The sequence below is a fragment of the uncultured Maribacter sp. genome, from assembly GCF_947500985.1.
Lineage (GTDB): Bacteria > Bacteroidota > Bacteroidia > Flavobacteriales > Flavobacteriaceae > Maribacter.
In genome coordinates, this window is sequence record NZ_CANMTX010000008.1 from 57,672 (window position 1) to 115,342 (window position 57,671).

Consider the following 57,671-nt stretch of genomic DNA (forward strand, 5'->3'; position numbering starts at 1 on the left):
TAGAATGACTATGAAAAATCTACTGAAATTAGAAGAGTTAGCCTTAATGATTCTGGGTATTTTTATGTTCGGCTTATTAGGCTACCAATGGTGGTGGCTGCCTGTTTTAATTCTGACCCCAGATATATCTATGTTGGGTTACTTGCTAGGTTCAAAAGTAGGTGCAATTTGTTATAACTTATTTCATCATAGAGGAGTAGCCATACTTTTATACTTTCTGGGAATTTATTTAATGTTACCCATTATACAATTAATTGGCACAATTCTTTTTATACATATAGCGATGGACCGTATATTTGGCTATGGACTCAAATATGAAAAGGGGTTTAAGTTTACTCATTTAGGTGAAATAGGAAATAAAAATGGATAACATTTTCGATACCATTCTCGGCTTAGTTTTAGGTGCTATTGGTATGTACTGGCTTTTTAATTTTTTTAAAGGCAAAAAGAGCAAAGAGATTACTACACATCAATCTACCGTATTATTAGAAAAGATGAAGAGCGTTTGTAAGTTGATATCTGTAGAGGGGGAGTTTGCTGAAATCTATAAATATGAAAACGTAAAAGATTTTCTGAGTTTGGTAAGTAGCAAAAAGAAAGCGCTTGTGGTGATAAAGGCAAAAGCTCATATTGGCTACGATTTAAGTAAATTGCTAATGCATGCAGATGAAGCTAATAAAAAGATAATTCTAGATAATTTTCCAGAGCCCGAAGTTTTGAGTATTGAACCGGAATTGGAGTTTTATGATATTAAAAGCGGGTTCTTCAATTTCTTTGCGCCAGATGATTTAACCAAACTTAATGCAGAGGCAAAAACACATATACGTGAAAAAATACCAGAAAGCGGATTGATGGATACCGCTCGAAAAGAAGCATTGCAAACAGTTTTAATAATGGAAAAAATTGTTGAGACTATAGGGTGGGAGCTAGATTATTCTGCTCTTAAAATTCCCCAAAAACAAATTGAACTACTAGAAAAATAACAACAAACAACTTAGATTTAAAAAATGAAAAACGTAATTTGTATCCTTGTATTAATACTAATGACCACTATAACTTTTGGTCAAAATGATAAAGAAATGACAGAATTCGATTCTAATTTTTCCCATACCGTATTTTTCTGGTTGAAAAATCCTGATAATCAGGCAGACCGTACCGCTTTTGAGACTTCATTACGTAAGTTTTTGGATAACTCCGGTTATGCAAAAACAAAATTTATTGGTACACCTCCAAGAGCTAGCAGAGATGTGGTAGATGGTTCATTTACCTATTCTTTAATTGTAAGTTTTGATTCTGCAGAGTCTCAACAAGCTTACCAAGATGAAGCTCCGCATAAACTGTTTATTGCAGAGTCGGAAAAGCTGTGGTCTAAAGTAATCGTTTACGATTCAACAGGAATCTAAAATCAAAATATGACTTTTAGAAAGGCTGCCGAAGTAGATGTTGAGAAAATAGCAACTTTACATTCGGTAAGCTGGCAGCAAAATTATAGAGAATCTTTTAGTGACCATTTTTTAGATAATCTGGCATTCGAGAATAGATTGATTGAATGGAAAAAGCGCTTTGAGCATCCGTCAGATAATCAGTTTGTTTTTATAGCAGAGGAAGATGGCGAGTTCTTGGGTTTTATGTGTGCCTATTTCAATCATGATATTCAATATGGAACATTGCTAGATAATTTACACGTAAGTCTTAATGCTCAAGGAAAAGGTATAGGTACAAAGTTAATAGCAGCTTTAGCGGAAGAAATTGTACAACGAAATGGAGAGAATGGCTTCTATTTATGGGTGTTAAATACCAACATTGCTGCAATTAAATATTATGAAAAGATAGGCGGCGTCGCAATTGAAACTGTTGAATCTAACGATATAGGTGATAAGACATTTTTAAAGATTAGATACTATTGGCAGAATGCCTCAGAGTTTTTAGAAAACGTAAGAGTCAAATGATCATAAAATGAATGTTGAAGAATACCGAGAATACTGCATTTCTAAAAAAGGAGTAACGGAATCCTTTCCTTTTGATGAGACAACGTTGGTATTTAAAGTCATGGGTAAAATGTTTGCCCTTTGCGGGTTGGATAATGTTCCACTACGCGTTAATTTAAAATGTGATCCAGATAGAGCCATAGAACTTCGCGAAACTCATGACGGTATTATTGAAGGCTGGCACATGAGTAAAAAACATTGGAACACTGTTTACCTAGATCAAATATCTAAAGAACTTACGCTAGAGCTTATTGATCATTCTTATGATCTGGTCGTTTCTAAGTTTACCAAGAAGTTAAAAGCAGAACTAGAAGCATTATAGTATTAAGTTTACAAAACTTTGTTCAATTTGTAAAGTGGTCTGTTCACTCACCCAAAAGGGTCATTCACTCATTCCAACTTTTTTTCATTGGTTGATATGTGGTACTTAATAGTGTATAAAACCACTATTTATGAAAAACCACAGAATACCTCAAGAAGTCAATGCCGGTTCTATGGCAGATATCGCTTTTCTATTATTGATTTTTTTCTTGGTCACCACTTCTATAGAGAATGATGCTGGACTTAACCGTCTAATGCCTTCGAATGATAATGAAGCTATTGTTGATATCAGAGAGCGAAACCTTTTTGAAATTAGTATTAATAATAGTGATCAAATAATGGCAGAAGAGGAAATCATAAATTCAAAAATCCTTAGAAAGAAAGTAATCGCCTTTATAGATAACGGTGGTTATACATTGGGTATGGATGGATATTGTGATTATTGTAAAGGCGACCGTTTACTAGATTTATCTGAAAATCCTGATAAGGCTATTATTTCTATAAAAACGCAACGAAATACAAGCTATCCGGTTTATGTAGCTGTACAAAATGAAGTGATTGCAGCTTATAACACCTTGCGTAATAGAGAAAGCTTACGATTGTTCAATACCCCTTATGAAAGCATTTATTCTGATTATTACAATGAAGAGATCAGTGATGACCAAAAAGGGCAATTAAAAGAACGTCTTGAAATTATAAGAGCACTTTATCCGCAGAAAATTCTAGAACCAGAAACAGTAAATAACTAACACCATGATAAAATTCAACAAGTATCGATCTAGTAAAAGCTTGCCGCCTGTATCAACAGCATCATTACCTGATATTGTTTTTATTCTTCTCTTTTTCTTTATGACGGTTACCGTTATGAAGAATCAAAATTTATTGGTGGAGAATACCTTACCAACCGCAACTGAAACTGAAAAATTGGACAAGAAAGACCGAGTTATAGAAATTTATGTGGGTAAGCCTACTGCAGAAGCCAAGGCCAATTTGGGAGATGAGCCCAGAATTCAAATGGATAATAAGTATATTACTGTAGGTGAAGTTGGCGATTATGCATTACAAGCCTTGTCGTCAATGCCAGAGCATTTAAAAAGTGTTGCAACGGTTTCTATTAAAGCAGATATTGGAGTGAAAATGGGTATTATAGAAGACCTTAAAAGTGAACTTCGTATGGTGAATTTGTTGAAAATAAACTATACCACTTATGAAGGTGCCGCTGTAGATAATTTATAAAATGAAATGAGTGTTTTTAAAACTGCTTTCCATTTATAGAAACCACTTTCTAAGGTTATCTTTGCCTTTTCTATAATAGGTTGATATTCATGAATAATTTAGAGGAATTTTACACCCAACGCGTACAAAAGTTTGAAGAGGTTATTGAAGCCTTGAATAAGAAACTTTTTTTATTTAGCACGTTACGATTACTGATATTTTTGGGTACTATCGCTGCACTTTATTTCGCTTCGGTAAATGCAAAATATGTGGTTGACGTGTTATTTGTTGGTATACCATTGTTCTTGTTTTTAGTAAGTAAGTACACAAATCTAAAACTTCAAAAAGCTAAAATTGAGGAGCTAAGAAATCTTAATCAAGTAGAGTTACAAGTGCTAAAAAGAGACTTTTCTAAATTACCTAACGGAAAAGAATTTGCCGATGACATTCATTTTTTTAGCCAAGATATAGACTTGTTTGGTGAAGGTTCTTTTTATCAAATTTCAAATAGGACAAAACTTGCCGAGGGTAGCCTTTTATTAGCCGATATTTATAAGGAGAATTCGATTAACGACATCGCTGAAAAGCAAGAAGCAATTACTGAAATTGGTGAAAAAGTTGATTGGCGACAAGAGTTTTCTGCGATGGCAGCATTAACGAAAACGGAAACTTCTACACATACTATTGCCAAATGGTTAAAGAATTACGAGTCTTTTGTACCAAAGGCAATGAAATTTATTCCGCAAGTATTTTCAATTATTTCAGTGACTATTTTTATTGCATACTTTTTGGATTATCTACCGGAATCTGTTTTGATTATATGGTTGGTTCTAGGTATGATCATCGTTGGTCTATTTACAAAAAAGGTAACCAATTTAGGACAGAGCGCTACCAAAATGAAATCTACTTTTGACCAGTACAATCAACTATTGGCAATGATAGAAAAGACTGATTTTACATCAGATCTTTTGAAAAAACAAAAAGAAAATATTTTAAGCAATGGTGAACATAATTCTAAAGTTCTAAAGAAATTCGCATCACTTTTAAGCAACCTGGATCGTAATAATAATCTACTATATTTAATATTTGCAAACGGATTTTTCCTTCGCTCATTAACTGATTGTCTTGCTATTGAAAAATGGATCGAGGCTCATGGTAAAGATGTTGAGATTTGGTTCAATACCATTGCGTTTTTTGATGCCTATAGTAGTTTAGGGAACTTCGCTTTTAACCATCCGAATTCCACATATCCTACGATTACTAATGACGGAGTGGTATTAAAGTCTAAAAATGCAGGTCACCCGTTATTAGATCCAGCAAAAAGTATATTGAATGATTTTACTATTGATGGCGGACAGTTCTTTATCATTACCGGTGCAAATATGGCTGGTAAGAGTACATTCTTACGAACTGTTTCATTACAGATTATGATGGCTAATGTCGGGTTGCCAGTTTGTGCTGAATCTGTAAGTTATTCCCCAATAAAACTAATTACCAGTATGCGTACCACAGATTCATTAACAGATGATGAATCTTACTTCTTTTCAGAATTAAAGCGCCTTAGATACATTGTAGATGAAATACAAACGGACCGTTATTTTATTGTTTTAGATGAAATTTTAAAGGGAACTAATAGTACTGATAAGGCATTGGGTTCACGAAAGTTTGTAGAGCGATTAGTAAAGAGTAAATCTACTGGTATTATTGCTACGCATGATCTTAGTCTTTGCGAAGTCGCTAATGAATATGATGCTGTAAAGAACCATTATTTTGACGCGGAAATCATAGATAACGAACTACATTTTGATTACACGTTTAAAGACGGTATTTGTCAGAATATGAACGCTTCTTTTTTGTTAAAGAAGATGGGGATTATAGAATAAATCTTTTTTATTCTTAGATTTAAAATTGTAATCATTTTCCGTCTTTTTTTATGCATAGAATTTCGCTTTTATTCCTTTTTCAAATATTCTTCTAGCTCAAAATGAAATTGGTAACAATTTGGTCAAGGATAAATTCCTGAAATATTTTGAATTACCAAGAGAGTCTGTATTTCTACATACTAACAAAACAACGTATATAGCCAATGAAGAAGTATGGTTAAAGGGTTATGTGTATGACAGGCATAACAATAAACCCTTTAGTCAGACTACAACGATTCATGTAGGCTTGTATAATGCCGACGGCAAGAAATTTAACGACTATCATTTTAAAGCAGGTGATGGCTATTTTAAAGGTAGTATTGTCGTAGATTCAATGCTTGCTAGTGGTGAGTATTATCTTCGTACAAGTACAAATTGGATGAAGAATTTTAAAGAAGATGATTCTTTTGTTCAGAAAGTCACCATTTTAAATGAAAAGCCGATTGAAAAGGCTAAATCTATTAAAGATTATGATATCCAGTTTCTGCCTGAAGGCGGTAATTTCGTTGAAGACGCGCCTGGTGTTATGGGAGTTAAAGTTACTGATGCTAACGGATATGGTGTTAGAATTGTAGAAGGGTCTGTATTCGATAGCGATAATACTCAGGTAGCCAGATTCTATACATCAATTTTTGGTTTGGGAAAATTTAATTTTAATCCTAAGGCGGGTGTTGAGTACGTGGCTAAAATAGAGTTTGACGATGGTAGTGTGGAAACCACTACACTCCAAAAACCTTCTAAAGTAGGCATCTCTTTTAGTGTAAAGAATGTTGATGATGACCGGTTCATTATTAGTTTAACAACAAACGAGGCGACTAAGGAAATTATTAAAGAAAAACAGTTTTATTTGCTGGTACATAAAGATGGTCACGCAAATAGAATACCCATTACCTTCCCCAAGAATAAACTATTTGTATCAAAAGTTTTAATTAAAGAAGTGCTTAATAAAGGGATGAATATCTTGACGTTATTTAATCCAGATGGTAAGCCAATTGCAGAACGATTGATTTTTAATCATGCAAATCTTTTCAACACTAAATTGAAGGTAAGCAAAATAACTACAGAGGGCGATTCTTTAAATATTCAAATCAAACTTCTTGATATCGGTAATGTGCAACAAAATTTAAGTGTCTCTGTTTTACCTGGCAATACAATTTCTTACAATCAAAAAAAACTCTATCTATAGTACCTTTTATTTAAAGCCTTACGTAAAAGGATTCATTGAAAATCCAAAATATTATTTTAAGGACATTACTACTAAAAAAGTGAACGACCTTGATATTTTATTAATGACTCAAGGTTGGTCTAGATATGATTGGACCGATGTTTTTAAGGGACCTCCTGGTCAGTTTTATGAATTTGAAAACGGAATAGATTTAGAAGGAACTATCTACAGCAAAGGGGTTACATCAGAAGAAAAGCTATTGGTTAGTTTTCCTGATGGTCGTAGTAGATATTTAGACATTTTAGAAAATAGATTTTTGATTCAGAAAAATTTTCCTGTAAAAGGTGAAACCTTGGATTTTACGTTGATTGTAAAGAATGGAAAATTGGCAAAACCAAATATAGGTTTGAATATGAAGTTAGGGGCAATCCCCGATGAAATTGATACTATTTGGAAAGAAAAAGTAGAATTTGAAGAAGAAAATAGTTCTAAAATAGGTAATGCGCCCGATTTAATTTCGTCTGATAATACCATAAGTCTAAATGAGGTTACGGTTGTTGAAAATAAGATTAAGACTACTGTAGAAAGTAACGTGTTTGTTCCTAAATATTTAAAAGGAAAAATGACAGAGGTTACTGAAGATATAGAATTTAGTTTTCCGCTAATAACCGACATTATAGCGTCAAGGGGTTATTACGTTAGAGAAGAGTTAAGTTTTGGTAGTATAGATCGGCTGATTATTAGAGCAAGAACTGTACAATCTTTTCTTTCAGGTAATGCATTGCCTGTTCCTGTTATTTATTTAAATGGTGCAAGATTAAGTACACTTGATATTTTATATAGAATGCCAACTAGTGAGGTGGAAAGCTTTTTAATAGATAAAACAGGCGCAGGTGAAGGAGCAAGAGGCTCCGGTGGTGTAATTCGTATTTATACCAGAAGATTACCAAGGGATTATAATGATCAGTATGGTAAAGATGAGAATGTTTTTAAATACGAACTTAAAGAAGGATTCGAACCTGTTAAGAAATTCTATACCCCCAAATACACTTCATACCTTTCTAATGAATTTGAGAATTTTGGTACTATACATTGGGTTCCAGAATTAAAGACTGATGAAAATGGTGTAGCTACCTTCAAAATACTAAACACCTTACAGAATAATATCAATTTTTATATTGAAGGCATGGGAACTGATGGTAGTTTGATTTCTGCTGAACAAAATCTTGTAATTGATTGATTTTTAAATTTTTAAAATAATATAACAATACTTATTAATTCCCCCTTTGGGGGTTAGGGGGCATCATATGGATTCATTAACACAAATAGTACTTGGGGCAGCGGTCGGCGAGGCGGTTCTTGGAAAGAAAGTGGGTAATAAGGCTATGCTTTATGGTGCTATTGCTGGTACAATTCCCGATTTAGACGTGATTACCCGTTATTTTCTAGATACGGTTACTGCTACCGAATGGCATAGGGGAGTTAGTCATTCTATATTCTTTTCAGTAGTATTTGCACCCATTTTTGGATGGCTGGTCTGGAAAATAAACAAGAAAGAATCGGCTACCTGGAAAGAGTGGTCTAAGTTAATGTTCTGGGGTCTCTTTACGCATCCGTTGTTAGATGCTTTTACCACTTGGGGCACACAATTATTCTGGCCGTTTAAAACGAGATTAGCGTTTCAGAGTGTTTTTGTGATAGACCCGTTGTATACTGTTCCGTTTATTATTTTCTTGATATTAGCTATGTTTCAAAAGCGTACTTCTTTGAAACGTAAAAAATATGTGAAACTCGGACTAGTCATTAGTACATCCTATTTAGTATTAACATTGGTCTTAAAAGGTATCGCTTTTCAGAAATTTGAAAATGCGCTTGGGGAACAAGGTGTTTCTTATAACGAAATGAATACCCGCCCTGCACCATTGAATACGGTACTGTGGATGGCAAATATAGATACTGATGATGCTTATTTAATGGGAGATTATTCTTTCTTTGATACGCAGTCTATCTCGTTTACATCGTATCCTAAAAATTATGAATTACTGGGTAAATGGTCTAGTAACGATAAAATAGAGCGACTTATAAAAATAACCGAAGGCTGGTATACGATTACCGAAAATGATGGGCAGCTGTATTTTAACGACTTAAGATTCGGACTCATTAGTTTAGACGAAAATGAAAACCAATTTGCATTCAGTTATAAGTTAGTACCTGATGGTGATGATTTAATTGTAGAAGAAAGACCGAAGTTCAAAAGAGACGCCAAACGTTTAATGGTTGCGCTGTGGCAACGTATTTGGGAAAATTAGTTTCTTAAAACGGATAGCCTATCGCAAAATTCAAGGTCATGTTATTATCCGCATTTCCAAAGAAAGGTACATTCCAACGTTCGTTTTCATCTAAATAGGGTATACGCAGTGGCGAGGCTAGATCTAACCGAATCACGAAACTTTGAATATCTAAACGAACACCAAAACCAACACCTGCCGCTACTTCGCTTAACCAGTCTTTTTCAAATTTACCATCAGTAAAAAGTGAAACAGATGAAGTACTGGTAGACTCATCTTCTATTAGACTAGAATAATCGCCCGTTAGCCATACATTTCCTGCATCCACAAAAAACGCACCTTTTAAATAGGAGAAAAGAGGAAAACGGTATTCTACATTGGCTTCTAACTTTAAATTACCAGATTGGTCGTAATAATCGGTAGTATCATCATCGGTGTCCGGTAAAAAATTACCGGGACCTATGGATCTTATGTCAAATGCCCGCACGCTATATGGACCGCCAGAGTAAAATTGTTTAACGAAAGGTAAAGTGGTGCTATTACCATAAGGTACACCCCAGCCGGCGTATAGTCGAGATACTAACGTTCGTTCTTTTTGCCAGCGTAAGTAGAGTCGTAGATCAGCATCCACTTTTGCATATTGTGCATATTCTGAGCCAAAAATTGTACTAGAGCCTCCGCTAAACAAACTCAATGCATTTCCTGCTAAGTCAAAATTTGTAGAAAAGTAAATTGGCTTTTCTTTTTTAAGATTAGATACTTCGTCATACGTAAAACTATATAATAAACCGGCTATAAAACGCTGTTCAAAACTTTGGCTTAAATATTCATTATCATCAAGAATAGCCTGAAACTCATCGGTTACATTGGATAGTTTTGAATAGTTAATACTAATAGGGTCTAAGGTGTGATGTACGTACTGATTTTCTTTCCAGGTATACCCAAAACTACTGTTTACAGAACTTAACGTAAATAAATCACTACGTTGTAAAAAGTCTACCCCAACAGATATTTTGGTTTTAGGTACTGCATATTTAAATCTACTTGGTGAAAAAGGTATGGATCTAGGTATAATTAGATCTGCACTTAAACCACCAGCAATACTGCTTAGGTTAGAATTGCTGCCGCTCGACAACTGTAGCTCATAAGAAAAATCAGCCGAGACACTAAATGTTTCACCGCCTTTAAATACATTTCTATTGGTATGACTCAATAAAATACCAGGACCTGTGTATCCGTTAGATTTTGAAACTGCTTGTAACTCCGCCCTAATGGATCGTTTTGTTAAAGGTGCTAAATAGATATTAGCAGCTAATGATCCGCCATTACCATCTGTCGCAGTGGTGTCAAGTTCAGTATATTGTATGTTTACATACTTGTAGCTGCCCAATGCAGATAATCTGTTGCTTGTTTGTTTTGATGTGTTAGCATCATATAAATCACCTTTATTGAAAAGTAAGTATGACTCTAAGAGTTCAGGTTTGAAATACAATTCGTTCTGTATAAAATCTATATTATCTACTTGGGTGACGTTTTCTTTAGTTAGAGGCAATGTATCGCCTTCAATAGAATAATTAGGGTACACTGTTATAGAATCTATAGTGTAGGGGATAGAAGCACGTATTGGCACATCTTTCTTCAGTCTTAGAAAAAGATCAAATTTTCTATTCTTATATTGATTAGTGTCTGCTTCAAAAATTAAAAGATCTTCTTGGCTATTGTAAAACCCTTTTTGTTTCAAAGCATTATTCAAGCGTGCTCTTTCGGCTTTTAATAAATCAAGATCAAAACGGTCTCCTTTTTTTAGAGCGGTTTCGGGTAGTATTTTTTCTATTTCCTTATATATGGGTAAGGTGTCAGATTCTAGATTGTAATTCTCCAATACATAAGGAGCAGGTAACTTGGCGGAATAATTGACCGAGGCAAATTTCTTATCGATGACCGTTTCAGATTCAGACTGACTATAGAAAAATCCGTTATTATCTAGTCGGTTCAATATCAATTCTTCTACACGTTCGGGGTTTACATCTGAAAAATAAACGGGTTCTTCTCCAAAAGATTTATTTAGAAATTTATATAAGAATCCTGGTTTTTCTCGCTGCGCCTTGTAATGAAAAAATAGGGCAGGTTTCATTCCTATAAATTTGGTATTAGGGTTTGGCTCAATTACATCAAGTAATTCTGACTTTACTTCTTTACCGTCTTGGAGTTCACTTTCAGAATTTATTTTAAGTGTAGCTCCTGTATACAATTGTTCTCCTTCAGGTATATATTTTTCTATACCACATGAATAGGCAAACAATAGTGCTAAACAGAGTAAAGTACGATATGTGAATTTTTTATTTTTCAATTGTATCTTCTTTCTTATCGTTCTTTTTTAAAGGCTTTTTATCGGAATCTTCCTTTTTTATCGGACTAAATAATTGACTGAACTTATTGAACTCGCGATTAAATATAAAGGCAACTCCGGTAATTATCAATTGACCATCAATAATATTTTGATACTCTTGTTTTCTATACCCTTTAAGTCGGTACGTGCCTTCTTCACTCAACAAGTATTCTAACGTCACATTGCCTATTAATGGGGTTTCGGTATCACTTGAATTGGCACTACCTTCAACATCCACAGCACTACCAGCGGTGACAATTAAACGATCATTAAATAATTTTTTACTTGCGCTTATATTTAACTGTGTTCTACTTTCTGCAGTACCACTTTCATAGTCTTCAAAACTATCTAAATCAAAACCTAGCTCAAAACCGGAATTACCCAATAGTTTACTTGAAATAGAGGAGAGCTCATTTGAAAGGACCTTGTTGACATTGTTTTTGGCAATGGAAATAGCACCGCCACTACTACCATCACTACCTGTGGTGGGGTAAAAACGATTTAATGCCAATAATGAAAAAACTTGCTTGTTCAACTCAGACTCTTGTTCATTAAGTTGTTGTACGCGACTATATACCGCACCACCAAAATTACCTTGTTCACTTTCAGGCATATCTAATGCAAATGATAATTCTGGTTGAGTTAACTGTCCGTCGATATTCAGATATACCAAAAAGTCTGCTGCTTGCCGATATGAACCAGATAAACTACTGTCTGTACCGTAACTTATAGACGACATCAGAGAAGATGCCGAAGTTTCAATTTCGTAAATAGCGGTAACATCCATTTTAGTATCATAAGGGTCTCCGCTCCAAACAATACTACTTCCTTTTTGCAATGTAAACTCCCTACTTACCAAATTATAGAGACTAGTTTTGTAAAATCCTGAATTTAATTCTAACCTGCCCGATAGACGAATATCTTGGTTGGGGTCAATATTAAGATTTAATGTTGCACTGCCAGATGCCTGTAGTTTGTCATCAGTTTTCTCATCAAGAACAACTGTAAATTTTGCTTCATTAGCTACTTCTAAAATCGTATTGATATCCATACCTGCAAAAAAAGAATCTGATTTTTCGCCGTCGTTCCGCGTAAGTATCGCGTCTGGATTTTCTCTGTTTACAAAAATGACCACTCCATCTCGTTCTTGAATATCTAACTGGTCCTGCGGCACTACATAGGTGATGTCCGTTACATCACGCACACGTAATTTTCCATCTATAACAGGTAATTCTAGATTTCCTTTTACGGTTAAATCTGCCAAAATACTGGCAATACCATAAACAAGTTCGTCATCACCTTTTTTAGAATCCAATACCCTAAATTGGTCAGTTTTAACCGAAAGATTAAAATCAGGATTTGCAAAACTCTTAGTAGTTATAGTACCATCTACGGTTAATATACCTTGGTTAATATCATTAATGGCAAAGGAGTTGAACGTTATTTCATCTTGATCAATATCTATATATTCGTCATCTATGGCAAAAGTAGATTTGTACGCTGCTAAGGTTAAACTAAAATCATTAAAATTAATTCTGCCAGAATATTTAGGCTCGGCAAGTGTGCCATTTACAAGAAGACTACCATCTAAATACCCCTTACCATCCGTTAATTGATTATTAGACAGACCTTGAATAACGCTGGCTTCTAATTTTTGAATATCGAGTTCCATATTTAGCTCGGCAGTGGTTTCTTTAGCTGCATAGTCTCCGGTTAAGGTAAGATTTGCTCCACCATCTTTTAATGCTAAATCAAAGTCATATTCAGATAATGATTTAGAAGACGCATCTAAGGTTAATGTACCTAGCGGATTTTCCATGACCTGAAAATCTTTAATATCAATATCTGCTACTATCCCAGAAGCGGCATACGGATTAAGGATTACAAAGTTTCCCTCGACTTTACCTTTTGCTAATGCTTCATCAGGATTAAAAAAGCTTAGGAATGTTTGTAATTGAAAATTTTCGAAAAGAATACCGATATGGTCCGATTCCATTTTTGGAACCTTATTAGAAATTTCCATTTTTTGAGAATTTCTACTTAAAATCACGTTTTTAAAATCAGAAAATGATTCAGCTATTACAATGTTATTATCCTCTGGAATATTCCATTGTTTAGTGTTTAAGATGAGATTTTCCGGATTAATATGAAGCTTTAAAGTGTCTTTTTGAAATACTAAGCCCGACGCTATATGCATAACGGCAACGGAATCATTTTTAGAATTGAAGTTAAGTAGCAGTTCTTTGTTTTTAAGGCTGCCTTCTAAATAGGTTTGTTTTAGATGAATGGGATCATAAATTAAATCTGCCAAACCTGCCGAGAATTTAAGGTCTATGGAATCTCCCTTTACAAAAGCATTTAAACTATCAACAGAACTACCTGCATATGCAATGTGCGGTACTTTTACTTCGGCAGATATCTTTCGCTTTTTAGAATTGAAACTAGCATCTATATTTACGGAGTCTAAGTCTTCAACTCCATTAAAAAACACCTTCGATAAAACGGGAGTAGGTATAATGGCAAGTGACAGTTTTGCATCGATATCGTCCTCAGCTTTAAACGTAGTATCATCGGTAGAGAAATACTGTTCTATTTGTTTTTTAAGTGCAGTTGTAATACGATTTGGTGATGCATTTGATGCTAATTGCCCATTTAAGAAATTACTTTTAACTGATACATCAGTAATAGAATCTTCAATATGAGCTTTTAAGGCGATAGTAGCTACTTGGTATTGCTCATTATCCGCAATGGTAATACCGTCTTCTATAGTTGTGTTTATTGTAAAATTTGATGGTGTGCCGGTATAATTTCCTTTTATGTTTGCCGCTATTTTAATATTGTCTTTTGTGAGACCTAGTTGTTGTAAATCTGCGCCAATAATATTTGAAGTAAAAATAATGTCGTTTTCTTGAGATGAAAGTGCCATAGTTGAATTGACTTTCATATTCAAATTTGGGTCATCTATATTAGCGGTAATGGTGCCGTTCCCATTTTTTAGATTCCCGGTAACTTCTATGTCATTATAATCGTATCCATCATATTGAAATTGTGTAATAGTGCCATCAATAGTACTGTCAAAATCACTAAGTTCAGAACCCGCACCTTTACCTTTAATTTTTAGTGATAATTTACCCAGTTGGTCGTTCTGTAATAGCTTTCCTAATTGTAGACTATCAACAGAAATTTGACCATCGAACTTCATGAGGTCATCAAAATTTACGAGGGTATTTATAGTAGCAGACCCTTCTGGTATTTTGATTTTCATATCAGGATTTATCCATGTAATTCCGCCAGATAAACTTCCTTCTGCGAGGATAGTTTCTGGAATAGCTATTCCTAATTCTTTAGACGATATTATTTTATTGATTGCAGATTTGTCACTTGCAAAGATAATATTGTTCAAGTCGTATGTAAGTGGATCTACAGCAGTGAGATTGCTGATACTACCCTTTGCAGTCAGTTTGGTGTCTTTTCCCCATTGTAGTTCTGTGTTAAAATCATCCACTTTTTCGAGACTACCTACGGCTTTTAGATTGCCGGTAATAGGTTGTGCGGACAAGGAATCTAAATACTGATTTTGGGCTAGTTTCGGTTGTAGTTTAAGTACATCGTCAAGCTCTAAATTAAGGTCTGAAATAGTAGCGGACATGGCACTTTTCTCAGGATTTTTCAATGCTCCTTTCAAGGAGCTAAACTGTATATTAAAATCTGCCCTTGCTGAACTCTGATTCATTTGAAAAACAACATCTGAAAGTGATGCCTGAGTATTGGTCAGACCTGCATTAAATGTCAATTGATCTAACCTAATGCCGCTAGATTCTGAAAAGGAGAACTTAGAAACGTTCAGATTGAATTTCTTTGGTTGGTATTTTAAATTTTCAGCTAGCAGTTGTAACTTTTCAATTTTAAACGCATCGGGATCGAAAGCATCTGCATTACTAACGTTGCCATTTAAAGAGTAACTAAATGTGTTTTTTGCAATGTTGATATCATTGGCTGCAATAATAAAATCTGGCCATTGAAACTCTGTGTTATTGGATGTATTTTTTTGTTCAGATTCGTCACTTGTTATTTGTATGTCGATTTGCGAATCATGTAAGATGAAGTCGTCGGTCTCGTATCTATTTTTAGAAACATCTGCTAAAATATCTGTGAGTTCAATAGTTCCTAATTTTAATTCAGTTAGTAAACCATCGGGCTGACTATTGTAGCTAATAGCTATATTTTCTACTTTGAAATCTTCTACCTGTATAAATGGTAGCGTAGTATTGGTAGTATCTTCAGTAACAGAAAATGGGTGTGTTTGATTATAGGTGAATTGGGTATCTCTTAGATTTAAATTATCTAAAGAAAACTTCATTTTTTCTAAATCAAACTCAGAAACTTCTATATCTAAGATGCCAAGTATTAGGTTGATGTCCGTTCCTAAATAGGCATCGTTGTAATTCAATTTCCAATCAGTTAAATCTAAACTTCCTATAGAAATCTCCATAGGTTCAGAAGTAGCTGCTGTTGTGTCTGTAGGGGTTGTTAGCGCGTCTATAAGAAAAGTGAAATTAAATTCATCAGGATTATCTTCTCGACTAATATTCGCAACCACACCATTAGAAATGACTCCATCTATAGCTAATGAATTTTTAAAAACAATAGGGTAAATAGGGATATCTGCTTGAAGCGATTTTGAATAGAATAAAGTATCACCTTTTTTATCCTCCAGAAATATATTCTCCACTTGAATGTCTCCTGAGAAAGTAAGATACAATTTGCCGACTTCTACTTTAGTATTTGTTTTTTCTGATATATAATTAGTGACTTTAGATACAATGAAGTTCTGAGCCCAAGGAGTTTTAACTACTAAAACCAAAATAAAGAATAGCAATAATACACCAAGGATAATTTTCCCCAGGAGCTTTATATACTTTTTGAATTTTGAATTTGTGTCGGTCATATGGTAAACACTATAGGAATGAATACAAACATTCAATTTTCAACCGTAATGTTACCATTATAGTTGTGCCATAAAACCTGTAGCAATTATAATTAACAATACTATTATGATAACGAGGTTGTAAAACCTTCTTTTCTTTTTCTTGGTTTCTTTAAGTGATGCCATAAAAATGCAAAGTTAAACCTACCAATATATAAATTTAGCTTATTTGCTACGAAGATTATCGGTAAACAACATATTCTATGTATGTGTTTGGTTCTAAAACTAAAATTTAAAATATAAAAACAGTTGGTCGATACATTTTGTCAGTCGGTCTATACTTATTCTCCCTTAGTCAATTGTGCGAGATTAGAGCGACCATAACAATATACCTTTGAAGTGTAATTAATGATTAGCAAACAATATCATTAACTCTGAATTTTATGAAAACTGTTTCAAATTATAAAATGTGTTTAGGTTATTTTGAATTAGCGAACCAAGACGAAATTTTTGAAATAAACAATTTTAATATTACAAATTCAGAATTGATACTAGAAGCTATGGCAAAATAATAGTTGCTCAGGTAGTTCCCCCAAATTACCAAAGACCAATAGAAATATTGGTCTTTTTTTATTTTAAACCTTTCGTTTGAATTTTATGAAAACTGTCTGCTTGTAGACGAAGTAGTTCTTCTGCTTTTTTCTTTTTATAGCCGTACAATTCTTCTTCACCTTTTAAATCTTCATATATTTTCTGATTGATTTCACTATCAGTTGAAGCAATGAGCTTTCGTTGCGCCAGTTTTTGCTCCACCCAAGTAGAAAGAACGCTTTCTTCCTCTTCTGATTTAATATCATATTCCCCTTTAGGAGCAAGTAGCTTAGCTATAATTGGTGAAGTCTCAATAGCCAAAAACAAAAGAAATATAAAAAATGATGGTAGCCATGGCAATTCGTCTAAAGCCGTAATTCTAGCCATTAATCCGTCGAAACCGTCTATAATAGGTTGCGAATTTTTAACTACTTCAGCATATTCTGTATCTAATGCTGCTATTTGAGATTCTATCGCCGAAACTTTTTCATTATTAGTAGTTTTTAGAGCCTGTAATTCTGCAAGAGCTGCATCATGCTTATCTCGTTTTTCGGCATAAACGGGACCTTTACCTAGCAGTTTGGTTCCGGCAGTACCTTCGGCTTCATTGATATAAATATCATATAGTGCATTTGTCTCCGTTTCTTTTATTGAAACTTCATTTTTTAATGCAGCAATATCTTGATTCAATTGCTCAACCTTTGGGGTGTATTGCAACGCGAGTTGGTCTTTGTTGGCAAGTGTAAGTTCATTCTTTTGCTCCAACAACACCTGATTGATTTCTTTCTCGAAAATTTTCATTTCCAAGGGTTTCGAAATTACTATGGCAATTATGACTGCGAGAATGATACGCGGAGTAGCTTGTAAAAATTCTTGACCAAAATTGTTTCTCTTTTTAATGGTAGCAACTATAAAACGATCTAAATTGAATATTAATAATCCCCAAATGAAACCGAAGAATACTGCAGTATACACATTGTCGAAAACCGTGAATAGTGCATAACTACTAGCAATAAAAGCCATTACAGCTGTGAAAAATACAGTAGCGCCAATACCGGCATATTTGTTTTGCTCACCTTTAGAGCAGGTTTTTAAAAGATCGGCATCTGCCCCTGAGCAGAGAATAAAGAAGTCTTGTATCATGATTAATGATTTGTTTTTGATTGATGATGATGTATACTGGGTGAACGTAACTATTTCATTTTTGGTACGCAAAAAGCCCTCGAAAAGAGGGCTTTAACATATGTTTGACGTTGTGGTTATCTTATTGTTACAGGTTCTTTGGTAATTCTTACTTCTGCTTTGCCATTTTTCTCTCTAGATTCTATATTTAACTCTTTCTTTTTCTTTAGTAGGTCAATGGCTTTATCAGACGAGACTTCTTTGCCTTCGTAGAAGAATGTTGCTCCTTTTTTTGCCATGTTAATAGCATAGTCTAATGGTGATGGTGGTGTAGGAGGAGATGGCGGAGGTGGAATAAGATCGGTATTAGTTTTCTTGTAAATTTTAATCTCTGGTGGTCTGTTGGCATAAGGTAGAGTTTGAATTTTAATGTCTTTTTCGTTCTTTATAATTACAAAACCTTCTTCTGAGGATATTTTTTCACCTTCAAAATAGAATTGGGCATTTTGTTTTTCTAGTGAGCGTAAATATTCCATTAGACTAGGGTTGTTTTTAGTTTTGGCGCTATTTGAGTTATAAATGTATACTCTAGTGTTTTCTGGTTTCTTCTCATCATATTTTAGCTCTTCATCAGTGTTGATATAGGCAGTGTTATTATGTGGTAAATTATTCGCTTTGTGCTGTAATAATTCGCCATCGTATGTATCTTGGGTTGCTATAATCCTTTCAATTTCAGCATCTGCATAAGCAGCGGTATTCGGAGCTTTTGGCGCTTTTGGTACAGGTGGCGGTTCTGGAAAATCTGGGAATGGCTCTGCGGCTGTTTTTTGTTTAGCAGACATTAATCCGTAGATATAATTTAAATTATCAAGATCAGCTTTCATGATGCGAATATTACCACCTTTGGATATCATGGTGTTATAACTTTTTGCCAACTTATTGTAGGTGGAAATTTGCTCTTTTGTAGCACCATCTTGATTTTGCTTAGGCAAAGACTTGGGGAAGGGTTGAGCCTCTTCTCTTTGAGCTGGACTCAAATTTCTATAAACAGACTCCAATATTTTTAAATCATTAAGTGGAATCTCTCGTTTTTTAACGTGAATAGCGTTGTATTTTTTGGCAAGTTTATTATATGTGGAGAAAGCTCTTTTGCTGAGGTTGGCATTGATGTCACCCGAAGTTGTATATACAGCGAACTGAGCAGTGTCGTAACTCTCTAATGGAGACATTGCTTTTATACTGTTTCTATTAATATAACCGTTCAATTTGTAAGCAGGTAAATTCTCTTTATCATTAATAGCTATTATATCGTTTGTAGAATTTAGTTTAATCCATGACGTAGCATCTACTAAATAAGGTGTTTCATTAACCTCTACAATACAATTGGTATTACCATTTTTTGCATCCTCTAACTTTGAATTGAAAAACCGTTCGCTTTCAATTATAGATTTGTTTTTCGAAACTGATGTATAATCTAAGTTGCCGTTGCTTGTGAAAAGTTTAGAGAACTCAGGTGTAGCTCCATAATTTTTTTGAAGACCGAAGAAGAAGGAGCTAGTAATTTTACTTTGAAAATTTCCCCAATGCTCTTTTTGTAATAATGATTTATAGCCATCCTTTTTGACTGTTAGGTTAAAATTTATTTCATCTGGTGAGCTATTATTTAATTCAAACGAATAATATCCTTTAATGTCTGTTTTGGTGAGAACGGTTCCGTTATGGTCCTTAATTTCTGCATTTACTAAAGGTTCTAAAGTTTCAGAATCTATTACTAAACCTGCGAGTTCTATTATTCTGTTTGGGTTTTTGTTTGAAGTGTTGTCACTTCTCAATTTATTAGAAGAATCATCTTCGGGCATGGCATATCTATCCGAGAATATGGTGATACTTTTTGTATTTAATTTTCTCAATTCTACTGTTATAGCATCTGTAAAATCTGAATCGATATGCTCAGTGGTATAAACTTGCGCTGATAGTTTATTGTTTTTAATCGCTAATGGAAATTCTGCCTTTACCTTTTCATTTAGTTTTGATAGAGGAACAAGTTGATCATTGAACCATATTTCATTTTCATTTTTAATTTCTATCCAAGCTATCTCTAACAGTGGTTCATTATTAGCGTCTGTTTTATGAGTGTTAAGTACATTATTTCTACGAATTTTTTTAGCTTCATCTATCGTTTTTCCATCATAATCACTTGAAGCAAATCCATTTTGATTAAAAATCCCAGTTGTCCTTTTACTAAAATGTTCAATATTAAAAATGCCCACAGACTGAAGTTCTGATTGTACTTGATCTATAAGTTTATATTGATTTTCATCATATAAAATATTTGCTGTTATGTAATTCTTAAAGATATATGTGTCAATATTTTGATTTACGTTAAGTGCTTTTTCAGATAGTTTTTCTAAAGCTACGGGCTCATTATTCATTAATAAACTTCCACTTTTTGTGATTTCTATATTAATGTCTTTAATCGTGTTTTGAGCTATTACATTTTTTTGACTAAAACCATAAAGCATTAAGGCCAATACAGGTAGCAACAATAGGCTTCGTAATACAATTCCTTTTTTTGATGTTTGTTTTTTCATGATGATGAATCGTTTTTTGATTGATGAATAATTTATGGCATTGGCAATACCAACTGATTGATAGGTCTTAAAGCTGTCGTTTGATAAGTACGACAGTAACGTGTTTTGATAATTTAAATGGTCTTCTTGACCATTAAGTACAGCACTATCTGCTAAGAATTCATGGTTTAGTTTTATTGTTTTTTTGTAAACGTAAATCAACGGATTGAACCAGAATACCACTTGCAATACTTCAAGAAAAAGTACATCTAAACTATGCCTTTGTATAGCATGGGTTTCTTCATGTTTTATTACGGAATCTGGTATGCTGTTGACCTCAAATTTTCGTTTGTTTAGAAATATGTACTTTAAAAAAGTATGTGGCGGCAGTTGTTCTTTTAGTAATATTCTATAGATAGTACTATGTTTCGTTTTTGGGTTGTTATGAATACGTTTCCAGATTTTATAGAGGTTGATAAGAAAGCGCAATGAGAATCCTGCAACACCTAATCCGTAGATAGTCCATAAAATTAAATACCAATTCATGGGCGATGTTTCTACAGCCTTAACTACTGGTTGTATATCTTGAGGTTCATTTATTGATATAATTTGAGTGACTGCCGTGGTGGGTTCTACTTCAATATATTCTGTAAAAACAATTTGGGGTATTATAAAAGAAGCGATAACGGCGGTTAATAGAAAGTATCTTTTAAAATGGTGCATGCTTTCTTTCTCCAAAAGGAGTTTATAGAAAAGCAAAAATATGCTCATACATGCGGCGGATTTTAAAAGATAGATTACCATGATTACTTCTTTTCGATTTCTACGTCTATTAGCTTTTTCAATTCTTCTAACTCAGCTTTACTTAAGTTAGTTTCTTGAGTAAAAAAAGATGCGAACTGACTAGCGCTATCATTAAAAAAGTTTTTAATGAGCCCATTAACGTGCTTAGAGAAATAATCTTTCTTTTTTACCAACGGAAAGTATTCTCTACTTCTACCAAAGTTTTTATAATCAATAAACTTTTTGTCGGCCATTCTTTTTAATAATGTGGCAACAGTGGTCGTAGCAGGTTTTGGCTCTGGGTAAGCATCGAGTAGATCTTTCATGAAAGCCTTTTTCTGCTTCCATAGAATATTCATTAATTCTTCTTCCGATTTTGACAATTGCATTTTCTACAAGTTTAGAAGGTGTTCTACAAACATAGAGTAAATATTTTAATTCTACAAGTGTAGAGTATTTTTGTTTTTTTGCCTTAGGGATAGTAATGAAAAGCCCGTATTCGCTTTTTAGCAAAGCGTACTTGTAATGTATAGCCCGACCCCAATTCTTTGGGGAAAGGTCCAATTGACCCACTTAAAAGATGTAAATTTGTATTATAAAAATAATGAATAATGAGTGTATTAGCTGATTTGGAAGCACGTAGTAGCTCCACTTGCGAATTATGTACGGGAATCAATAATTTAGAAGTTTTTGGAGTAGAACCGGTTTCTATTAGCGGAGTCGATTCTAGTATTTTAGCATGCGAAACATGCCGAACTCAAATTGAAGACCCAGAACAAATGGATGCAAACCACTGGCGTTGTCTTAATGACAGTATGTGGAGCGAGTATGATTCTGTTAAAGTTGTGGCTTGGAGAATGCTATCTAGACTAAAGTCTGAAGGTTGGCCTAAAGATTTATTGGACATGATTTATTTAGAGCCAGAAGCTCTAGACTGGGCAAAGGCAACAGGTGAAGGTTTAGCGGAAGCCGATAAGATTATTCATAGAGATGTGAACGGGGTAATTTTAGAAAATGGGGATAGCGTTGTTTTAGTAAAAGATTTGAAGATAAAAGGATCTAGCCAAGTTGCTAAGCAAGGTACTGCAGTTCGAAAAATTTCATTAGATCGTGAAAATGCAGAATATATAGAAGGTAAAGTAGGACCAACAATGACGGTTATAATTACCAAATACGTTAAGAAAATATAGTTTTTAGTTCATGGAACTTTAATAGCATCTAATTTGTCTGAAAAAATAAAACGTCTTTACTCCTAAAGACGTTTTATTTTTTAATTTATTTTCAACTGTCAACTGTCAACTGTCAACTGTCAACTGTCAACTGTCAACTATTTCTTGGTCATTTCTGTAAAATACTCATAGAAATAAGGGATGGTTTCAATTCCTTTAAAATAGTTCCATACTCCGAAATGTTCGTTAGGGGAGTGTATGGCATCACTATCTAGACCAAAGCCCATAAGTATAGTCTTGCTTTTTAGTTCTTGCTCAAATAAAGAAACAATAGGAATACTACCACCACTACGTTGCGGAATTGGTTTTTTGCCAAATGTAGTTTCATAAGCTTTTGAAGCTGCTTGGTAAGCAATGGTATCAATGGGAGTAACATATCCTTGTCCGCCATGATGTGGTTTCACGACCACTTTTACACCTTTAGGTGCTATAGCTTCAAAATGAGTTTTGAATAAATCGGTAATTTCTTTCCAATCTTGATTAGGAACCAATCGCATAGATATTTTTGCGAATGCTTTACTCGCAATAACAGTTTTTGCACCTTCGCCAGTATATCCGCCCCAAATACCATTAACATCTAATGTTGGTCTAATAGAATTACGTTCGTTAGTAGAATATCCTTTTTCTCCGTAAACAGATTCAATATCCAAAGCCTCTTGGTATTTTTCAATACTAAAAGGTGCTTTTGCCATTTCTGCACGTTCTTCAGTAGAAAGCTCTTCTACCTTATCATAAAAACCTGGTATAGTAATATGATTATTTTCATCATGTAGACTAGCAATCATTTTAGTTAGAATGTTGATAGGGTTGGCAACGGCACCGCCATATAATCCTGAATGTAAATCACGATTAGGACCAGTAACCTCTACTTCAACATAACTTAGACCGCGTAAACCTGTAGTTATAGACGGCACATCATTGGCAATCATACCTGTATCCGATATTAAAATAACATCGTTTGCCAGCTTCTCTCTATTTTCAGCGACGTAGATGGCAAGATTATTACTGCCAACTTCTTCTTCACCTTCAATCATGAATTTTACATTACATGGCAGTTGATTAGTTTTTACTATCAACTCCAATGCTTTTACATGCATATACATTTGACCCTTGTCATCACATGCTCCACGCGCAAATATGGCACCTTCTGGGTGTAATTTCGTTTTTTTAATTACCGGCTCATAAGGTGGCGAAGTCCATAATTCCAATGGTTCTGCCGGTTGTACATCATAATGGCCATATACTAGAACCGTTGGTAGATCTTTATTTATGAATTTTTCACCATATACTATTGGGTAACCAGCTGTTTCATGAATTTCAACAATATCACAACCTGCTTCTTCTAATCTGGTTTTAACTGTTTTGGCAGTATCTAACACATCTTGAGAAAAGGCAGGGTCTGCGCTAACAGACGGAATCTTAAGTAGTTCGATAAGCTCATTTAAAAATCGGTCCTTATTTTCCGATAGATAATTCTTTACGTTTTTCATGTGCTATTTTATATGACTTTCGATAAAAGTACAAAAAGCGTAATTTTTAAATAGCTAAAATTTAGAGAATTGATTTTTTGCGTTATATTTGCACCCCGATAATCACATATCGTGATTTAGGAAAGTATGCAGGCGTGGTGGAATTGGTAGACACGCTAGACTTAGGATCTAGTGCCTTGCGGTGTGAGAGTTCGAGTCTCTCCGCCTGTACAATGAGAAGCCTCTTGAGAAATCAAGAGGTTTTTTTATGTGCTAGATTTAATCAACTCTCGACTTTACTAAATATCACGCCCATTATTTCTTACCCTTGTAAGTTTTCATTATTATTTACTTCTAATGCAATGGTAATGCTAACAGTATAGAAATAATATAATATGGGCTTCGAAAAAGTAACTTTCACAAATTCTCAAGGAAAACAATTGGCTGCACGGTTAGAGTTGCCTACTAATCAAGATGCACACAGTTATGCAATTTTTGCGCATTGTTTTACATGTAATAAAAACTTATCTGCAGTCCGTAATATTTCAAGAGCATTAGTAAATAAAGGTATAGCGGTACTTCGGTTCGATTTTACGGGTTTAGGAGATAGTGAAGGTGATTTTGAAGAAACCAATTTTACATCTAATGTTTCTGATCTAATACAGGCAGCTAAATTTTTGGAAGATAATTATAAGGCTCCTTCTTTATTGGTAGGGCATTCATTAGGTGGTGCCGCAGTAATTTTTGCCGCTTCGCAATTAGAATCAGTATTGGCTGTAGCAACTGTTGGGGCGCCATCTTCTCCTTCGCATGTGCAGCATTTGTTCAAATCAAGTGTAGCGGAGATTAATGCGACCGGTAAAGCAAAGGTGAATATAGGTGGTAGAGATTTTACCATTAATAAAGATTTTATAGATGATATTGAGTCAAAACCTATGGAGTCTGTGCTTAAGAACATGAGAAAACCTTTTTTGGTTATTCATTCGCCACAAGATACCATAGTAGGTATTGAAAATGCGAAAGAATTATACAGCTATGCGCATCACCCAAAAAGTTTTGTGTCAATTGATAAGGCAGACCATTTATTAATGAATAGTGCAGATTCTACTTATGTTGGTAATGTAATATCTGGTTGGGCAGAACGTTATTTAGATATTCCGAAGAAAGAGATTTTAAAAACTTCTCATCAAGTGGCGGTAAGTATCGGTAATGAAGGGTTTACCTCTGAAATTGTTTCGGGTAATCATTTGTTAATAGCTGATGAGCCAATAGATTTTGGAGGCAATGATTTTGGACCATCACCCTATGACTATTTGGCTTCTGGTTTAGGTGCTTGTACGGCAATGACCTTAAGAATGTATGCGACCCGTAAAAAATGGGATTTACAAAAGGTAATTGTACATGTAGATCATGGTAAAGATCATGCGCCAGATTCAGAAAATGTTTCTTCTGACGGAAAAAAAATTGATACTTTCAAAAGAGAAATAGAAATATTCGGAAATTTAGATGAAAGGCAACGACAAAGGTTGTTAGAAATAGCAGATAAATGTCCTGTACATAAAACGCTTTCTAAAGGCGCTATGATTAAGACAGAATTAAAATAATATGATTTAAGAATTAAAACTATGATACAAGCAATTTGGAATAATAAGGTGATTGCAGAAAGTGATGCAACTGTTGTAATTGAAGGAAATCATTATTTTCCGCCGAACGATATTAAAAAAGAGTTTTTTAAAAGTACAGAAACTCATAGTATGTGCCCTTGGAAAGGCATTGCATCTTATTACGATCTAGAAGTAGACGGTGAAGTAAATAAAGATGCGGCATGGTATTATCCAGAAGTTTCTGAATTAGCAAATGGTATTAAAGGTTATGTTGCCTTTTGGAAAGGTGTTGAAGTGAAATAGAGTATTAGTTATAGATTATTAAAGGGTCAGCCAAAAGCTGACCCTTTTTGTATTGATAAATTATCATTCCGTATTAAATACCTTATATTTAAATTTAATAAATTTTGATGTTCGCTTAAATGATATTGAAATCTTTATATAGCTTAATTTTTCTTTTTGCCTTGTGCGTCTCGGGTCAAGAGCTCCCACCAATTCAAAATTACACTCCTATTGAATATAATGCTGGTAACCAGAATTGGTCTATTGCCCAATCTAATGAACAGACAATGTATGTTGCAAACAATAATGGATTGTTAGAGTTTAATGGAAATACTTGGAACTTGTATCAAGTGCCTTATGGCACTCCCGTAAAATCTGTTATGGTTTTAAATGAAAGGGTGTTTACAGGCAGTTATATGCAATTTGGGTATTGGGTACGTAATGAATTTGGAGTTTTGATCTACACATCTATTTCTGACCAGTTGAAAACACCGCTTATTGAAGATGAAGATTTTTGGAATATATCGCATTTCAAAGACTGGGTTTTATTTCAATCATTAGATAGAATTTATATTTACAATATTAAAAAGGCAACATTTGAAATTTTGGATGCCAAAAGTAATAGCCCTAAAATATTTGAATTAGGCAATAAAATATTTTTTCAAAAGCTGGGTGAAGGTTTATTTACATTAGAGAATGGAGAGCCTATTTTAGTGTCTGATGACTTAATCCTTAAGCAGACTAATGTAGTTGGTGCATTTCTTGCGGATAATAGAATACTAATCATTACAGAACAGGCAGAATTCTTTTATCTAGAAAATAATATTCTAGTTGAATGGAAATTGCCTGTAGAGACAGATTTATATCTGAGTAAGATTTATAGTGCTATACGTTTAAATGATGGGTCTTATGTCTTGGGTACAATCTCAAAAGGCATATTTCAATTAGATGTAAATGGTAATATCATAAGAAATATTAATCAAGAAAAAGGTCTTAACAACAATACAGTATTGTCGTTATTTCAAGATATAGATAATAACCTGTGGCTTGGGTTGGATAATGGAGTTAGCGTTATCAATTTAGACTCGCCTTTTAAAGAATATATTGACCATGTAGGGGCTTTAGGTGTTGTTTATACTGCTAATAAAAAAGGTGATTTTTTATATTTAGGTACAAATCAAGGACTGTTTTATAAAAAATATCAAGAAGGAAATGCTTTTAAACTCATTAAAGGTACCCAAGGTCAAGTTTGGTTGTTAAAAGAAATTAACGGTACATTATTCTGTGGTCATCACAATGGAACTTTTGTTATATCGGATGATACTGCTACGAAAATTTCAGAAGTTTCAGGTACATGGGATATTCAAAGTATAGAAAATAAACAAGAATTGCTAATTCAAGGTAATTATAAGGGTTTAAGTGTACTTGAGCAAATCGGTGATAAATGGCAATACCGAAATAGTATTGATGGTTTTGATAGTTCAAGTAGATTTTTTGAGTTCGTCGGAGAAAATCATTTACTGGTCAATCATGATTATAAGGGAATTTTTGACTTGCAAATTAACCCCGAATATAAGAGGGTTGTAAAACTAAACAGTAGGGAGTCTAAAGGTAATGGTTCTAGCTTGGTTAGATTTAAGGGTGATATTCTTTATAGTACTATTAACGGTGTTTTCAAATACAATATAAATCAACATGAATTTTTAATAGATTCAGTACTGACAAGCAAATTTTTTAATGCTGATGAGCGTATTATCGGCATACTTCAGGCGACTAACAATTTCGAAAGGTTATGGGGATTTACTAATGATAATATAATTACTGTTTCTAATGGGTATTTAAGTAAAGAACCACAAACGGTTAAAATTTCAATTCCAAATTTTTTTAGGCGTAGTATGGGAATCTTAGGTTTTGAATCTATCGTGCATATAGATAAAGATCTTTATTTGATAGGTATTTCTAACGGTTATGTCACTTTAGATTTAAGTGAAGTTAAACAGAGTGATTATCAAATAATGATAAATTCTGTTTCTGGAAAGTCTAATGAGGTCCCTAAAATTGATATTTCTCTTCAAGACAATCAAGAATTAGAGTATTCAGAAAATAACGTAAGTTTTAGTTATAATGTTACAGAGTATGATAGATATACAGAGGTGTATTATCAAAACAAATTAAAAGGTTTAAATGAAGAATGGAGCACTTGGTCACTTATTCCCAATACTTCCTTTGATAATCTGCCGTATGGCTCTTATGAGTTTAAGGTGAGGTCCAAAGTGGGTAATAGTATGTCAATTAATACAGCTGTTTATAGCTTTAAAATTCTAAGACCTTGGTATGCGTCATATTGGGCTATTTTATGTTATGTCATACTAGCAGCTTTAATCTCTTTTCTAATTCACAGAAATTATAAGAACTATTACAAGAAACAGCAAAATCAACTTATAAAAGCTAATAACAAACGATTAAAACGTAAGAAACTAAAAAACCAGAAGAAGATAGTTCAAATAAAAAATGATCAATTACAAGAGCTTGTTGATAGTAAAAATAGAGAGTTGGCAATCTCTACAATGAGTATTATTAAGAAGAATGAGTTTTTAAGTGCTATTAAAGATCAATTGAAAAGTAGCACTGATAACCCAAAGGTGAAATCTGTTATTAAAACTATTGATAGAAATATTAATAATGAAGACGATTGGAAATTTTTTGAAAGTGCATTTAATAATGCAGATAAAGATTTCTTGAAAAAGGTGAAAGAAAAGCACTCTGAGCTATCTGCTAATGATCTAAGGTTGTGCGCCTACTTAAGATTAAACCTGTCTTCTAAAGAAATTGCACCTCTTTTGAATATATCGGTCAGAAGTGTTGAGGTGAAACGATACCGCCTGCGTAAAAAAATGAAACTTCCACGTGAAACTGGTTTAACAGACTATATCATCAGTTTATAATCTCCCCTACAAAACTTTAAACTACCACAACATTACCACAACATTGACTTATTTATTGTATTTATTATATGTATTTTATTCCCGCTTTTAAGTGGATGATTCACTGCTTTTTATTATCATAATCTCTATTTTTTACTATTAATTTTAAATTGTATGTTTTTTGTAGGGGTAAAAATTTACAATTTGATAATTGCTTAATGTAAATTGCATAAGCGATTATCTGTATTCAAACACTACATAGTTAGTTGGTGGTATGTTTAGATAAATCGTAAATCAAATAATTAACTAAAAAAATAACTATGAAAAAATTAAAGTACATCATGGTATCGGTATTTGCAGTAATGATGAGCTGTGATGGTGATGACATTGATATTCCAGAATCGGTTACGCCTTCTAATCTTACAGTTAGTGCTCAAAATATGGGCGAAGGTGTATTTGACTTTTCAGCATCTGCAACGAATGCTAATTATTATCATTATGATTTTGGTGATGGTACCACTGCTTTAGAAACTTCTGGGGCAACTTCTAAAACCTATGAAGAAATAGGTGATAATATGTATACCGTTACCGTTACCGCAGGTTCTACTGAAGGTAAAAAGATTTCTGAGACTATAGATGTTTCTGTTTCATTAGCATTTACCGACACTGAAACGGTGACTTTCTTAACGAATGACAGTTCAAAAACATGGTTTTTGGCAGCATCTCAACAGGGTCATCTAGGACTAGGACCTGCAAGGGAAGGAATTGATGGAGATTGGTGGTACCCTAAATGGTTTTCTGCTTCTGCATTTGAAAAATGTGGAACGGAAGATTCTGATTGTCTTTGTGATGATGAGCTTACTTTTTCAGTAAATGAAAATGGAGGTTTAGTTTACACTTTAGATAATAAGGGTCAAACTTATTTTAACGTTGGTCATAAAGCCGTTGTAGGTGGTGGAGAAGATATTGATTTTTGTTATGATTTTGATACTTCGGGCGAAAAAGCAGTTCAACTTTCTGAAGTAGAGGGTAATGTTCCAGAGGGTGAGACAACCGGAATACAAATGACATTTTCTGATGGAGGTTTCATGGGATACTATGTAGGTTCTTCTGTTTATGAAATACTATCTATTAGTGATGATTTCTTATATGTAAGAACGTACGATACTGAGAATGCAGATTTAGCATGGTACCATAAATTTACTTCAGATGTTGCTGTTGATGGTGGTGAAGAAAGTCTTGAGACCATTTATACCAATTTAGTTTGGTCAGATGAGTTTGATGTTGATGGTGCACCAAACGCTGCTAATTGGGGTTATGACCTTGGCGCAGGTGGCTGGGGTAATGGTGAGGCTCAAACTTATACAGATGCAGCTGAAAACGTAAAAGTTGAAGACGGTGTTTTAAAAATCACTGCTATAGCTGGTGAGGGCGAAGCAGCTGTTCACTATTTTGACGAAATGACTTTGAGTGATGGAAGTGGCGGTACGCAAACTTTAGAAGATTTTGAAGGTGCAGCTCCTGTTTTTACTGGATTTGGAGGTGTTGGAACTGCAGTAATTGCAAATCCGGATCCTACGGGAGAGAATACTAGTGCTAATGTGGCAGAATCTACTAAAACTTTAGGTGCTGAAACATGGGCAGGTTCTTTCTTTGATTTGTCTGCACCGGTTGATCTTGTTGCTTACCCTAATATTAGTTTAAAAACATGGTCGCCTGCTACTGGAGCCAATATAATTTTGAAACTTGAAAATCAAGCTAATGCTGATGAGAATGTTGAGGTAAGTGTTAATTCAACTGTTGCTAATGCTTGGGAAACACTAAACTTTGATTTCACTGGTGTTCCAGTTGGTACTTATGACCGAGTTGTGTTGTTTTTTGATTTTGGTGTTTCTCCTTCTGGCGGAATTACTTCAGGTCGTATTAAATCTGAAAACTTATACGAGTTTACTTATGGTAGAGTTGAGATAAGAGCTAAGCTTCCATCTGCCGGAGGTACTTGGCCTGCATTATGGGCTTTAGGTGCTAATTTTGATGAAGTTGGTTGGCCTACAGCTGGAGAGATAGATATTATGGAACATGTTGGCAATAATAACAATACCATTAGTAGTGCATTACATTATCCTGGTAATTCTGCAGGTAATGCTATAGTGGGATCTACACCAGTTGAAAATGCAACTTCTGAGTTTCATAATTATACTGTAGAGTGGACACCTGATAGCATTAAGTTTGTTGTAGATGATCAGTTAGTTCATAACAGTTTTGTGAACAACGCTACAACACCATTTAACGCCGATTTCTTTTTGATAATGAATGTCGCTATGGGTGGTACATTAGGTGGTAGTATCGATGCGGAATTTATAGAAGATACAATGGAGGTTGATTATGTGAGAGTGTATCAATAATAGAAGTTTATTTTAAATTTTTAAAAGGCTATCGAAAATATTTTCGATAGCCTTTTTTATTTTATGTTTTAAAATTAATGAGTGTTATTGCTTCATATTATTTTACTCTGACACATATGAAATGATCTTGTGTTAGTAAAATGCTGAAATGAAAAAAGCCCCTTTTGCAAGAGGCTTTTTTATAAAGTAATTTTTTTCAATAAGGGTTTGGTTTTAAAAGATTAGACAATCCCTAGAAGGGCTAAAAAAGCTCCTACTACGACTACAGCTAAAAATGCATGCATTGCAATTACGAGCACGGATAGATAAGTTTCTACTCCGGTTTTAAATGATAAATTGTTCATAACATTACCTACTTTAAAGTTACATTACTAAAGTTAGCTGAATTAAGCAACAATTCCATATAAAATGTTGTAAAACTCTCATAATTAGCTGTATAATCCTACTTTTTAGTGGTTTAAGGTTTTTGAAATGTGCATTTCAACCTTGAAAAAGGTATCTTGTCGATATCTGAAATACAACACTCTATAAACTTTCACTACATATTGTAGCATTTGTCGGTAATGTTATGGTAACATCTATTTAATTAGATTCAACCAATCTGCTACACCTGCCAAGGGTACTGATAATAGTATTATTACTAAGCAGGTAATCATTAATTTAAGAAATCCGTTGAGTATTTTAACTCCTGAAGTTAGTTCTTGTTCCATAATCATTGTTCTATTGTTCTGCTTTCAATATGGTAGATCTAACCTAAAGTGCTGTTAAATAGGAGGGTAAAATCGATTAACGTATAGAAAGTATCTGTATAAAGTATGTTTTCTATACAATAACTAGTAGTTATGAAAATGGTTTACTAAATAATATAGGGGGTAGTTAATTGAATATAATTTAATTATTCGATGTTAAAACTGCATTTAATTTAGAAACAATACGTTCGGTGGCACCAGCTTTTTCTTTGATGTAGCCTGTGTTTATACGACTGGTTTTTGACCTGTAGTTATTATCTTCAAAGCACTTATCTGCATGCTCTTGAAATTCATTATCGTTCTTTATAGAAATGACACCTCCTAGTTGTACCAATTCTTCTGCCTCGGCAAATCCATCATACTGTGGACCTATAATAACCGGGATACCGAAGACAGCTGGTTCTAATGTATTGTGTAATCCTGTAGCAAAACCGCCACCTACATATGCGATGTTGGCATAGTTATATACTTTGGTCAAAATACCTATGGTGTCAATAACGATTACATCATATTCAGCTAAAGGTGCATTCTCCATTTCTGTATAGCGTATTACTTTTTTGTCAATAGCTGCTATAATCTCTTCAATATGATTGTCTTTAATGGTGTGCGGAGCTATAACAAACTTGATTGGGTGTATGTTGTTATTAATGTAATTTATGATGATTTTTTCGTCTTCTGCCCATGTGCTTCCCGCTACAAAGCAGTACTTATCATTTTTAAAGTGGATCATGAAATCTAATTCGTTGTCACGTTCTACTATTTCACTTACTCTATCAAAACGAGTATCCCCGGCAATGGTTACATTAGTGTATCCAACGGAATTTAATAATGATTTCGATTTTTCGTTTTGCACAAAAAAGTGCGAGAAGTTATTTAATGCGTTACGCATAAAACCACCATACCACTTAAAATAAATTTGATTGTCTTTAAATAATGCTGAAATTAAATAGGTTGGAGTATCAGCTTTTTTTAAGGCATTTAAGTAATTAGGCCATATTTCATACTTTATAAAGATGGCAATATCTGGGTGTGCGGCTGTCAAAAAGGACTTTACTTTCTGCTTTGTATCCATTGGTAGGTAGCAAATAACATCAGCTATTTTGCTATTCTTTTTTACTTCGTATCCTGAAGGAGAAAAAAAAGTAATTACTATTTTATGTTTAGGATGATGAATTTTTAATTGTTCAATAACAGGTAGTCCTTGTTCGTACTCGCCTAAAGATGCTGCATGAATCCAAATAACGCTGTCGTCTTTTGAGATAGACTGCTTAATTAACGAAATAGTTTCTTTTCTGCCCTTTACAAATAGCGATAGTTTTGAATTCACCAATGCCAATACCTTTAAAATGGCAGATGCGCTTATGACAAGAAGATTATAGAGAAAGTTCAAACAGATGCTTTTAAGCTAAATTACGTTTCTTCCATAAAATTAGTGTCGTCTGTTTCGTATTTTTGTACGACTTCATGTAATTACAACAGATGAAAAAGATACAAATGGTAGACCTAGGTGGTCAATACCAAGAAATTAAAGATCAAGTAAATACTTCTATAACTCAAATTTTAGAAACGTCGGCATTTATAAACGGACCGGAGGTTCATGCTTTTCAGAAGGAGCTAGAAGATTACCTTCAGGTCAAGCATGTTATACCATGTGCCAATGGCACCGATGCTTTGCAAATAGCAATGATGGGTTTAGGTTTGAAACCTGGTGATGAGGTTATTACAGCAGATTTTACTTTTGCTGCAACAGTTGAGGTCATTGCATTGTTACAGCTGACTCCGGTTTTGGTAGATGTTTATCCAGATACGTTCAATATCAATATAGAAGCTATAGAAAAAGCAATAACGCCAAAAACGAAAGCTATTGTTCCCGTTCATCTTTTTGGTCAATGTGCTAATATGGATGCTATACTTGAGTTGGCAAAAAAACATGATTTATTCGTTATTGAAGATAATGCTCAGGCAATTGGAGCTAAATATCTTTCAAAAGATGGTGCAAAGCACATGGCAGGTAGTATGGGTAATGTAGGTGCAACATCTTTTTTTCCTTCTAAAAATTTAGGTTGTTATGGTGATGGTGGAGCAATTTTCACCAATGATGATGAATTAGCTCATACCTTACGTGGCATTGTTAATCATGGTATGTACGAACGTTACCATCATGATGTAGTTGGTGTTAATTCAAGATTAGATTCTATACAGGCCGCAGTGTTGAGAGCTAAATTACCTAAGCTAGATGGTTATTGCGATGCAAGAAGAAATGCCGCTCGTGCGTATTCAAAAGCATTTGAGGGTCAAGAACATATTATTACGCCAGTAACGGTAAATAATTGTGAGGGAATTTGCGATGTGTGTGATTGTCATGTTTTTCATCAATATACTTTGAGAATTACAAATGGTAAAAGAGATGAATTAGGGCAATTTTTAGCTAAAAATGAAGTTCCTTTTGGTGTCTACTACCCAATTCCGTTACATAAGCAGAAAGCTTATCTAGATGATCGATATAAGGAAGAAGATTTTCCTGTGACGAACCAGTTGGTAACAGAAGTAATGTCTTTGCCTATGCATACAGAATTAGATGAAGAACAGATTAACTACATAACTGAGTTAATTATCGGATTTGTAAACGGGTAGTGGTGTAGTTTTTTAAATTTGATAACGTTCAAACAGCATTATAAATGAAAGTATTAGTAACAGGCGGATTAGGTTTTATTGGTTCTCACACAGTAGTGGAGCTTCAAAACAAAGGGTTCGAAGTGGTCATTATAGATGATTGCTCTAACTCTGATGAAAATGTACTTTATGGTATTAAAGCTATCACAGGTAAAAAGCCGCTTTTTGAAAAGCTAGATTTAAAAGAAAAACATAAGGTTGAAGACTTTTTTCAACGTTATCAAGATGTTGCTGGCGTTATACATTTTGCTGCCTCTAAAGCAGTAGGCGAAAGTGTTGAGAAACCATTGTTGTATTATGAAAACAATATTGGTACGTTAGTTTACATATTAAAAGAACTTTGTAGAAAGAACAAGGCTAGTTTTATTTTTAGCTCTTCTTGTACTGTTTATGGTCAGGCAGATAAAATGCCAATTACAGAAGACGCTCCTGTTAAGGTTGCAGAATCGCCATATGGTAATACCAAGCAAATGGGCGAAGAGATTATTGCAGATACTTGCAAAGTAACGCCAAGCTTAAATGCGATTGCATTGCGTTATTTTAACCCTATGGGTGCACACCCAAGTGGAGAGATTGGTGAATTACCAATAGGTGTTCCTCAAAACTTAGTACCTTTTATTACGCAAACTGGTATTGGATTAAGGGATCAGTTATCCGTTTTTGGAGATGATTACCCTACTCCAGATGGTACATGTATTAGAGATTATATTTATGTGGTAGATTTGGCTAAAGCCCATGTTGTTGCATTAGAACGTTTGATGAACGGAAAAAACGAATCTAATTTTGAAGTTTTTAATGTTGGTACCGGAACTGGTAGTTCGGTATTAGAGGCGATAAAAAGTTTTGAAAAAGTTTCTGGACGAAAATTGAACTATAAAATAGTTGATAGAAGACCAGGTGATATTACCAGTGCTTATGCAGATACCACTAAAGCAAATAAAGTTTTAGGATGGAAAGCAGAATATACTTTAGAGGAAGCTATGAATTATGCGTGGATCTGGGAACAGAAAATACGTGACTGATTTTTTCAGGTTTAACAATATAAATAAGGGGAAATATGGCTATATTTCCCCTTATTTAATTTAAAGACCACCTCTTATGAAAAAAACATTATTTCTTTTAGTTTTACTGGTATTTACAGGCGTAACTGCACAAGACTCATATCTTCAATGCGGTAAAATTGTAGATGTTGAATCGGGTAAAATCTTGTCTGAGAAAACAATTGTTATTTCAGGTAACAAGATTATAGAAATTAAAAATGGTTATGTAGCTGGCGGTGATCAAGATCAGGTGGTAGATTTAAAGTCTAAGACTATTTTACCAGGTTTTATAGATATGCATGTGCACATTGAAAGTGAGTCTAGTCCGTCAAGATATTTAGAGGCTTTTACCATGAATGAAGCTGATGTCGCATTTGAATCTACCGTATATGCCAAAAGAACATTAATGGCCGGTTTTACAACCGTACGTGATTTAGGTGGGTCAGGAGTAAATATTGCCTTGAAGAATGCAATTAACAAAGGTACTGTTGTTGGTCCACGTATTTTTACAGCAGGTAAAGCACTTGCTACCACGGGTGGTCATGCAGATCCTACTAACGGTAGAAGTAATGAATTAATGGGTGATCCGGGACCAAAAGAAGGTGTAGTCAATTCACCCGCAGATGGCAGAAAAGCGGTTCGCCAACGTTATAAAGATGGTGCAGATGTAATTAAGATAACTGCAACTGGTGGTGTTTTAAGTGTTGCTAAAAACGGTCAGAACCCTCAGTTTACTATTGAAGAAATAAAAGCAATTACAGAAACAGCTAAAGATTACGGTATGCTTACAGCTGCTCATGCACATGGTGATGAAGGTATGCAAAGAGCAATTTTAGGAGGAATTAAAACTATTGAGCATGGTACATTGATGTCAGAGGAAACGATGGAATTAATGATTAAGCATAATACCTATATGGTACCTACGATATCTGCAGGTCAAGAAGCGGCTAGGTTGGCAAAAATACCAAACTACTTACCACCTGTTGTAGCTAAGAAAGCTTTGGAGATTGGTCCTAAATTGAATGCAACTTTTGCAAAGGCGTATAAAAAAGGGGTGAGCATCGCTTTTGGTACCGATTCTGGTGTGTCGCCTCATGGAGATAATGCTAAAGAATTTCTCTACATGAACAAAGCAGGTATGCCTATCATAGAAGCGTTACGTTCAGCTACAATTACAAATGCAATGCTTTTAGGCGAAAAAGAATTAGGTCAAATCAAAGAAGGTTATTTAGCCGATATAGTTGCTGTAAATGAAAACCCGTTAGATAATGTAGAAACATTAACGGATGTAGTTTTTGTTATGAAAGAGGGTGTTGTGTATAAGCAATAATCTTTTAGATTACTTTCTGTTTGATGGAGTAAAGAATGTAGGTGTGACATGAAGTTAAATGTTGATAATAGTGAGCAATTAATGCAGGTTGCTATTGGTGATTCTCTTTTTGATAAATTGAAGCATCAGGTGGAGAAGGATTTTGTTCTTGCCAACATACCCCTGCAAATAACTGAACCATTAGGTCAATCTGAGTTTATAGCGCTTATTCGTGAGAAGGTGTATTACTTAATGATGGAGCATTTTGCTGAATATCTAAACTTAATGTACATCATAGATATTCCAGAAAGTGCATTTCATAATATTGAAATTACCGATACTGTAGATGTGGCAGATCAGGTCACATTATTGATTTTAAAGCGGGAGTATAAAAAGGTGTGGTATCGTAATCGATATCAATAATGTTACTTTATACTTTTATGTATACTCCTTTCTTATCCATAATATAACCAACAAGCCAGCAAGTAAACATAATCCATAAGGCAAATAACAGCGAGCCGAAATAATCACCAGCTGTGGCGATGAAAATATTATCTGCTATCCAGTTATAAGCGTTTGTGCCATTTATGGATGTCTCTGCTAAGCTGATAATGAATAATTCTGATAATAGGTAGATGAATAGGGTGTTTCTACCAAAGACCTCGAAGAAGTAGGTCCATTTGCCGGGTTTGGACATATCTAATAGATAGATTAAAACGGCTATGATAAATATGTCAATTCCACTAGTTAATAATACAAACGAGCTAGACCATAATTTTTTATTGAACGGGAATATTAAATCCCATGCAAATCCTGCTACAACAAGAAGACCTGCAATCATTATAAGTTTTGCAATGGTTTCAAAATTCTGACCGCTCTTTTGAATGAATTTTCCGGTAAAATATCCTGCAATAACATTTACTATAGCAGGTAAGGTGCTTAATAATCCCTCGGGGTCAAAAGCTACGCCGCCATTACCATGATACATATGGTCTGCACCAATTAAGAATTTGTCAAGTTTTAATACGGCATTCCCTGTCAATGATAAGTCGCCGAATACCAACAGTATAATATGATACCCTACTAAAGCCAAAGCGCTAAAGATCAAAACAAATTTTGTTTTAAAATAATATAGTAGAATTGATGCAAATAAGTAGCATAGTGCAATTCGCTGTAATACTCCGAAAATTCTGGTTTCGGCAATCGGTTTTAAACCACCATCTTCAAAAAATGGAAACCAATACATTAAAAAACCTAGTATAAAAATGATAGAAAAGCGTTTAAATACCTTTTTCAAAAATGCACCACTACCTTCTGCTTCGTATTTTTTCATACTAAAACTCATGGCATTACCAACAACGAACAAAAAAGTAGGAAAGACTAAATCCGTAAGTGTAAATCCGTTCCAAACGGCATGTTTTAAAATTCCGAAACTAGTGTCTCCATTTCCGGGGGAGTTCACTATAATCATAAGCGCAACATCCATCCCCCTAAAAACATCCAATGAAAGATATCGGTTTTTTAATTTATTCATATTGGTTGGTTTGGTCTTATGAAAGATAACGATTAATTAAAAATAAACACGTACAAATGGCATTAGTGCATTACCGTAAATGCTTTTGTTATCGTCATATAGTAAATCGTAGCGTATACCAAATGTTACATTTCTGTTGCTGTAACCTGCGCCAATAAAAAAAGCTGGTAGCCAATAGTTGTCTTCTATATCTATGGTCGTTGTAGCTATAGTTCTATTTATACGTAATTGTTCAAACTCTGCAGAAAGCTGTATTTGTGGAATTGGATTATATAGTGAGAGAACACTGCCGCCATAAGCCAGTAATTTATCTTCATCGAACTTTGCATAATTGAAGCTTAAGCTTGCACCAGATGCAAATTGATCGTTAAATTGATAAATAGCACTTGGTGCAATTGATCCATTAAATCCATTATTTGTAAAACCTAAGCCAATACTTCCACCAAATCTTACGTTATTCCAGAAATCAGCATTGGTTTTTGAAGATTGAGCAAGAGAGAAAGTGATATTTAATGTTGCTAGCCCTATAAAAATTAATTTTTTTAAGCTCATATGATGATTTTGTTTTAAAGTTTCGTTTTTTTCAATAATACAGGCCATTCTATCGTTAGATATTGTAAATGTTGTATTTTTGTTAGAAATTTATTCTAAAGATACAGAAAGTAATTCATGGATAAATATTCCTTTTTAAATACCGTTCATACCTCTTTTTTTTCAGAGTTATACGATAAGTACTTAGTAAATCCAGATAGTGTAGAGCCAAGTTGGAGAGCCTTTTTTCAAGGATTCGATTTTGGAATGGAGAGCTCTTTAGATGAGCTGGAAATCGATGAAAATCGCACTACAGTTGTAGTAAATGGCCACTCGAGTGAAATGCCAGAATCTCTTCAAAAAGAGTTTCAGGTAATTCGATTAATCGATGGTTATAGAAGCAGAGGTCATCTGTTTACTAAAACAAATCCCGTACGTGAGCGAAGACATTACGAACCAACTTTAGAAATTGAAAACTTCGGATTAGCTTCGTCTGATCTCGATACTATTTTTAATGCAGGTGACGTAATTGGTATAGGTCCAAATTCTTTAAAAGAGATTGTTAGACATTTACAAAGTATCTATTGCGATGCTATTGGTGTAGAGTATATGTATATACGAAAGCCAGAGCGCGTTAAATGGATTCAAGATTGGATAAATGTAAATGACAATCATCCGAATTTCGAGCCAGATCGTAAAAAGCACATTCTTAAGAAGCTTAATCATGCTATTTCTTTCGAAACTTTTTTGCATACTAAATATGTAGGGCAAAAAAGATTTTCTTTAGAGGGAAATGAATCGTTGATCCCTGCCTTAGATGTAATTGTAGAGCGCGCCGCTGAAATGGGTGTGAAGCAATTTGTTATGGGTATGGCACACCGTGGTAGATTAAATGTGCTTACCAATATATTTGGCAAATCGGCTAAAGATATCTTTAGTGAGTTTGACGGTAAAGATTACGAACAAGAGATTTTTGATGGAGACGTTAAGTATCACTTAGGTTGGACCTCTGATAGAAAATCTGATAACGGAAATAAAATTAAGATGAGTATTGCTCCTAATCCATCTCACTTAGAGACGGTAGGTGCAGTTGTTGAAGGTATTGCTAGAGCAAAACAAGATGCTGATTATCAAGATGATATTTCTAAGGTTTTACCTATTGTAGTTCATGGTGATGCTGCAATAGCAGGTCAAGGTTTGGTCTATGAAGTAGTTCAAATGGCTGGTCTTGATGGGTATAAGACTGGTGGCACCATACATATAGTTGTAAACAACCAAATTGGGTTTACTACGAATTACTTAGATGCTAGAACGTCTACTTATTGTACCGATGTTGCTAAGGTAACATTGAGTCCGGTATTACATGTTAATGCAGATGATGCAGAGGCGGTAGTACACGCATCTCTTTTTGCGTTAGAATATAGAATGCGCTTTAAGGGTGATGTATTTATAGATTTGTTAGGATATAGAAAATACGGGCATAATGAAGGTGATGAGCCAAGATTTACACAGCCTAAATTATATAAAGCAATATCAAAGCATAAGAATCCAAGAGATATCTATGCGGAAAGACTGATTCAAGAAGGTGTTATTGATGGCACTTATGTAAAGCAGTTAGAAAAACAGTATAAAGATTCTCTAGAAGAAAAATTAGAAGATTCACGTAAAGAAGATAAAACTGTAATTACACCGTTCATGGCAGATGAATGGAAAGGTTTTGAAAATGTACGTGAGTGGGAAATGATGGATGCGGTGAATACTAAATTCACTAAAACTAAATTGAATAAAATTGCCAAAGTAATTACGGCTTTACCAGAAGGTAAAAAGTTTTTACGTAAAGTTGAGAAATTGGTTAAAGACAGATACAATATGTATTTTGAAGCCGATAATCTTGACTGGGCAATGGGAGAACTTTTGGCATACGGGTCTTTATTAGAAGAAGGTTATGCGGTTCGTATGTCTGGACAGGATGTAGAGCGTGGTACCTTTTCTCACCGTCATGCGGTAATGAAAGTTGAAGAAAGTGAAGAAGAGGTTATTTTATTAAATCACCTTTCTGAAAAGCAAGCTAAATTTCAAATATACAATTCACTATTGTCAGAATATGGTGTGGTAGGTTTTGACTATGGTTACGCCATGGCTAGCCCTAATACATTAACTATTTGGGAAGCACAATTTGGAGATTTCAGTAATGGAGCTCAAATTATGATTGACCAGTATATTTCTGCGGCAGAAGATAAGTGGAAGCTTCAAAACGGTTTGGTAATGTTATTGCCACACGGTTATGAGGGGCAAGGTGCTGAACACTCTTCTGCGAGAATGGAGCGTTACTTACAATTGTGTGCTAAGGATAATATGTATATAGCAGATGTGACTACACCAGCACAAATGTTCCATATTCTTCGTAGACAAATGAAGTCTAATTTTAGAAAGCCATTGATCATATTTACTCCTAAGAGTTTGTTGAGACATCCAAGGGCGGTATCTAAAATTGCTGATTTAACCGGTGGTGGTTTCCAAGAAGTAATAGATGATGAAACTGCAGATGCTAAAAAGGTAAAAAGTTTAGTATTCTGTACAGGTAAGTTCTATTATGATTTGCTAGCTGCTAAAGAAGAGAACAATAGAGGTGATGTTGCTTTGGTAAGGGTGGAGCAGTTGTTTCCTATACCGGAAAAACAAATGAATGCGGCTATTGCAAAGTATAAAAATGCAGATGACGTGGTGTGGGCTCAAGAAGAACCTAGAAACATGGGTGCATGGAGCCATTTATTAACGCATTTTGATGAGGCTCGAAATTTTAGAGTAGTGTCTAGACGTTTTTATGCGGCACCTGCAGCAGGTAGTTCTGTACGTTCAAAAGCACGTCACCAACAAGTTATAGATTACGTCTTTGACAAGACAAAGGACAATATGTCCAAACCTAAAAAATAATATAACATATCAAATTATAGAAAGAATGATTCTAGAAATGAAAGTCCCTTCGCCGGGAGAGTCTATCACAGAAGTAGAGATAGCGGAATGGTTAGTTGAAGATGGGGATTATGTAGAAAAAGATCAAGCAATTGCAGAAGTAGATTCAGATAAGGCTACTTTAGAATTGCCTGCAGAAGTAAGTGGTATAATTACATTGAAAGCAGAAGAAGGTGATGCTGTTGCCGTTGGTGCTGTTGTTTGTTTGATAGACACAAGTGCAGCGAAACCAGAAGGTGCGGCAGACGCATCTAGTGCTCCGAAAGAAGAGAAAATAGAAGCGCCTAAGGCTGAGAAAGCTCCTCAGCCAGCTAAAGCTAAGGAAACTTATGCTTCGGGTGTGCCTTCACCGGCAGCAAAGAAAATACTTGACGAAAAAGGAGTGGATAGTAAATCTGTTTCTGGTTCAGGTCGTGATGGAAGAATTACTAAAGAAGATGCTGTAAGTGCAGTGCCTTCTATGGGATCGCCTACTGGCGGTAACCGTGGTGAGACTCGTTCAAAACTTTCCATGTTAAGAAGAAAAGTCGCTGAAAGATTGGTGTCTGCAAAGAATGAAACAGCTATGTTAACCACTTTCAACGAAGTGGATATGAGTGCTGTTTTTGAACTTAGAAGTAAGTACAAGGAAGCTTTTAAAAGTAAACATGGTGTTGGATTAGGATTTATGTCCTTCTTCACAAAAGCTGTGGTTAGAGCTTTAGAAATGTATCCTGCCGTTAATTCTATGATTGATGGTAAAGAAATGGTGTCTTATGATTTCTGTGATATTAGTATTGCAGTGTCTGGACCAAAAGGATTAATGGTTCCTGTAATCAGAAATGCTGAAAACTTAACATTTAGAGGTGTTGAGGCAGAAGTTAAAAGGTTGGCCTTAAGAGCTCGTGATGGCGAAATTACGGTTGATGAAATGACAGGTGGTACATTTACTATTACTAATGGTGGTGTATTCGGTTCTATGTTGTCTACGCCAATTATCAACCCGCCACAAAGTGCTATTTTAGGTATGCATAATATTGTGGAAAGACCAATTGCTCGTGATGGAGCTATTGCAATTGCACCTATAATGTATGTTGCAGTTTCTTATGATCACCGTATTATTGATGGTAAAGAATCTGTTGGTTTCTTGGTAGCTATAAAAGAAGCTTTGGAGAATCCTGAAGAGTTATTGATGGATAATAATGTAAAGAAAGCTTTAGAAATGTAAATTTTCTAAAATTTGATATATGTAAAAAGCGTTGGGTAGTCTCAACGCTTTTTCTTTTTTAAATAGATACACTTTTTATTGTAATCTATAATTGCCTTCGATTTTTTTAGAATATCAGCTCCTATAATCCCGTCTACTGGTTCTGCATTGTGGGCAGTTAAAGCTTCATTAACATGTTTAAGGTCGAAAAGTACTATCTCTAGTTTTTTATACTTCCAAGAATTGATGTCAATCGTATTCTTTTTAGAAACTAAGGTTTCCATATTAGTTGCACCTGCTCCCGCAGCTTTAATGATAGATTCTTCAGAAATTAATTTGAAATGATTAATACGGTCCATTCCGATACATGTATTAGATGCTCCGGTATCTAAAATAAATCGTCCAGGCACAGAATTTATTTCTGCACAAATTTCAAAATGGTCGGTAGCAGTCAAAACTAAAGGTATGCGCACGTAATCTTTATCCTTCAAAAACTTTTTGAGGGTACTCATAATTCATTTTTTTCAAAGATAAGCCTATTTTTGCGGCATGATAATAACCGATACGCATACCCATTTATATAGTGAGGCTTTTGATGATGACCGAAAAGAAGCAATACAGAAAGCCATTGATTTAGGAGTAGAGCGATTTTTTATTCCTGCTATAGATTCTACCTATACAGAAAGCATGTTGGCTTTAGAAAAAGAATTTCCGGGTCATATGTTCTTGATGACGGGCTTGCATCCCACGCATGTGAAAGAAAATTTTGAGGAAGAGCTAGCGCATGTTGAAGAAATGTTGGGTAAGCATACCTATTATGCGATTGGGGAGATAGGAATTGATCTGTATTGGGAAAACAAGTACTTAAAAGAGCAGCAAATTGCTTTTAGAAAGCAAATACAAATAGCGAAGAAGCATAAATTGCCTATCGTTATTCATTGTCGAGACGCTTTTGAAGAGGTTTTTGAAATACTAGAGGAGGAGAAAGGAGATGATTTAAGAGGAATTTTTCATTGCTTTACCGGTACATATGAGCAGGCAAAAAAAGCAATATCATATAATATGAAGTTGGGTATAGGTGGTGTAGTGACTTTTAAAAACGGTAAAATAGATACTTTTTTAAAAGAAATTGATTTAAAACATATTGTGCTAGAAACCGATTCTCCTTATTTAGCGCCTACACCTTATAGAGGTAAGAGAAACGAAAGTGCTTATATAGTTAATGTGCTTGAGAAGCTGGCAGACATTCATAGTGTACCTAATGAACAAATAGCTTTAGAGACTACGAATAACTCTAAAGAAGTTTTCGGAATTTAATAATCAACTAAAAGGCAGAGTTTTGGGTATAGAGAAAAGAAATATTTTATTGATTTATACGGGTGGTACTATAGGTATGATGAAAGATTATACCTCAGGGGCACTTAAGGCTTTTGATTTTTCGCAATTGTTGAAGAATATACCAGAGCTAAATCAATTAGATTGTACGATATCTAGTTTTTCTTTCGAACACCCTATCGATTCATCTAATATGAATCCGACGCATTGGGTCACAATAGCTGATATTATTGCAGGGAAATATAACGAGTATGATGGTTTTGTAGTATTACATGGTAGTGATACTATGAGTTACACAGCTTCTGCTTTAAGCTTTTTGCTTGAAAATTTGACAAAACCGGTGATATTGACAGGTTCGCAATTACCAATTGGAGATTTAAGAACCGATGCCAAAGAAAATTTAATAACTGCCATACAAATTGCTGCTTTGTATAAAAAAGGTAAGCCAGTTATACAAGAAGTCGGTCTCTATTTTGAATATAAATTGTATCGTGGTAATAGAACTACGAAGATAAATGCAGAGCAATTTCAAGCTTTTGCATCATTAAATTACCCTCATTTAATTGAATCGGGAGTGCATTTGACCGTTTTTAATGAATATTTATTGCCTCAAAAAAGAAAATTAACGTTAAAATCTCATAGAAATATGGACGATAATGTGGCTATTTTGAAAATATTTCCGGGAATTAACAAAAATGTTATTGATGCAATTTTGCAAGCTGAAAATTTAAAAGCGTTGGTTTTGGAGACGTATGGTTCTGGAAATGCGCCGATGGAAGAATGGTTTTTAGAGAAATTGAATAATGCAATAAATAAAGGTATACATATTATTAATGTTACACAGTGTTCTGGTGGCGCCGTTATGATGGGGCATTATGAAACGAGCTCTAGGCTTAAGAAAATGCAAGTAATTAATGGTAAGGATATTACAACTGAGGCTGCTATTACAAAGGCAATGTACTTGCTCGGTAGTGGTGTGTCTCATGAGTTGTTTAAAACTGTTTTCGAGACTTCTTTACGAGGAGAGATGGTATAAATTTAACAGTGGTTTAATTTTTTAAACTAATATTTTTTTTGTTATTTGCCCACCCTTAAAAAAGGTATCTTAGAGAGGTGGCCGAGTGGTCGAAGGCGCACGCCTGGAAAGTGTGTATACCCCAAAAGGGTATCGAGGGTTCGAATCCCTTCCTCTCTGCAAGTAAGTTTTACTTTTTTTATATTGTTTTTTTTTTATCTTTAACCCTATTAACTAACTAATTTAAGTTCAGAAAAATGAAAAAATTATTCCCAAGCCTAGCAGTCGCTGGGGCATTTGTAGCAGGTACAAATATTGTAAGTGCAAAAGTAGCAGCAGTAGCGTTGCTAGTTCAAGAAGGAGCTCCTGAAGCGGAAAGAGGATTTACTCAACTATTAAAAGAGATGTTCATTACTGGTGGTGCCGGTTTCATGGGTATCGTACTTTTATGTTTGATCCTTGGTTTGGCAGTTGCTATTGAAAGAATTATTTATTTGAACATGGCTAGCACAAATTCTGCCAAGTTGAAACAACAAGTTGAAGACGCATTGGCATCTGGTGGTGTTGAAGCTGCAAAAGAAGTTTGTAGAAATACAAAAGGTCCTGTTGCTTCTATATACTACCAAGGTTTAGATAGAGCTGGTGAGAGCATCGAGTCTGCTGAAAAAGCGGTTGTTGCTTATGGTGGTGTTCAAATGGGTCAATTAGAGAAAAACGTTTCTTGGTTGTCTTTATTTATCGCTATTGCTCCAATGCTTGGTTTCATGGGTACGGTAATTGGTATGATCGCAGCCTTCCAAAAGATTGCAGCTGTTGGTAACTTAAGTGCATCTCTTATTGCAGGTGATATTCAGGTTGCATTATTAACAACTGTATTTGGTCTTATTACGGCTATTATCCTTCAAATTTTCTATAATTACATTATCGCTAAAATTGATAGCATCGTTAATGATATGGAAGACTCTTCGATTACTTTAATCGATATGTTGGTAGATCACAAAAAATAAGTATCACTTTTAATACCTAAAAATTATGCAAAAAATTATTAAAATAGCATTAATTGCTATAGGTGTATTAAGTGCTATACTATGGTATTTATTACCAAGTTCAGATATGCCGGCAGCTGAGGCTGCTTCAAGTGGAGCTTTGAACACAATGTTTATTATTACTTATCTTTTATTAGGTATAGCGGTTGTAGTAAGTTTAGTGTTTACTCTAAAAAACTTATTTGCAAACCCACAAGGTCTTAAAAAGACATTGTTCGTAGTAGGTGGTTTTTTATTAGTAGTTGGAATTTCTTATGTTTTAGCAAGTGGAACGGATGTTGATCCAGAATTCGCAGCTATGACAGATGAAGGTACAGTGAAGAATATTGGAATGGGATTGAATGTATTTTTTATCCTTACAATAATCGCAATACTTTCTTTAGTAGTACCAGCTGTTAAAAACATGTTTAGTAAATAATAAAATAAAGAACTATGGCTAGAAGAGCAGGAGCACCAGAAGTTAGTGCGGGTTCAATGGCGGACATAGCTTTCCTTTTACTTATCTTTTTCTTAGTAACAACTACTATTGAAACAGATGCAGGTTTGGATCGTATGTTACCACCAATGGAGCCACCTACGGAAGCACCACCAATTATTAAGCAAAAGAACATTTTTACGGTTAATATTAACCGAAATGGTCAATTGTTGGTGGAAGATGAGATTCTTTCAATAGATAAATTGCGTGAAAAAGCAATGGCGTTTTTAGATAACGGTGGAGCACCATCAGGAAGTCCTGATTATTGTAGCTACTGTAAAGGAAAGCGTAATGCTGAATCTTCGGATAATCCGATGAAAGCAATTATCTCTTTAAAGAATGATCGTGAAACAAAGTATAGTACTTACATAACAGTTCAAAACGAATTGGTAGGTGCATACAACGATCTTAGAAATAGAGAAGCTAAGCGTTTATTTGGTAAAGATTATGTTGCTATGGAAGCTGAGTATTTGAACCCTGAAACTGATGATTCTGTTAAAGAAGAATTGAAAGAAAAGGTACAAAGAATACAAGGTTTGTTTCCGCAGAAATTATCTGAAGCTGAAACTTCAAGCGAATAATTAATAAATTAAAAGTAACACTATGTCAAAATTTGCAAAGAAAAAAGATGGAGAGGTACCAGCGGTATCAACAGCTTCCCTTCCTGACATTGTATTTATGCTTTTGTTTTTCTTTATGACGGTAACCGTTATGAAGGATAGTTCCTTGAAAGTTGAAAACGTACTTCCGAATGCTAGTGAAGTAAAGAAATTGGAAAAGAAAGATCGTGTAATCTATATTTATGTTGGTAAACCAACTAGAGAATATGAGAAGACTTTTGGTACTGAGCCAAAAATTCAATTAAACGACAAATTCGCTAGTCCTTCTGAAGTTGGTGATTATATTTTGATGGAAAGAGCTAAAAAGCCTCAAGAAATTCAGAATGTATTGACTACAGCACTTAAGGTTGATAAGAACGCTAGTATGGGATTGATATCCGATATTAAACAAGAGTTAAGAAAGGTAAACGCTTTAAAGGTAAATTATACTACCTATGAAGGTGATGCTTTCAATAATCTACAATAGTTAGTTAAGTAGAATATTACATTTTCAAAACGCTTCAAATTTATTTGAAGCGTTTTTTATTTCATTAACTTTACTTTATGCGTTTTGCCATTTTATTTTTATTAGTAGTTCTGCATTCTAATGCTCAGGTAGTATCAGATAGTATTTCAAATACACGGTATTTTGAAGATCAGTTTTATGTTGGTTTATCGTATAACTTTATATTGAACCATCCGGAGGGTTCTAATCAACGTAACCTTTCTTATGGTCTGCAAGCCGGTGTAATAAAAGATATTCCTTTAAACAAGACAGGAACAAAGGCTATAGGCATTGGGGCTGGTTTGGCTTTGAATAGTTATTATTCAAACTTAGTTGTCGATATAACTGGTGATGATATTACGTATAGTATAAATGATGATATTACTAGAAGTAAGCTAGAGACACATTTAGTTGAGTTTCCTTTAGAGTTTAGATGGCGAAATTCTACTGCTGAAGATTATAAATTTTGGCGTGTTTATGGTGGTATTAAGGCTGCTTATGTTTTAGGAGCTCGTTCAAAGTATGACTTAGGTGATATCAGTGAAGGGTTTAAGAATACAGACTTAACTAAATTTCAATACGGACTAACTTTAAGTTTTGGCTATAATACCTTCAATCTTCATGCGTATTATGCCTTAACTGAACTCTTCGATGGTAATGCTTCGGTCAATGGTGAGGTCTTGCAATATAGACCGTTACGTATAGGTCTTATTTTCTATATTCTATAACCAGAATCTTACGGTTAATAACTGAGATAATAGTCCTATAAAAAGACCGATTACAACTTCTATACTGGTATGTGCCTTAAGATATAGTCTGGCAGTTATTATACCCCCCGTACAAGCGATAAGCAAACTGATTGCTATTATAAGGTTGATCTCAAAATGGATGCTCAAATTAATGAGATACATTAAAAGACCACTTATGCCAACAGTATGTAGGCTAGTTTTAAAATTAAATAATAGTAATAGTATACAGGCTATTGTAGCGCCTAACAACCCCGTAAAGTAAAAATAAAGCTCACTTACGTAATTGTTTGGAATGACTTTATAAAGTATTAAAAGGAGAATAGACGCGTGAATATAAAGCGGGTATTTTCTTTCTTGAATAGAGTTTAAAGTAATGGAATGTACTAAACCCAAATTCTTCAATATTAAAAAAGTTATTATCGGAATAACAACGGTTAATATAAAAATGGGTAATATGCTCGCACTTTGAATTTCTAATGGGGTAAATTTTGGAGTGATTAGAAAATAGGCGACAGTACCTCCGATAGGAATAAACAGCGGGTGAAATAAGTAGGAAATAAGATTGGAAAAAACCTTCATTAAATTTCTTTTCTCATACGTGCAACAGGTATGCTTAACTGCTCTCTGTATTTAGCTACTGTTCTTCTAGCAATGGGATATCCTTTTTCCTTTAAAATAGCAGCAAGTTTGTCATCTGTCAATGGCTTTTTCTTTGTCTCATTTTGAATAACTGTTTCTAAAATCTTCTTTATTTCTTTTGTAGAAACATCTTCTCCTTGTTCATTTTTCATTGACTCAGAGAAATATTCTTTTATCAACTTGGTACCATAAGGAGTGTCAACATATTTGCTGTTTGCAACCCTAGATACAGTTGAAACATCCATTCCTATTTTATCTGCAATATCTTTTAGAATCATAGGTCTCAAGTTACGCTCATCACCAGTAAGAAAATATTCTTTTTGATATTGCATAATTGAGTTCATTGTAATAAACAGCGTCTGTTGGCGCTGTCTAATAGCATCAATAAACCATTTTGCAGCGTCTAACTTCTGCTTAATAAACATAACAGTGTCTTTTTGAGACTTAGACTTGTCTTTGGCTTCTTTGTAGCCCTTAAGCATATTGCTATACTCTCTAGATACGTGTAGCTCTGGTGCATTTCTACCATTTAGTGTTAGCTCTAATTCACCTTCAGTAATTCTAATGGCAAAATCAGGTACTACATGCTCTACAATTCTATTGTTTCCAGAATATGAACCACCTGGTTTTGGATTCAGTTTTTCAATTTCTCCAATTGCAGCTTTTAGCTCGTCTTCGGTAATATTATGTTTCTGAATTAATTTTTGGTAGTGCTTCTTGGTAAAGTGTTCAAAAGACTTTTTAAGAATCGCAGTGGCAAGCTCAATGCTAGGGGTAATTTCTTTACGCTCTAGTTGTATTATTAAACACTCTTCTAATGATCTAGCGCCAACTCCGGGCGGATCTAACTCTTGTACTATAGAAAGTATTTTTGTAATGGTTTCTTCATCTGTGTAAATGTTTTGGGTAAAGGCCAAATCATCCATGATATCGGCGATAGGTCTACGAATGTATCCGCTTTCATCTACACTGCCTACTAGAAACTCGGCAATATTCCACTCGTCATCGGTAAGATAAACGGTATTCAGTTGATTTATTAAATGCTGATTAAATGAAATACCGGCTGCGTAAGGCACACTTTTCTCTTCATCATCTGAGCTATAGTTGTTCGCTTTGGTACGATAATCAGGAATTTCATCATCACTTAGGTAATCATCTATATTGATATCTTCGGTGTTGATGGTTTCGTTGTCTGATGTGTCATCGTAAACATCATCATACTCATCATTCGTATTTTCTACATCTTCTTTACCGGTTTCTAAAGCCGGATTCTCTTCTAATTCTTGCTTGAGACGTTGTTCAAATGCCTGCGTAGGCAATTGAATCAACTTCATCAATTGAATTTGCTGTGGAGATAACTTTTGAGATAATTTAAATGATAGGTGTTGTTTCAGCATTACTTTATTCTAGTACTGGTAAAAGTAACTAAATCCGCTTAAAATTCGGCATTCTGTGGCGTTCTTGGAAACGGAATTACATCTCTAATATTACCCATACCTGTTGCGAAAAGAACTAAACGTTCAAAACCAAGACCAAATCCACTATGTTCTGCAGTTCCGAATTTTCTTAAATCAAGATACCACCATAATTCTTTCTCGTCGATACCCAATTCTTTAATTTTCTCTTTTAAAACATCTAAGCGCTCTTCTCTTTGCGATCCACCAACGATTTCACCAATACCAGGAAATAAAATATCCATAGCTCTTACGGTTTTTCCGTCTTCATTTAAACGCATGTAGAAAGCTTTAATTTTGGCTGGATAATCAAATAATATTACCGGACATTTAAAATGCTTTTCTACTAAGTAACGCTCATGCTCGCTTTGTAGATCTGTACCCCACTCTTCAATAGGATAAGTAAATTTTTTCTTTTTGTTAGGCTTACAGTTTTTAAGGATATCTATAGCCTCGGTATAACTAACTCTTTTGAAGTTGTTATCGGCAACGAACTTTAATTTTTCGATTAAAGGCATATCGCTACGTTGCGCTTGTGGTTTGCTTTTTTCCTCGTCTATTAATCTCTTCTCTAAAAACTCTAAATCTTCTTGACAATGCGTCAAGGTGTAAGAAATAACGTTTTTAATAAAGTCTTCTGCTAGGTCCATATTAGCATCTAAATCGAAAAATGCCATTTCCGGTTCAATCATCCAAAACTCAGCTAAATGCCTGGAAGTATTTGAGTTTTCGGCTCTAAATGTAGGTCCAAATGTATAAACTTTACCTAATGCCATGGCATAAGCCTCGGCTTCTAATTGACCAGATACGGTTAAGTTGGTTTCTTTTCCGAAAAAGTCTTCTTTATAATTAACATCTCCATCTTCCGTAAGTGGAGGATTTTTCTCATCTAAAGTAGTGACACGAAACATTTCTCCTGCACCTTCAGCATCAGATCCCGTGATAATAGGCGCGTGGAAGTAGTTGAAACCGTTTTCTCTAAAATAGCTGTGAATGGCAAAAGATAAGGTAGACCTAACACGCATAATTGCAGCGAAAGTGTTAGTTCTAATTCTTAAATGTGCCTTTTCTCTTAAGAATTCTAAAGAGTGCTTTTTTGGTTGAATAGGATATTCTTCGGGATCAGCAATACCCAATACTTCTAAAGCACTTACTTGAATCTCTACAGATTGTCCGCGTCCTTGACTTTCAACAAGTGTACCTGTAATTTTTAATGCAGCACCAGTATTTACTTTCTTTAATAATTCTTCATCAAAATTTTCAAAATCAACTACACATTGAATAGTGCCTAAAGTAGATCCATCATTTAATGCGATAAATCTATTGCTTCTAAAGGTTCGTACCCAACCTTTAATAGTTACTTCTTGTAATAAGTTTTTACTTGCTAGTAATTCTTTTATTGTTGCTAAACGCATGATATTGAATTGAAAATTAAAGTCCCAAAGATAGGATTTTGTTAAAAAATAAAGAGTTTAAAATGCGATATAAACGAAGCTGAAATAATTTTATTGGTTATTATTTTCATCTTGGGGTAAAATATCTATTTGCGGCTTTTTAAGTGTTTGCTTGTTTGCGATACTTTTTTCTAAGGATAATAGTAAAGAAGGTAACAAAATTAAGTTTGCCAACATCGCAAGTAATAGTGTTGCAGAAACCAGTGAACCCAGTGCTACGGTACCACCGAAATTAGATATTACAAATACAGAGAAGCCAAAGAACAAAACAATAGAGGTGTAGAACATACTAACTCCAGTTTCTCTTAATGCATTATAAACCGATTTTTCTATTCGCCAATTATTTGCGGTGAGTTCTTGCCTATACTTTGCGAGAAAGTGTATGGTGTCATCGACCGAAATACCAAATGCAATACTAAATACTAATATGGTAGATGGTTTTATAGGTACACCCACAAAGCCCATTATTCCGGCAGTTATGACTAAGGGCAATAAATTAGGTATCAATGAAATTACAATCATTCTGAACGATCGAAACAAATAGGCCATGAATAATGCAATTAGTCCAATTGCCAAAGCAAGAGACATAATTAGATTTTTAACAAGATACTTTGTTCCTTTTAAGAATAACAACGCACTACCAGTCATGTAAACGTTGTAACGTTCTGCAGGGAATATTTTCGTGATATTCTCTTGCAACCGTTGTTCAATTTCTTCCATGCGGCTGGTGTTGACATCTCGCATGAACGTGGTCATTCTAGCTGTTTGACCAGTGCTGTCAACAAAAGATTTTAGTAAATCTCCGTTATCACCAGATTTACGGGCAACATCCATGATGAAGGTATTTTCTTGACTGGTGGGTAATTGATAATATTTAGGAATGCCATTATAAAAAGCCTGCTTAGAATACTTTACCAAATTCACTACGGAAACTGGAGTTGAAAGTTCTGGTATTTCTTCTATAACCTCTCCAAGCTGATTCATACGTTTAAGAGTAGTTGATTTTAAAACACCTTTAGGGGCTTTCGTATCTACAACGATTTCAACAGGCATAATACCTTTGAACTCTTTTTCAAAAAAACGTATGTCATGAAAGAATTCTGCATTCTTCGGCATATCTTCAATTGGGCTACCTGATATTCTTATCTGATAAATACCAATAATACTTATTACAAGTAAAGAGATAGAAACAATATATACTGTAATTCTTCTATGTCTTACTATACGTTCCATCCATTGAACAAAGGCATCTATCCATTTTTTGTTTAAGTGTTTTAAATGCTTTGTTTTTGGTAGCGGCATAAAACTATAAACAATAGGGATAATAAGTAGCGATAAAATAAATATGCCTAATATGTTAATGGAAGCTACAATACCAAATTCTTTTAGCAATGTACTGTCTGTTACAATGAAAGTAGCAAAACCAGATGCTGTGGTAATATTTGTCATCAAGGTTGCATTTCCAATTTTAGAAATAACGCGTTGTAATGAAAGTGCCTGATTACCGTGTTTTTTTACTTCTTGTTGGTATTTATTAATTAAGAAAATACAGTTAGGGATACCGATAACAATGATTAGTGGTGGTATAAGTGCTGTAAGAACTGTAATTTCATATTGTAGCAAGCCAAGTAAACCAAAAGCCCACATTACACCTATTATAACTACACACATAGAAATTATCGTAGCTCGAATACTTCTAAAGAAAAAGAAGAAAATTAATGAAGTAACACCAAGAGCTGCCAGAATAAATTTACCAATTTCATCAATAATATTCTGAGAATTCATTGTCCTCACATACGGCATACCAGATATATGAACATCTAAATTTGTTTCTTCTTCAAACTTTTTAACTAGTGTATTTATATCTTGTAAAATAAAGTCTTTTCTGACCGAGGTATTGACAATGTCCTTATCTAGATTAACAATAGTTCTTATTGTTTTACTTTCTTTATTGTATAGAAGGTTGTCGTAGAAAGGGAGGTCATTGAATAGATGATTGGTAATACTATCTATTTCCTTTTTAGTCTTTAGTTCGCCATTTATTAAAGGGCGCATTACAAATTCTTGCTTTTCGTTATCCTTTATTAGCTCTTTTAAATTATCTGTTGAGATAACAAATTCTACCTCTGGGAAAGCAGCAAGTTGTTTGCTTAATTTATTCCATCGGTTAAAATTATCAGGTGTAAATAGAGCGCTGTCACGTACGGCAAAAACGACTGCATTTCCTTCTTCACCAAATTTGCTAAGAAAATCTTGGTATTGAATATTTACCGGGTGGTCATCTGGTAGTAGATTTGTCTGCGAACTTGAAAAACGCATATATTGCCATTGCCACCCCATGAAAATGGTAAAAGCGGCAATTAAGAGTAAAATTAGGATTCTATTTCGTAGAATTATGTTTGCCGTTTTAGGCCAAAATCCCTTCGTTAGTTTAGCTACCATAACTGTTTTTGCAGGTCGCAAAGGTAACTATTAGCTACATCTGTTCCTAAATTGAAAAGTTTAAATTTTTTACAAAAAAATAAAGCTACCTATTTGGGGTAGCTTTAAATGAATATTATTGATTCCTAGATTATACTTTCATGATTTCCGCCTCTTTTTTATCCAAGAAATCTTCAATTTTCTTTGTGAAGACATCAGTTAAATCTTGTACATCGGCAGTGGCATTTTTTTGTAAATCTTCAGAAATATCTAAATCCTTAATTTCTTTATTTGCATCCTGTCTTGCACTTCGTACACCAACTTTTGCATGTTCCGCTTCTGCCTTAGCTTGTTTTGTAAGCTGTATCCTGCGCTCTTCTGTCAATGGTGGAACGTTGATAATAATCATATCGCCATTGTTCATAGGGTTAAAACCTAGGTTGGCGTTCATTATCGCTTTTTCAATTTCTTGGAGCATGTTTTTTTCCCATGGTTGAACAGAAATTGTTCTACCATCTGGGGTGTTCACATTGGCTACTTGAGATAGCGGAGTTTGTGATCCATAATAATCAACCATTACAGCTGATAACATGGCAGGGCTGGCTTTACCAGCTCTAATCTTTAAAAATGCGCGTTCTAAATGAGCTATAGCGGCGTTCATGCCTTCTTTTGTAGCGTCTAAAACAAATTCTACTTCTTCGTTCATATAATAAGAATATTACTATCGCAATAACATAAACTATACCGAGAATTATAGGTTGACCGTTGTACCAATAGTTTGGCCGTCAACAATTTTCAGTAAGTTTCCTTTTTTGTTCATATCAAAAACTACGATAGGTAGTTCATTTTCTTGACTAAGGGTGAAAGCTGTGGTATCCATAACCTTTAGTCCTTTTGTAAGTACTTCCGAAAAAGAGATAGTATCAAATTTCGTAGCGCTTTTATCTTTTTCTGGATCAGCTGTGTAAATACCATCTACACGTGTACCTTTAAGTATTACATCAGCTTCTATTTCAATAGCACGTAAAACGGCTGCAGAATCTGTTGTGAAATATGGATTACCAGTTCCTCCACCAAAGATAACAACTCTTCCTTTCTCTAGATGCCTCATGGCTCTTCTTCTAATGAAAGGCTCGGCAACTTCGTTGATTTTTATAGCAGATTGTAATCTGGTTTGTACACCGTTCATTTCTAAAGCACTCTGTAGTGCCAAGCCGTTAATAACGGTTGCTAGCATGCCCATGTGGTCGCCTTGAACTCTGTCCATACCAGTTGCAGCACCTGCTAAACCACGAAAGATATTTCCTCCGCCAATAACAATAGCTACTTCTATACCTTTTTCAACTACTTCTTTAATTTCTTCTGCATACTCGTTTAGACGATTAGAGTCTATTCCGTATTGCTTTTCGCCCATTAAGGCTTCACCGCTTAGTTTTAGAAGAATTCTTTTGTAGTGCATCTTAATTTTTTATTTGCCGTCAAAAATAATGAAAATATTTGATGGGTACGGTCTATATTTAATCGAAGCATTACTTAATTCGCTAAGTTAGGGTCGTAACATATTATCTATCTTTGATATCATTGATGTTTAAATATTCACTTATGAAGTTTTTTATGAAGAAAAATGTTTTAATTATTGCTTTTGCCCTAATATTAAATGCCTGTGGGGCAAGTAAGGCGCTTTTGTCTGTAGAAAATAGCCCAGTTGTCACTTCAATAGATTTGGTAAATGTTGTTGACGATAAAGTTCAGGTAAGTATAAACCCTGGTGCATTTACTAGTTCTACAGTAGTATTCAGAATACCTAAAACAGTTCCGGGTACATATAGTTCAGATAATTACGGACAGTATATTGAAGATTTTGAGGCTCTTGATTATAAGGGTAATTTATTAAATAGCACGAAACTCGATGATAATACTTGGAGTATCACTAGCGCCGTTCAATTAGATAAAGTACAGTATTGGGTTAATGATACCTATGATACCGAGAATGATGTTGCAGATGCGGTCTTTTCGCCTGCAGGTACCAACATTGCAAAGGGAAGTAATTTTATGCTTAACCTTCACGGATTTGTTGGTTATTTTGACGGATTTAAAGAAGTGTCGTATACAATACAAATTAAAAAGCCCGCTGATTTAATTGCTACTACAACACTTTCAAGTGAGGTGGGTGAAAAGATTGATCCACTTTTAGATGCTTTTACTGCTAAGCGTTATTTTGAAGTGATTGACAACCCTATAATGTATGCTAAACCGAATACAGAAACTTTTGAGATTAATGGTATTATAGTAACACTTAGTCTGTATTCTCCAAATGACGTTTATAAAGCGGCAGATTTAAAAGATAGAATGGTTGCTATGATGGGTGCTCAAAAGAAGTTTTTGGGTGATGTCGATAGTACTAAAGAATATAATATTTTATTATACATGTCTGATGTAAATATACCAGATGCTCATGGTTATGGGGCTTTAGAGCATCATACTTCTACAGTTGTTGTATTGCCAGAGGCAATGGATATTGGTCGTTTAGAACAAGCAATGGTAGATGTGGTTTCTCATGAGTTTTTCCATATTGTTACTCCGCTATCGGTTCATTCTAAAGAGATTCAGTATTTCGATTTTAACGATCCAAAAATGTCAGAGCATTTATGGATGTATGAGGGAACTACAGAATATTTCGCCAACCTATTTCAGATTCAGCAGGGTCTAATTTCTGAGGAAGATTTTTATGAGCGTATGCTAGGTAAAATCACTAATTCTAAATTTTATGATGATAGTATGTCTTTTACT

At 34.4% G+C, this 57,671-nt stretch carries 50 protein-coding genes and 2 tRNA genes (2 of these 52 cut by a window edge); 34 read left to right on the plus strand and 18 right to left on the minus strand.

The genetic code is table 11. The features are described 5' to 3' along the window. From Q0871_RS15770 to Q0871_RS15825, 12 genes are all read left to right on the plus strand, one after another. Positions 1–8: the final stretch of a cyclase family protein gene (locus tag Q0871_RS15770; RefSeq protein ID WP_299325383.1), read on the plus strand. The gene continues 739 nt to the left of window position 1, outside the view; only the last 8 of its 747 coding nucleotides appear in the window; the start codon falls outside the window, past its left edge; the stop codon is at positions 6–8. Positions 9–10: 2 nt separating this feature from the next. Next, positions 11–370, plus strand: coding sequence for a DUF4260 domain-containing protein (locus tag Q0871_RS15775; protein WP_299325384.1), 360 nt, complete (start codon positions 11–13; stop codon positions 368–370). Beyond that, positions 363–983, plus strand: coding sequence for a DUF4230 domain-containing protein (locus Q0871_RS15780; RefSeq protein WP_027065061.1), 621 nt, complete (start codon positions 363–365; stop codon positions 981–983). The genes Q0871_RS15775 and Q0871_RS15780 overlap by 8 nt, the downstream gene beginning before the upstream one ends. A gap of 24 nt (positions 984–1,007) precedes the next feature. Beyond that, entirely contained in the window at positions 1,008–1,403 is a 396-nt protein-coding gene (locus Q0871_RS15785) for a Dabb family protein (RefSeq protein ID WP_299325385.1), read from the plus strand. A gap of 9 nt (positions 1,404–1,412) precedes the next feature. Continuing rightward, entirely contained in the window at positions 1,413–1,949 is a 537-nt protein-coding gene (locus Q0871_RS15790) for a GNAT family N-acetyltransferase (protein WP_299325386.1), read from the plus strand. A gap of 7 nt (positions 1,950–1,956) precedes the next feature. Then, entirely contained in the window at positions 1,957–2,310 is a 354-nt protein-coding gene (locus Q0871_RS15795; protein ID WP_299325387.1) for an MmcQ/YjbR family DNA-binding protein, read from the plus strand. 130 nt (positions 2,311–2,440) lie between these two features. Continuing rightward, the gene (locus Q0871_RS15800) at positions 2,441–3,058 is read left to right on the plus strand and encodes a biopolymer transporter ExbD (RefSeq protein WP_299325388.1); all 618 of its coding nucleotides are present in this window, start codon (positions 2,441–2,443) and stop codon (positions 3,056–3,058) included. A gap of 4 nt (positions 3,059–3,062) precedes the next feature. Continuing rightward, the gene (locus Q0871_RS15805) at positions 3,063–3,545 is read left to right on the plus strand and encodes a biopolymer transporter ExbD (protein ID WP_299325389.1); all 483 of its coding nucleotides are present in this window, start codon (positions 3,063–3,065) and stop codon (positions 3,543–3,545) included. A gap of 89 nt (positions 3,546–3,634) precedes the next feature. Continuing rightward, positions 3,635–5,407 carry a DNA mismatch repair protein MutS gene (locus tag Q0871_RS15810; protein ID WP_299325390.1) on the plus strand — a complete coding sequence of 591 codons (1,773 nt, stop codon included), beginning with the start codon at positions 3,635–3,637 and terminating at the stop codon, positions 5,405–5,407. 118 nt (positions 5,408–5,525) lie between these two features. Further along, a complete protein-coding gene (locus tag Q0871_RS15815; RefSeq protein WP_299325391.1) occupies positions 5,526–6,632 on the plus strand; it encodes a hypothetical protein in 1,107 nt (368 codons plus the stop codon). A 79-nt stretch (positions 6,633–6,711) separates the two neighbouring features. Continuing rightward, positions 6,712–7,851: a hypothetical protein gene (locus Q0871_RS15820; protein WP_299325392.1), complete on the plus strand. Its 1,140-nt coding sequence runs from the start codon at positions 6,712–6,714 to the stop codon at positions 7,849–7,851. 67 nt (positions 7,852–7,918) lie between these two features. After that, the gene (locus Q0871_RS15825; RefSeq protein WP_299325393.1) at positions 7,919–8,920 is read left to right on the plus strand and encodes a metal-dependent hydrolase; all 1,002 of its coding nucleotides are present in this window, start codon (positions 7,919–7,921) and stop codon (positions 8,918–8,920) included. Between the two features lie 4 nt (positions 8,921–8,924). On the opposite strand, the gene Q0871_RS15830 is transcribed toward Q0871_RS15825, so the two are convergent. Together Q0871_RS15830 and Q0871_RS15835 are read right to left on the minus strand one after the other, a co-directional pair. Beyond that, on the minus strand, positions 8,925–11,249 hold the full coding sequence (locus tag Q0871_RS15830; protein ID WP_299325394.1) for a BamA/TamA family outer membrane protein: 2,325 nt from the start codon (positions 11,247–11,249) through the stop codon (positions 8,925–8,927). Continuing rightward, positions 11,239–16,236, minus strand: coding sequence for a translocation/assembly module TamB domain-containing protein (locus Q0871_RS15835; protein WP_299325395.1), 4,998 nt, complete (start codon positions 16,234–16,236; stop codon positions 11,239–11,241). The genes Q0871_RS15830 and Q0871_RS15835 overlap by 11 nt, the downstream gene beginning before the upstream one ends. Before the next feature lie 422 nt (positions 16,237–16,658). Here Q0871_RS15835 and Q0871_RS15840 point away from each other — a divergent pair, with 422 nt between their 5' ends. Next, entirely contained in the window at positions 16,659–16,787 is a 129-nt protein-coding gene (locus Q0871_RS15840; protein ID WP_299325396.1) for a hypothetical protein, read from the plus strand. Between the two features lie 58 nt (positions 16,788–16,845). Here Q0871_RS15840 and Q0871_RS15845 read toward each other — a convergent pair whose 3' ends face one another. From Q0871_RS15845 to Q0871_RS15855, 3 genes are all read right to left on the minus strand, one after another. Next, positions 16,846–17,949: a DUF4407 domain-containing protein gene (locus Q0871_RS15845; RefSeq protein ID WP_299325397.1), complete on the minus strand. Its 1,104-nt coding sequence runs from the start codon at positions 17,947–17,949 to the stop codon at positions 16,846–16,848. A 116-nt stretch (positions 17,950–18,065) separates the two neighbouring features. After that, positions 18,066–21,269: a M56 family metallopeptidase gene (locus Q0871_RS15850; RefSeq protein ID WP_299325398.1), complete on the minus strand. Its 3,204-nt coding sequence runs from the start codon at positions 21,267–21,269 to the stop codon at positions 18,066–18,068. Between the two features lie 35 nt (positions 21,270–21,304). Beyond that, a complete protein-coding gene (locus Q0871_RS15855; RefSeq protein WP_299325399.1) occupies positions 21,305–21,670 on the minus strand; it encodes a BlaI/MecI/CopY family transcriptional regulator in 366 nt (121 codons plus the stop codon). Between the two features lie 222 nt (positions 21,671–21,892). On the opposite strand from Q0871_RS15855, the gene Q0871_RS15860 reads away from it, so the two are divergent. Continuing rightward, positions 21,893–22,471 carry an alkylphosphonate utilization protein gene (locus tag Q0871_RS15860; RefSeq protein ID WP_299325400.1) on the plus strand — a complete coding sequence of 193 codons (579 nt, stop codon included), beginning with the start codon at positions 21,893–21,895 and terminating at the stop codon, positions 22,469–22,471. A gap of 137 nt (positions 22,472–22,608) precedes the next feature. Here Q0871_RS15860 and Q0871_RS15865 read toward each other — a convergent pair whose 3' ends face one another. Continuing rightward, positions 22,609–24,000 (minus strand): dipeptidase, encoded by a 1,392-nt coding sequence (locus tag Q0871_RS15865; RefSeq protein ID WP_299325401.1) that lies wholly within the window; start codon positions 23,998–24,000, stop codon positions 22,609–22,611. 128 nt (positions 24,001–24,128) lie between these two features. On the opposite strand from Q0871_RS15865, the gene Q0871_RS15870 reads away from it, so the two are divergent. From Q0871_RS15870 to Q0871_RS15890, 5 genes are all read left to right on the plus strand, one after another. Beyond that, positions 24,129–24,210, plus strand: a tRNA-Leu gene (locus tag Q0871_RS15870). Between the two features lie 164 nt (positions 24,211–24,374). Further along, complete coding sequence (locus tag Q0871_RS15875; protein WP_299325402.1) at positions 24,375–25,583, plus strand: bifunctional alpha/beta hydrolase/OsmC family protein; 1,209 nt, start codon at positions 24,375–24,377, stop codon at positions 25,581–25,583. Between the two features lie 24 nt (positions 25,584–25,607). Next, on the plus strand, positions 25,608–25,886 hold the full coding sequence (locus tag Q0871_RS15880) for a DUF427 domain-containing protein (protein ID WP_299325436.1): 279 nt from the start codon (positions 25,608–25,610) through the stop codon (positions 25,884–25,886). Positions 25,887–26,005: 119 nt separating this feature from the next. Beyond that, positions 26,006–28,810, plus strand: coding sequence for a two-component regulator propeller domain-containing protein (locus tag Q0871_RS15885; protein WP_299325403.1), 2,805 nt, complete (start codon positions 26,006–26,008; stop codon positions 28,808–28,810). Positions 28,811–29,109: 299 nt separating this feature from the next. Then, complete coding sequence (locus tag Q0871_RS15890; RefSeq protein WP_299325404.1) at positions 29,110–31,194, plus strand: family 16 glycosylhydrolase; 2,085 nt, start codon at positions 29,110–29,112, stop codon at positions 31,192–31,194. A 221-nt stretch (positions 31,195–31,415) separates the two neighbouring features. Here the strand turns inward: Q0871_RS15890 and Q0871_RS15895 are convergent, their stop codons facing one another. The 3 genes from Q0871_RS15895 to Q0871_RS15905 all read right to left on the minus strand — a co-directional run bounded on the left by Q0871_RS15895 (position 31,416) and on the right by Q0871_RS15905 (position 33,333). After that, the gene (locus tag Q0871_RS15895) at positions 31,416–31,538 is read right to left on the minus strand and encodes a hypothetical protein (protein WP_262493301.1); all 123 of its coding nucleotides are present in this window, start codon (positions 31,536–31,538) and stop codon (positions 31,416–31,418) included. Between the two features lie 234 nt (positions 31,539–31,772). Next, the gene (locus Q0871_RS15900; RefSeq protein WP_299325405.1) at positions 31,773–31,904 is read right to left on the minus strand and encodes a hypothetical protein; all 132 of its coding nucleotides are present in this window, start codon (positions 31,902–31,904) and stop codon (positions 31,773–31,775) included. Positions 31,905–32,085: 181 nt separating this feature from the next. Further along, on the minus strand, positions 32,086–33,333 hold the full coding sequence (locus Q0871_RS15905; RefSeq protein WP_299325406.1) for a glycosyltransferase N-terminal domain-containing protein: 1,248 nt from the start codon (positions 33,331–33,333) through the stop codon (positions 32,086–32,088). Between the two features lie 89 nt (positions 33,334–33,422). Here Q0871_RS15905 and Q0871_RS15910 point away from each other — a divergent pair, with 89 nt between their 5' ends. The 4 genes from Q0871_RS15910 to Q0871_RS15925 all read left to right on the plus strand — a co-directional run bounded on the left by Q0871_RS15910 (position 33,423) and on the right by Q0871_RS15925 (position 37,388). Then, complete coding sequence (locus Q0871_RS15910; RefSeq protein ID WP_299325407.1) at positions 33,423–34,577, plus strand: DegT/DnrJ/EryC1/StrS aminotransferase family protein; 1,155 nt, start codon at positions 33,423–33,425, stop codon at positions 34,575–34,577. A 44-nt stretch (positions 34,578–34,621) separates the two neighbouring features. Beyond that, positions 34,622–35,638, plus strand: coding sequence for a UDP-glucose 4-epimerase GalE (gene galE / locus Q0871_RS15915; RefSeq protein WP_299325408.1), 1,017 nt, complete (start codon positions 34,622–34,624; stop codon positions 35,636–35,638). Between the two features lie 76 nt (positions 35,639–35,714). Next, positions 35,715–36,986 carry an amidohydrolase family protein gene (locus tag Q0871_RS15920; protein ID WP_299325409.1) on the plus strand — a complete coding sequence of 424 codons (1,272 nt, stop codon included), beginning with the start codon at positions 35,715–35,717 and terminating at the stop codon, positions 36,984–36,986. 48 nt (positions 36,987–37,034) lie between these two features. Next, complete coding sequence (locus Q0871_RS15925) at positions 37,035–37,388, plus strand: hypothetical protein (RefSeq protein WP_299325410.1); 354 nt, start codon at positions 37,035–37,037, stop codon at positions 37,386–37,388. A gap of 7 nt (positions 37,389–37,395) precedes the next feature. Here the strand turns inward: Q0871_RS15925 and Q0871_RS15930 are convergent, their stop codons facing one another. After that, a complete protein-coding gene (locus Q0871_RS15930) occupies positions 37,396–38,499 on the minus strand; it encodes an acyltransferase family protein (RefSeq protein WP_299325411.1) in 1,104 nt (367 codons plus the stop codon). A 36-nt stretch (positions 38,500–38,535) separates the two neighbouring features. Next, entirely contained in the window at positions 38,536–39,051 is a 516-nt protein-coding gene (locus Q0871_RS15935; protein WP_299325412.1) for an alpha-ketoglutarate decarboxylase, read from the minus strand. 117 nt (positions 39,052–39,168) lie between these two features. Between Q0871_RS15935 and Q0871_RS15940 the strand changes: the two genes are divergently transcribed. Further along, a complete protein-coding gene (locus Q0871_RS15940) occupies positions 39,169–41,964 on the plus strand; it encodes a 2-oxoglutarate dehydrogenase E1 component (RefSeq protein ID WP_299325413.1) in 2,796 nt (931 codons plus the stop codon). Positions 41,965–41,989: 25 nt separating this feature from the next. Beyond that, entirely contained in the window at positions 41,990–43,210 is a 1,221-nt protein-coding gene (gene odhB, locus Q0871_RS15945; RefSeq protein ID WP_299325414.1) for a 2-oxoglutarate dehydrogenase complex dihydrolipoyllysine-residue succinyltransferase, read from the plus strand. 41 nt (positions 43,211–43,251) lie between these two features. On the opposite strand, the gene Q0871_RS15950 is transcribed toward odhB, so the two are convergent. Beyond that, positions 43,252–43,701 carry a retropepsin-like aspartic protease gene (locus Q0871_RS15950; protein WP_299325415.1) on the minus strand — a complete coding sequence of 150 codons (450 nt, stop codon included), beginning with the start codon at positions 43,699–43,701 and terminating at the stop codon, positions 43,252–43,254. 37 nt (positions 43,702–43,738) lie between these two features. On the opposite strand from Q0871_RS15950, the gene Q0871_RS15955 reads away from it, so the two are divergent. The 8 genes from Q0871_RS15955 to Q0871_RS15990 all read left to right on the plus strand — a co-directional run bounded on the left by Q0871_RS15955 (position 43,739) and on the right by Q0871_RS15990 (position 48,892). Next, positions 43,739–44,506, plus strand: a complete 768-nt coding sequence (locus tag Q0871_RS15955; protein WP_299325416.1) for a TatD family hydrolase — start codon at positions 43,739–43,741, stop codon at positions 44,504–44,506. 22 nt (positions 44,507–44,528) lie between these two features. Next, positions 44,529–45,560, plus strand: a complete 1,032-nt coding sequence (locus Q0871_RS15960; protein ID WP_299325417.1) for an asparaginase — start codon at positions 44,529–44,531, stop codon at positions 45,558–45,560. A gap of 71 nt (positions 45,561–45,631) precedes the next feature. Further along, a tRNA-Ser gene (locus Q0871_RS15965) sits at positions 45,632–45,719 on the plus strand. 77 nt (positions 45,720–45,796) lie between these two features. After that, complete coding sequence (locus tag Q0871_RS15970) at positions 45,797–46,546, plus strand: MotA/TolQ/ExbB proton channel family protein (protein ID WP_027065007.1); 750 nt, start codon at positions 45,797–45,799, stop codon at positions 46,544–46,546. A 25-nt stretch (positions 46,547–46,571) separates the two neighbouring features. Further along, positions 46,572–47,003 carry a hypothetical protein gene (locus tag Q0871_RS15975; protein ID WP_299325418.1) on the plus strand — a complete coding sequence of 144 codons (432 nt, stop codon included), beginning with the start codon at positions 46,572–46,574 and terminating at the stop codon, positions 47,001–47,003. 14 nt (positions 47,004–47,017) lie between these two features. Next, positions 47,018–47,641, plus strand: coding sequence for a biopolymer transporter ExbD (locus tag Q0871_RS15980; RefSeq protein ID WP_299325419.1), 624 nt, complete (start codon positions 47,018–47,020; stop codon positions 47,639–47,641). Positions 47,642–47,663: 22 nt separating this feature from the next. Next, the gene (locus Q0871_RS15985; RefSeq protein WP_027065004.1) at positions 47,664–48,146 is read left to right on the plus strand and encodes a biopolymer transporter ExbD; all 483 of its coding nucleotides are present in this window, start codon (positions 47,664–47,666) and stop codon (positions 48,144–48,146) included. A gap of 77 nt (positions 48,147–48,223) precedes the next feature. Beyond that, complete coding sequence (locus Q0871_RS15990; RefSeq protein WP_299325420.1) at positions 48,224–48,892, plus strand: porin family protein; 669 nt, start codon at positions 48,224–48,226, stop codon at positions 48,890–48,892. On the opposite strand, the gene Q0871_RS15995 is transcribed toward Q0871_RS15990, so the two are convergent. From Q0871_RS15995 to pyrH, 6 genes are all read right to left on the minus strand, one after another. Next, positions 48,887–49,492 (minus strand): hypothetical protein, encoded by a 606-nt coding sequence (locus Q0871_RS15995; RefSeq protein WP_299325421.1) that lies wholly within the window; start codon positions 49,490–49,492, stop codon positions 48,887–48,889. The two genes, Q0871_RS15990 and Q0871_RS15995, sit on opposite strands and share 6 nt — an antisense overlap. Then, positions 49,492–50,949: an RNA polymerase factor sigma-54 gene (gene rpoN / locus Q0871_RS16000; protein ID WP_299325422.1), complete on the minus strand. Its 1,458-nt coding sequence runs from the start codon at positions 50,947–50,949 to the stop codon at positions 49,492–49,494. The genes Q0871_RS15995 and rpoN overlap by 1 nt, the downstream gene beginning before the upstream one ends. A 38-nt stretch (positions 50,950–50,987) precedes the next feature. Beyond that, a complete protein-coding gene (gene asnS, locus Q0871_RS16005; RefSeq protein WP_299325423.1) occupies positions 50,988–52,421 on the minus strand; it encodes an asparagine--tRNA ligase in 1,434 nt (477 codons plus the stop codon). Positions 52,422–52,511: 90 nt separating this feature from the next. After that, positions 52,512–54,902 (minus strand): efflux RND transporter permease subunit, encoded by a 2,391-nt coding sequence (locus tag Q0871_RS16010; protein ID WP_299325424.1) that lies wholly within the window; start codon positions 54,900–54,902, stop codon positions 52,512–52,514. Positions 54,903–55,032: 130 nt separating this feature from the next. Continuing rightward, complete coding sequence (gene frr, locus Q0871_RS16015; RefSeq protein ID WP_299325425.1) at positions 55,033–55,587, minus strand: ribosome recycling factor; 555 nt, start codon at positions 55,585–55,587, stop codon at positions 55,033–55,035. A gap of 45 nt (positions 55,588–55,632) precedes the next feature. Beyond that, entirely contained in the window at positions 55,633–56,340 is a 708-nt protein-coding gene (gene pyrH / locus Q0871_RS16020; RefSeq protein WP_299325426.1) for a UMP kinase, read from the minus strand. Between the two features lie 143 nt (positions 56,341–56,483). Here pyrH and Q0871_RS16025 point away from each other — a divergent pair, with 143 nt between their 5' ends. Then, positions 56,484–57,671 carry the 5' portion of a peptidase M61 gene (locus Q0871_RS16025; protein WP_299325427.1) on the plus strand. The gene runs 696 nt beyond the window's last position, so only the first 1,188 of its 1,884 coding nucleotides appear in the window; the start codon lies at positions 56,484–56,486; its stop codon lies off the right edge, out of view.

Coding starts and splice junctions, on each gene's coding strand:
- Q0871_RS15775 (WP_299325384.1), top strand. CDS start 11: ATGAAAAATCTACTGAAATTAGAAGAGTTAGCCTTAATGATTCTGGGT.
- Q0871_RS15780 (WP_027065061.1), top strand. CDS start 363: ATGGATAACATTTTCGATACCATTCTCGGCTTAGTTTTAGGTGCTATT.
- Q0871_RS15785 (WP_299325385.1), top strand. CDS start 1,008: ATGAAAAACGTAATTTGTATCCTTGTATTAATACTAATGACCACTATA.
- Q0871_RS15790 (WP_299325386.1), top strand. CDS start 1,413: ATGACTTTTAGAAAGGCTGCCGAAGTAGATGTTGAGAAAATAGCAACT.
- Q0871_RS15795 (WP_299325387.1), top strand. CDS start 1,957: ATGAATGTTGAAGAATACCGAGAATACTGCATTTCTAAAAAAGGAGTA.
- Q0871_RS15800 (WP_299325388.1), top strand. CDS start 2,441: ATGAAAAACCACAGAATACCTCAAGAAGTCAATGCCGGTTCTATGGCA.
- Q0871_RS15805 (WP_299325389.1), top strand. CDS start 3,063: ATGATAAAATTCAACAAGTATCGATCTAGTAAAAGCTTGCCGCCTGTA.
- Q0871_RS15810 (WP_299325390.1), top strand. CDS start 3,635: ATGAATAATTTAGAGGAATTTTACACCCAACGCGTACAAAAGTTTGAA.
- Q0871_RS15825 (WP_299325393.1), top strand. CDS start 7,919: ATGGATTCATTAACACAAATAGTACTTGGGGCAGCGGTCGGCGAGGCG.
- Q0871_RS15835 (WP_299325395.1), bottom strand. CDS start 16,236: ATGACCGACACAAATTCAAAATTCAAAAAGTATATAAAGCTCCTGGGG.
- Q0871_RS15840 (WP_299325396.1), top strand. CDS start 16,659: ATGAAAACTGTTTCAAATTATAAAATGTGTTTAGGTTATTTTGAATTA.
- Q0871_RS15845 (WP_299325397.1), bottom strand. CDS start 17,949: ATGATACAAGACTTCTTTATTCTCTGCTCAGGGGCAGATGCCGATCTT.
- Q0871_RS15850 (WP_299325398.1), bottom strand. CDS start 21,269: ATGAGCATATTTTTGCTTTTCTATAAACTCCTTTTGGAGAAAGAAAGC.
- Q0871_RS15855 (WP_299325399.1), bottom strand. CDS start 21,670: ATGCAATTGTCAAAATCGGAAGAAGAATTAATGAATATTCTATGGAAG.
- Q0871_RS15860 (WP_299325400.1), top strand. CDS start 21,893: ATGAGTGTATTAGCTGATTTGGAAGCACGTAGTAGCTCCACTTGCGAA.
- Q0871_RS15865 (WP_299325401.1), bottom strand. CDS start 24,000: ATGAAAAACGTAAAGAATTATCTATCGGAAAATAAGGACCGATTTTTA.
- Q0871_RS15875 (WP_299325402.1), top strand. CDS start 24,375: ATGGGCTTCGAAAAAGTAACTTTCACAAATTCTCAAGGAAAACAATTG.
- Q0871_RS15885 (WP_299325403.1), top strand. CDS start 26,006: ATGATATTGAAATCTTTATATAGCTTAATTTTTCTTTTTGCCTTGTGC.
- Q0871_RS15890 (WP_299325404.1), top strand. CDS start 29,110: ATGAAAAAATTAAAGTACATCATGGTATCGGTATTTGCAGTAATGATG.
- Q0871_RS15895 (WP_262493301.1), bottom strand. CDS start 31,538: ATGAACAATTTATCATTTAAAACCGGAGTAGAAACTTATCTATCCGTG.
- Q0871_RS15900 (WP_299325405.1), bottom strand. CDS start 31,904: ATGGAACAAGAACTAACTTCAGGAGTTAAAATACTCAACGGATTTCTT.
- Q0871_RS15910 (WP_299325407.1), top strand. CDS start 33,423: ATGAAAAAGATACAAATGGTAGACCTAGGTGGTCAATACCAAGAAATT.
- galE (WP_299325408.1), top strand. CDS start 34,622: ATGAAAGTATTAGTAACAGGCGGATTAGGTTTTATTGGTTCTCACACA.
- Q0871_RS15920 (WP_299325409.1), top strand. CDS start 35,715: ATGAAAAAAACATTATTTCTTTTAGTTTTACTGGTATTTACAGGCGTA.
- Q0871_RS15925 (WP_299325410.1), top strand. CDS start 37,035: ATGAAGTTAAATGTTGATAATAGTGAGCAATTAATGCAGGTTGCTATT.
- Q0871_RS15930 (WP_299325411.1), bottom strand. CDS start 38,499: ATGAATAAATTAAAAAACCGATATCTTTCATTGGATGTTTTTAGGGGG.
- Q0871_RS15935 (WP_299325412.1), bottom strand. CDS start 39,051: ATGAGCTTAAAAAAATTAATTTTTATAGGGCTAGCAACATTAAATATC.
- Q0871_RS15940 (WP_299325413.1), top strand. CDS start 39,169: ATGGATAAATATTCCTTTTTAAATACCGTTCATACCTCTTTTTTTTCA.
- odhB (WP_299325414.1), top strand. CDS start 41,990: ATGATTCTAGAAATGAAAGTCCCTTCGCCGGGAGAGTCTATCACAGAA.
- Q0871_RS15950 (WP_299325415.1), bottom strand. CDS start 43,701: ATGAGTACCCTCAAAAAGTTTTTGAAGGATAAAGATTACGTGCGCATA.
- Q0871_RS15955 (WP_299325416.1), top strand. CDS start 43,739: ATGATAATAACCGATACGCATACCCATTTATATAGTGAGGCTTTTGAT.
- Q0871_RS15970 (WP_027065007.1), top strand. CDS start 45,797: ATGAAAAAATTATTCCCAAGCCTAGCAGTCGCTGGGGCATTTGTAGCA.
- Q0871_RS15975 (WP_299325418.1), top strand. CDS start 46,572: ATGCAAAAAATTATTAAAATAGCATTAATTGCTATAGGTGTATTAAGT.
- Q0871_RS15980 (WP_299325419.1), top strand. CDS start 47,018: ATGGCTAGAAGAGCAGGAGCACCAGAAGTTAGTGCGGGTTCAATGGCG.
- Q0871_RS15985 (WP_027065004.1), top strand. CDS start 47,664: ATGTCAAAATTTGCAAAGAAAAAAGATGGAGAGGTACCAGCGGTATCA.
- Q0871_RS15990 (WP_299325420.1), top strand. CDS start 48,224: ATGCGTTTTGCCATTTTATTTTTATTAGTAGTTCTGCATTCTAATGCT.
- Q0871_RS15995 (WP_299325421.1), bottom strand. CDS start 49,492: ATGAAGGTTTTTTCCAATCTTATTTCCTACTTATTTCACCCGCTGTTT.
- rpoN (WP_299325422.1), bottom strand. CDS start 50,949: ATGCTGAAACAACACCTATCATTTAAATTATCTCAAAAGTTATCTCCA.
- asnS (WP_299325423.1), bottom strand. CDS start 52,421: ATGCGTTTAGCAACAATAAAAGAATTACTAGCAAGTAAAAACTTATTA.
- Q0871_RS16010 (WP_299325424.1), bottom strand. CDS start 54,902: ATGGTAGCTAAACTAACGAAGGGATTTTGGCCTAAAACGGCAAACATA.
- frr (WP_299325425.1), bottom strand. CDS start 55,587: ATGAACGAAGAAGTAGAATTTGTTTTAGACGCTACAAAAGAAGGCATG.
- pyrH (WP_299325426.1), bottom strand. CDS start 56,340: ATGCACTACAAAAGAATTCTTCTAAAACTAAGCGGTGAAGCCTTAATG.